Origin of the sequence: Pseudomonas sp. NPDC089407 (assembly GCF_044900445.1) — a bacterium.
Taxonomy (GTDB): Bacteria; Pseudomonadota; Gammaproteobacteria; order Pseudomonadales; family Pseudomonadaceae; genus Aquipseudomonas.
In genome coordinates this window covers 57,672-114,389 of the sequence record NZ_JBJDNB010000003.1, presented here as the reverse complement: position 1 = coordinate 114,389, position 56,718 = coordinate 57,672, and the positions used below count along the sequence as shown (strand labels likewise).

Annotated in this window: 46 protein-coding genes, 1 tRNA gene and 5 pseudogenes (1 of these 52 cut by a window edge); 28 read left to right on the top strand and 24 right to left on the bottom strand. The window is 59.4% G+C overall.

The window, feature by feature from the left end:
- The first annotated feature begins 142 nt into the window (after positions 1-142).
- Positions 143-508 carry a hypothetical protein gene (locus ACI2KG_RS03705; RefSeq protein WP_404660835.1) on the top strand — a complete coding sequence of 122 codons (366 nt, stop codon included), beginning with the start codon at positions 143-145 and terminating at the stop codon, positions 506-508.
- Between the two features lie 69 nt (positions 509-577).
- Here the strand turns inward: ACI2KG_RS03705 and ACI2KG_RS03700 are convergent, their stop codons facing one another.
- Positions 578-820: a DUF1654 domain-containing protein gene (locus tag ACI2KG_RS03700; RefSeq protein ID WP_201206812.1), complete on the bottom strand. Its 243-nt coding sequence runs from the start codon at positions 818-820 to the stop codon at positions 578-580.
- 153 nt (positions 821-973) lie between these two features.
- On the opposite strand from ACI2KG_RS03700, the gene ACI2KG_RS03695 reads away from it, so the two are divergent.
- Together ACI2KG_RS03695 and ACI2KG_RS03690 are read left to right on the top strand one after the other, a co-directional pair.
- Complete coding sequence (locus ACI2KG_RS03695) at positions 974-3,082, top strand: TonB-dependent receptor family protein (RefSeq protein WP_404660834.1); 2,109 nt, start codon at positions 974-976, stop codon at positions 3,080-3,082.
- Positions 3,083-3,287: 205 nt separating this feature from the next.
- Positions 3,288-3,779, top strand: coding sequence for a GNAT family N-acetyltransferase (locus ACI2KG_RS03690; RefSeq protein WP_404660833.1), 492 nt, complete (start codon positions 3,288-3,290; stop codon positions 3,777-3,779).
- Between the two features lie 140 nt (positions 3,780-3,919).
- Here the strand turns inward: ACI2KG_RS03690 and ACI2KG_RS03685 are convergent, their stop codons facing one another.
- Positions 3,920-5,008, bottom strand: a complete 1,089-nt coding sequence (locus tag ACI2KG_RS03685) for an asparaginase (RefSeq protein WP_404660832.1) — start codon at positions 5,006-5,008, stop codon at positions 3,920-3,922.
- Between the two features lie 402 nt (positions 5,009-5,410).
- Between ACI2KG_RS03685 and ACI2KG_RS03680 the strand changes: the two genes are divergently transcribed.
- The 7 genes from ACI2KG_RS03680 to ACI2KG_RS03650 all read left to right on the top strand — a co-directional run bounded on the left by ACI2KG_RS03680 (position 5,411) and on the right by ACI2KG_RS03650 (position 12,487).
- Positions 5,411-6,370 (top strand): sugar ABC transporter substrate-binding protein, encoded by a 960-nt coding sequence (locus tag ACI2KG_RS03680; RefSeq protein ID WP_404660831.1) that lies wholly within the window; start codon positions 5,411-5,413, stop codon positions 6,368-6,370.
- Between the two features lie 18 nt (positions 6,371-6,388).
- The gene (locus ACI2KG_RS03675; protein WP_404660830.1) at positions 6,389-7,942 is read left to right on the top strand and encodes a sugar ABC transporter ATP-binding protein; all 1,554 of its coding nucleotides are present in this window, start codon (positions 6,389-6,391) and stop codon (positions 7,940-7,942) included.
- Positions 7,939-8,934 carry an ABC transporter permease gene (locus tag ACI2KG_RS03670; RefSeq protein WP_404660829.1) on the top strand — a complete coding sequence of 332 codons (996 nt, stop codon included), beginning with the start codon at positions 7,939-7,941 and terminating at the stop codon, positions 8,932-8,934. Before ACI2KG_RS03675 ends, ACI2KG_RS03670 begins: the two co-directional genes overlap by 4 nt.
- Before the next feature lie 4 nt (positions 8,935-8,938).
- Positions 8,939-9,961, top strand: a complete 1,023-nt coding sequence (locus tag ACI2KG_RS03665; RefSeq protein WP_404660828.1) for a LacI family DNA-binding transcriptional regulator — start codon at positions 8,939-8,941, stop codon at positions 9,959-9,961.
- Positions 9,962-9,976: 15 nt separating this feature from the next.
- The gene (gene rbsK, locus ACI2KG_RS03660; RefSeq protein ID WP_404660827.1) at positions 9,977-10,885 is read left to right on the top strand and encodes a ribokinase; all 909 of its coding nucleotides are present in this window, start codon (positions 9,977-9,979) and stop codon (positions 10,883-10,885) included.
- On the top strand, positions 10,882-11,280 hold the full coding sequence (gene rbsD, locus ACI2KG_RS03655; RefSeq protein ID WP_404660826.1) for a D-ribose pyranase: 399 nt from the start codon (positions 10,882-10,884) through the stop codon (positions 11,278-11,280). The genes rbsK and rbsD overlap by 4 nt, the downstream gene beginning before the upstream one ends.
- Positions 11,281-11,485: 205 nt before the next feature.
- Positions 11,486-12,487 carry a nucleoside hydrolase gene (locus tag ACI2KG_RS03650; RefSeq protein ID WP_404660825.1) on the top strand — a complete coding sequence of 334 codons (1,002 nt, stop codon included), beginning with the start codon at positions 11,486-11,488 and terminating at the stop codon, positions 12,485-12,487.
- Here the strand turns inward: ACI2KG_RS03650 and ACI2KG_RS03645 are convergent.
- Complete coding sequence (locus tag ACI2KG_RS03645; protein ID WP_201204633.1) at positions 12,459-12,671, bottom strand: hypothetical protein; 213 nt, start codon at positions 12,669-12,671, stop codon at positions 12,459-12,461. The genes ACI2KG_RS03650 and ACI2KG_RS03645 overlap by 29 nt on opposite strands.
- Positions 12,672-12,945: 274 nt before the next feature.
- Here ACI2KG_RS03645 and ACI2KG_RS03640 point away from each other — a divergent pair, with 274 nt between their 5' ends.
- A complete protein-coding gene (locus ACI2KG_RS03640; protein WP_400622791.1) occupies positions 12,946-13,266 on the top strand; it encodes an I78 family peptidase inhibitor in 321 nt (106 codons plus the stop codon).
- A gap of 247 nt (positions 13,267-13,513) precedes the next feature.
- On the opposite strand, the gene ACI2KG_RS03635 is transcribed toward ACI2KG_RS03640, so the two are convergent.
- Both ACI2KG_RS03635 and ACI2KG_RS03630 read right to left on the bottom strand, forming a co-directional pair.
- Entirely contained in the window at positions 13,514-13,726 is a 213-nt protein-coding gene (locus tag ACI2KG_RS03635) for a cold-shock protein (protein ID WP_012273095.1), read from the bottom strand.
- A gap of 162 nt (positions 13,727-13,888) precedes the next feature.
- Entirely contained in the window at positions 13,889-14,194 is a 306-nt protein-coding gene (locus ACI2KG_RS03630; RefSeq protein ID WP_400622793.1) for a hypothetical protein, read from the bottom strand.
- 338 nt (positions 14,195-14,532) lie between these two features.
- Here ACI2KG_RS03630 and thrS point away from each other — a divergent pair, with 338 nt between their 5' ends.
- From thrS to ACI2KG_RS03585, 9 genes are all read left to right on the top strand, one after another.
- Complete coding sequence (gene thrS / locus ACI2KG_RS03625) at positions 14,533-16,455, top strand: threonine--tRNA ligase (RefSeq protein ID WP_201204627.1); 1,923 nt, start codon at positions 14,533-14,535, stop codon at positions 16,453-16,455.
- The gene (infC, locus tag ACI2KG_RS03620; protein ID WP_012052879.1) at positions 16,455-17,006 is read left to right on the top strand and encodes a translation initiation factor IF-3; all 552 of its coding nucleotides are present in this window, start codon (positions 16,455-16,457) and stop codon (positions 17,004-17,006) included. The genes thrS and infC overlap by 1 nt, the downstream gene beginning before the upstream one ends.
- A 61-nt stretch (positions 17,007-17,067) precedes the next feature.
- A complete protein-coding gene (gene rpmI / locus ACI2KG_RS03615) occupies positions 17,068-17,262 on the top strand; it encodes a 50S ribosomal protein L35 (RefSeq protein WP_003250667.1) in 195 nt (64 codons plus the stop codon).
- A 27-nt stretch (positions 17,263-17,289) separates the two neighbouring features.
- Positions 17,290-17,646 (top strand): 50S ribosomal protein L20, encoded by a 357-nt coding sequence (gene rplT / locus ACI2KG_RS03610; RefSeq protein ID WP_003250671.1) that lies wholly within the window; start codon positions 17,290-17,292, stop codon positions 17,644-17,646.
- 109 nt (positions 17,647-17,755) lie between these two features.
- On the top strand, positions 17,756-18,772 hold the full coding sequence (gene pheS, locus ACI2KG_RS03605) for a phenylalanine--tRNA ligase subunit alpha (protein ID WP_201204625.1): 1,017 nt from the start codon (positions 17,756-17,758) through the stop codon (positions 18,770-18,772).
- A gap of 31 nt (positions 18,773-18,803) precedes the next feature.
- On the top strand, positions 18,804-21,185 hold the full coding sequence (pheT, locus tag ACI2KG_RS03600) for a phenylalanine--tRNA ligase subunit beta (RefSeq protein ID WP_404660824.1): 2,382 nt from the start codon (positions 18,804-18,806) through the stop codon (positions 21,183-21,185).
- A 4-nt stretch (positions 21,186-21,189) separates the two neighbouring features.
- Positions 21,190-21,492, top strand: coding sequence for an integration host factor subunit alpha (gene ihfA, locus ACI2KG_RS03595; protein ID WP_003250679.1), 303 nt, complete (start codon positions 21,190-21,192; stop codon positions 21,490-21,492).
- Positions 21,473-21,829, top strand: coding sequence for a MerR family transcriptional regulator (locus ACI2KG_RS03590; protein WP_201204621.1), 357 nt, complete (start codon positions 21,473-21,475; stop codon positions 21,827-21,829). Before ihfA ends, ACI2KG_RS03590 begins: the two co-directional genes overlap by 20 nt.
- A 116-nt stretch (positions 21,830-21,945) precedes the next feature.
- Positions 21,946-22,022 (top strand) — tRNA-Pro (locus ACI2KG_RS03585).
- A 321-nt stretch (positions 22,023-22,343) separates the two neighbouring features.
- Here ACI2KG_RS03585 and ACI2KG_RS03580 read toward each other — a convergent pair.
- The 10 genes and pseudogenes from ACI2KG_RS03580 to ACI2KG_RS03535 all read right to left on the bottom strand — a co-directional run.
- Positions 22,344-25,583: a type I restriction endonuclease subunit R gene (locus ACI2KG_RS03580; protein WP_404660823.1), complete on the bottom strand. Its 3,240-nt coding sequence runs from the start codon at positions 25,581-25,583 to the stop codon at positions 22,344-22,346.
- A complete protein-coding gene (locus ACI2KG_RS03575) occupies positions 25,580-26,707 on the bottom strand; it encodes a restriction endonuclease subunit S (protein WP_404660822.1) in 1,128 nt (375 codons plus the stop codon). The genes ACI2KG_RS03580 and ACI2KG_RS03575 overlap by 4 nt, the downstream gene beginning before the upstream one ends.
- Positions 26,704-28,857: an N-6 DNA methylase gene (locus tag ACI2KG_RS03570; protein WP_404660821.1), complete on the bottom strand. Its 2,154-nt coding sequence runs from the start codon at positions 28,855-28,857 to the stop codon at positions 26,704-26,706. Before ACI2KG_RS03570 ends, ACI2KG_RS03575 begins: the two co-directional genes overlap by 4 nt.
- Positions 28,858-29,153: 296 nt before the next feature.
- Positions 29,154-29,430: pseudogene (locus tag ACI2KG_RS03565) on the bottom strand (hypothetical protein).
- Positions 29,414-30,399: pseudogene (locus tag ACI2KG_RS03560) on the bottom strand (integrase domain-containing protein). The pseudogenes ACI2KG_RS03565 and ACI2KG_RS03560 overlap by 17 nt, the downstream one beginning before the upstream one ends.
- A gap of 1,014 nt (positions 30,400-31,413) precedes the next feature.
- Entirely contained in the window at positions 31,414-31,851 is a 438-nt protein-coding gene (locus ACI2KG_RS03555) for a GNAT family N-acetyltransferase (protein ID WP_404660820.1), read from the bottom strand.
- Between the two features lie 55 nt (positions 31,852-31,906).
- Positions 31,907-33,441: pseudogene (tnpC, locus tag ACI2KG_RS03550) on the bottom strand (IS66 family transposase).
- 63 nt (positions 33,442-33,504) lie between these two features.
- A complete protein-coding gene (gene tnpB, locus ACI2KG_RS03545; protein WP_236186666.1) occupies positions 33,505-33,840 on the bottom strand; it encodes an IS66 family insertion sequence element accessory protein TnpB in 336 nt (111 codons plus the stop codon).
- Entirely contained in the window at positions 33,837-34,157 is a 321-nt protein-coding gene (tnpA, locus tag ACI2KG_RS03540) for an IS66-like element accessory protein TnpA (protein ID WP_404660819.1), read from the bottom strand. The genes tnpB and tnpA overlap by 4 nt, the downstream gene beginning before the upstream one ends.
- Positions 34,158-34,277: 120 nt before the next feature.
- A pseudogene (locus ACI2KG_RS03535) lies at positions 34,278-34,562 on the bottom strand (tyrosine-type recombinase/integrase); the annotation flags it as partial.
- A 118-nt stretch (positions 34,563-34,680) separates the two neighbouring features.
- Between ACI2KG_RS03535 and ACI2KG_RS03530 the strand changes: the two are divergent.
- Both ACI2KG_RS03530 and ACI2KG_RS03525 read left to right on the top strand, forming a co-directional pair.
- Positions 34,681-35,682, top strand: a complete 1,002-nt coding sequence (locus ACI2KG_RS03530; protein ID WP_404660818.1) for a restriction endonuclease — start codon at positions 34,681-34,683, stop codon at positions 35,680-35,682.
- A 280-nt stretch (positions 35,683-35,962) separates the two neighbouring features.
- Positions 35,963-36,769, top strand: a complete 807-nt coding sequence (locus ACI2KG_RS03525; RefSeq protein WP_404660817.1) for an HNH endonuclease — start codon at positions 35,963-35,965, stop codon at positions 36,767-36,769.
- Positions 36,770-36,920: 151 nt separating this feature from the next.
- Here the strand turns inward: ACI2KG_RS03525 and ACI2KG_RS03520 are convergent, their stop codons facing one another.
- Together ACI2KG_RS03520 and ACI2KG_RS03515 are read right to left on the bottom strand one after the other, a co-directional pair.
- Positions 36,921-37,184, bottom strand: coding sequence for a DUF3077 domain-containing protein (locus tag ACI2KG_RS03520; protein ID WP_404660816.1), 264 nt, complete (start codon positions 37,182-37,184; stop codon positions 36,921-36,923).
- Positions 37,185-37,345: 161 nt separating this feature from the next.
- Positions 37,346-37,588: a hypothetical protein gene (locus tag ACI2KG_RS03515; RefSeq protein ID WP_404660815.1), complete on the bottom strand. Its 243-nt coding sequence runs from the start codon at positions 37,586-37,588 to the stop codon at positions 37,346-37,348.
- Positions 37,589-38,071: 483 nt separating this feature from the next.
- Between ACI2KG_RS03515 and ACI2KG_RS03510 the strand changes: the two genes are divergently transcribed.
- A complete protein-coding gene (locus ACI2KG_RS03510) occupies positions 38,072-38,788 on the top strand; it encodes a hypothetical protein (RefSeq protein ID WP_404660814.1) in 717 nt (238 codons plus the stop codon).
- Between the two features lie 123 nt (positions 38,789-38,911).
- On the opposite strand, the gene ACI2KG_RS03505 is transcribed toward ACI2KG_RS03510, so the two are convergent.
- Entirely contained in the window at positions 38,912-40,960 is a 2,049-nt protein-coding gene (locus tag ACI2KG_RS03505; protein WP_404660813.1) for a TonB-dependent receptor domain-containing protein, read from the bottom strand.
- Positions 40,961-41,053: 93 nt separating this feature from the next.
- On the opposite strand from ACI2KG_RS03505, the pseudogene ACI2KG_RS03500 reads away from it, so the two are divergent.
- Positions 41,054-41,509: pseudogene (locus tag ACI2KG_RS03500) on the top strand (hypothetical protein); the annotation flags it as partial.
- A 244-nt stretch (positions 41,510-41,753) separates the two neighbouring features.
- On the opposite strand, the gene ACI2KG_RS03495 reads toward ACI2KG_RS03500, so the two are convergent.
- Both ACI2KG_RS03495 and ACI2KG_RS03490 read right to left on the bottom strand, forming a co-directional pair.
- Positions 41,754-43,013, bottom strand: coding sequence for an MFS transporter (locus tag ACI2KG_RS03495; RefSeq protein ID WP_404660812.1), 1,260 nt, complete (start codon positions 43,011-43,013; stop codon positions 41,754-41,756).
- A gap of 1,383 nt (positions 43,014-44,396) precedes the next feature.
- A complete protein-coding gene (locus ACI2KG_RS03490) occupies positions 44,397-44,561 on the bottom strand; it encodes a hypothetical protein (protein ID WP_404660811.1) in 165 nt (54 codons plus the stop codon).
- A gap of 380 nt (positions 44,562-44,941) precedes the next feature.
- Here ACI2KG_RS03490 and ACI2KG_RS03485 point away from each other — a divergent pair, with 380 nt between their 5' ends.
- Positions 44,942-45,283, top strand: a complete 342-nt coding sequence (locus tag ACI2KG_RS03485) for a hypothetical protein (RefSeq protein ID WP_404660810.1) — start codon at positions 44,942-44,944, stop codon at positions 45,281-45,283.
- A 27-nt stretch (positions 45,284-45,310) separates the two neighbouring features.
- Here ACI2KG_RS03485 and ACI2KG_RS03480 read toward each other — a convergent pair whose 3' ends face one another.
- Positions 45,311-46,033 carry a FadR/GntR family transcriptional regulator gene (locus ACI2KG_RS03480; RefSeq protein WP_400621655.1) on the bottom strand — a complete coding sequence of 241 codons (723 nt, stop codon included), beginning with the start codon at positions 46,031-46,033 and terminating at the stop codon, positions 45,311-45,313.
- 482 nt (positions 46,034-46,515) lie between these two features.
- A complete protein-coding gene (locus ACI2KG_RS03475; RefSeq protein ID WP_404660809.1) occupies positions 46,516-48,249 on the bottom strand; it encodes an IlvD/Edd family dehydratase in 1,734 nt (577 codons plus the stop codon).
- A gap of 186 nt (positions 48,250-48,435) precedes the next feature.
- Between ACI2KG_RS03475 and ACI2KG_RS03470 the strand changes: the two genes are divergently transcribed.
- The 3 genes from ACI2KG_RS03470 (at position 48,436) to ACI2KG_RS03460 (ending at position 52,540) form a co-directional block, all read left to right on the top strand.
- On the top strand, positions 48,436-49,743 hold the full coding sequence (locus ACI2KG_RS03470) for an MFS transporter (protein ID WP_400621649.1): 1,308 nt from the start codon (positions 48,436-48,438) through the stop codon (positions 49,741-49,743).
- A 28-nt stretch (positions 49,744-49,771) separates the two neighbouring features.
- Complete coding sequence (araD1, locus tag ACI2KG_RS03465; protein ID WP_404660808.1) at positions 49,772-50,761, top strand: AraD1 family protein; 990 nt, start codon at positions 49,772-49,774, stop codon at positions 50,759-50,761.
- A gap of 204 nt (positions 50,762-50,965) precedes the next feature.
- The gene (locus ACI2KG_RS03460; RefSeq protein WP_404660807.1) at positions 50,966-52,540 is read left to right on the top strand and encodes an aldehyde dehydrogenase (NADP(+)); all 1,575 of its coding nucleotides are present in this window, start codon (positions 50,966-50,968) and stop codon (positions 52,538-52,540) included.
- Between the two features lie 113 nt (positions 52,541-52,653).
- On the opposite strand, the gene ACI2KG_RS03455 is transcribed toward ACI2KG_RS03460, so the two are convergent.
- Both ACI2KG_RS03455 and ppnN read right to left on the bottom strand, forming a co-directional pair.
- Positions 52,654-55,737: an autotransporter domain-containing protein gene (locus ACI2KG_RS03455; RefSeq protein WP_404660806.1), complete on the bottom strand. Its 3,084-nt coding sequence runs from the start codon at positions 55,735-55,737 to the stop codon at positions 52,654-52,656.
- Positions 55,738-56,464: 727 nt separating this feature from the next.
- On the bottom strand, positions 56,465-56,718 hold the 3' end of the coding sequence (ppnN, locus tag ACI2KG_RS03450; RefSeq protein WP_404660805.1) for a nucleotide 5'-monophosphate nucleosidase PpnN. The gene runs 1,120 nt beyond the window's last position; the window shows 254 of its 1,374 coding nt (coding positions 1,121-1,374); the start codon falls outside the window, past its right edge — the gene reads right to left on this strand; its stop codon occupies positions 56,465-56,467.

The following is a 56,718-nucleotide window of genomic DNA, read 5'->3' as shown; positions in this document are numbered from 1 at the left end:
AAGGCTGACTTGCTCTCTTTCGCACATTTAGTGGGTAGGTTACGAATGACAGTTGATGCCATGTGGCAACCCGTCTATCCCGAGCAGGCAGCCGTTGAGTGATTTTGGATGTCCATGCTATATCGCTCTCGAGATCTACGCTATGCATCCAACGACACCAGACGGACGCTATTTTGTTGTCAAAGGCCGGCTCTGGCGCTGCACGAACCCCTCACTGAGTGAAGGCGAGCGGCAACGCCTTGTGCATGACCTGATGGATGCGCGACGAGATGTTAAAAGGGCCAAGCGCGTTGACGACTCGAGCATGCTCAACTCTGCGCGTGCGCGAGTGAAAGCTGCAAAAGTGGACTTGGGCGAGCGGGGGGCCGTTTGGTGGGGCGACGGCAGCCCTGATTACACTCGATGCCGGGTACACCTTTCGCCTTATGCTGATTGGTACAACGCTTTAGATGCCACAAAGGGTCAGCAATGTACGTCGAAAAGATCTTCCCACCTCAACAGCTATTAGAGAGGGTGTGGGAGGGTATAAGCGGCCATCATTAATGGACGACTGGCAGCGGCTAAAAGCGAAGCGTGGTCAGTCTTCCTTCGGCACGGTCCAGAAAACCTGCACGCCGCCGTCATCGCGGTGGGCAAGGGTAACGTTGTCGTTTTCAGCGATTTCCTCCAACAGGGTTTCCCAGTCGTCCTGGCTTTCCTGTTCCAGGCGGAAAATCAGCGCCGCACGGCTGCGCTGGGCGGTGGGGCTGTTGATGATCTTCTGGATGCGGACACCCAGCTGTTCATAGCTGCTCGGGGTGGCGGAGGCGGTGCTGGACACAGGAATTTCCTTGTTGTGCTGTATGCACGTACAGTATTTCACTGTAAGTAATTTCGCAACAGCTTGTCAGGAGAAAACAGCACTGGCTTTCCTCGAACGTTCGCACTGGCGCGGCGGGTCTGGTGTAATGGCGGCAATTTACGGAAGCTGCGCATGTATCGATTTTTTTCTCGTTTTCCCTCTTCTACCAGCCTGGTCCTGCTGCTTGCAGGTGGCCTGGGCGCCAATGACGCTGCCAGGGCCAACGCGCCCGATGCAGTTTTCATCGATCCCCTGGTGGTCACCGGCGCCTATGCGCCGACCAGCACGTTCGACCTGCCGTTTTCGGTCGATACCCTTGACTTGTCCCATGGCACCGATGGCCAGCTTGGCGTCAACCTCTCGGAGGTACTGACCAAGGTGCCGGGGTTGGTGGTGCAGAACCGCCAGAACTATGCCCAGGACCTGCAGATTTCCTCGCGGGGCTATGGCGCACGCTCGGCCTTCGGTGTGCGTGGCATCAAGCTGCTCAGCGATGGTATTCCCGCCAGTACCCCCGATGGCCAAGGGCAGGCGGCCACACTGAACCTGGACGTGGCCGAGCGCATCGAAGTGCTGCGCGGCCCGGCCGCGACGCTGTATGGCAGCAACGCTGGCGGGGTGATCCAGATGTTCAGCCGCGACGGCCAGGGCCCGGCCCGTGTGGGCGCCGAAACCACCTTTGGTAGCGACGGTTTCAACAAGAACCACCTGTCCGCCGAGGGCGGTACCGACACCGCCGGTTTCGTGCTGGATGCCTCGCGGCTGGACACCGATGGCTACCGCGACCACAGTGCCGCACGCCGCGACCAGACCTTTGCCAAGGTCAACTTCAAGCCCGACGCCGATTCGCGCATGGCGCTGATCTACAGCAGCCTGGAGCAGAACAACACGCAAGACCCGTTGGGGCAGACCTGGGACGCCTACAAGCACGACCCGCGCTCCACTGCCGCAGTGGCGCAAACCTACAACACGCGCAAGAGCATCGACCACCAGCAACTGGGCATGAACTACGAGCGTTACTTTGGCGAGGCCACCTTGCAGTTCAACCTGTACGCGGGGCAACGCAGCGTCGTGCAGTACCTGTCCATTCCCAGAACGGTGGTCTCCAACAGTCAGCGTGGCGGTGGCGTGGTCGACTTCGACCGCGAATTCCACGGCGGCACCTTGCGCTGGATCCAGCCGGTTGCCGACGCGCCCGGCAACCTTACCTTCACCGTCGGTGCCGATTACGACCAGAGCAAGGATGACCGCCGCGGCTACCAGAACTTCAGTGGCGACCAGCTGGGCGTGAAAGGCGAGCTGCGCCGGGACGAGCAGGACACCGCCACCAGCCTGGACCCGTACCTGCAGGCGCATTGGGAAATCGGCAACTGGACCAGCGAACTGGGGCTGCGTTACAGCACCATGAAAATGCGCGTCGACGACCACTACCTGGCCAATGGTGATTCCAGTGGTTCGAAGAAGTACCAGCAGGCCACGCCGTCACTGTCGGTGATGTACGCGTTCACACCGGACCTGCGCGGCTACGTGAGCGTTGGCAAAGGCTTCGAAACCCCCACCCAGGCAGAAATGGCCTACGCACCGGGCGAAGTCGAAAGCTTCAACTTCGGGCTCAAGCCTGCCACCAGCATGCAGTATGAAGTGGGCGTGAAGTATCGGTTGAACGCGCGCACGCGGCTGAATGCGGCGATGTACGAGATTCAGACCGATGATGAAATTGTCGTCGACCGTTCTACGGACGGCCGCACCAGTTACCGTAATGCCGGTCGCACCGTGCGGCGTGGCTTCGAGGCGAGCCTGCAGAGTGACTTGAGCGAGCAGTGGCAGGCGACGGTGGTGTACACGCGCACCGATGCGCGCTACGCCGAAGGTGTCAGCCAGGCCATCGAACGTGGCAACCGCTTGCCGGGCGTGCCGCTAGACAACTTGTATGGCGAGCTGGTGTGGAAGCCGGTTGCGTCGGTGAGCATGGGGCTTGAAGGGCAGTACCGCAGCAAGGTGTATGTGGACGACAGCAACGACGCCAAGGCGGCACCGGCGTATGCCGTGTTCAACTGGCGTACGCGCTTTGAACAGCATGTCGGAGCTTGGACGTTCCACCAACTGGTGCGCCTGGACAACCTGTTTGATCGGCAGTATGTGGGCTCGGTGATTGTCGGGGATAGCAACGGGCGATACTACGAGGCCGCGCCTGGGCGTTCGTGGTATGCGGGGGCGGGGTTGGAGTATCAGTTCAGGTAGGGGGCTGGCTTTGAAGCTTGCTCTGACAACTGTAGGAGCGGCTTTAGCCGCGAACACCGGCGCAGCCGGTGCCATGCGCCGCGTTGGGTTCTTCGCGGGCATGCCCGCTCCCACAGAGACCGCGCCGGATGAAAACCCGCTCGGCCAACCCGCTCAAGGTCATTTAACATAGTGGCATCGTTACCCTGATCCCGGAGCCAGCCCCATGAGCATCACCCACTTCCGCCAGCCTGTCGTCGCCGATGCCGAGCGCTGTTACGCGATCGAGATCGGCGCCTACGAGGGCGATGAAGCGGCCACGCTGGAGAAGATTCGCACGCGCATCAGCCAATACCCGCAAGGCTTCCTGTTGCTCGAAGACGCGCATGGCATCGTCGGTTTCATCAACAGCGGCTGTGCCCATGAAGTGGTGATGTCCGACGAGGCGTTCAAAGAGCTGATCGGGCATGACCCGGTAGCGCCCAACGTGGTGATCATGTCGGTGGTGGTCGACCCTGCTCACCAGGGCAAGGGTTACGCCAAGCGGCTGATGAATGCGTTCATCGCGCAGATGACGGCGCAGGGCAAGCAGACCATTCACTTGATGTGCAAGGAACAGCACGTCGAGCTGTACCGCAAGATGGGTTACCAGTACGTGCGGCCTTCACCTTCCGACCACGGCGGTATGGCTTGGCATGAGATGGTCATGAGTCTTTAAGCTGAAAGGCCGGCGGTGCCTGGCACCGGCTTTGCCGGTGTTCGCGGCTGAAGCCGCTCCCACAGGTTTGGGGTTTGATCAAGGTCCGCAGGGCAGTAATGAGGCCTCAGCAGCCGGCGGCTGCTGAGGTTGCTGCTGAATCAGTATTCCCAGAAAATCCGCTGCAGCTCTTTGCTGTCCTGGGTCTTGGTCATTGCCACCATCGCCAGGATCCGCGCCTTCTGCGGGTTCAAATCATGGGCCACGACCCAGTCGTTCTTGTCATCCGGCTGTTCGGCGTTGCGCAGCACGAAACCACCCTGGTTGACGTGCGACGAGCGAATGATCTGCACCCCGTTCTTGCGCAGTTCCTGCAGCGCCGGCACCACCCGCGACGACACCGAACCGTTGCCGGTACCGGCATGGATCAGCGCCTTGGCGCCGTTTTGTGCCAGTGCCTTGTAGGCGGTGTCGGTGACGTTGCCATAGCCATAGGCGATGTCCACCTGCGGCAGGCTGCTGATCTGCTTGATGTCGAACTCGGAGTTGACCGTGTGGCGCTTGGCCGGCAGGCGGAACCAGTACGATTTGCCTTCCACGACCATGCCCATCGGGCCCCAGGCGCTCTTGAAGGCTTCGGTCTTGATGTTGACCGACTTGCTCACGTCACGACCCGACTGAATCTCGTCGTTCATGGTCACCAGCACGCCCTTGCCCCGCGACTGCTTGTCGCCGGCCACGGCCACGGCGTTGTACAGGTTGAGCATGCCATCGGCGGACATGGCGGTGCCCGGGCGCATCGAGCCGACTACCACGATCGGCTTGTCGGTTTTCTCGACCAGGTTGAGGAAGTAGGCGGTTTCTTCCAGGGTGTCGGTGCCGTGGGTGATGACGATACCGTCAACGTCGTTGCTCTCGGCCAGCTCGGCGACGCGTTTGCCCAGTTTCAGCAGGTCGTCGTTGCTGATGCTTTCCGAGGCGATCTGCATGACCTGCTCGCCGCGCACGTTGGCAATGTCGGCCAGTTCCGGCACGCCGGCGATCAGCTTGTCGATGCCCAGCTTGGCGGCCTGGTAGGTGGCGCTGTTGGCGGCGCTGGCGCCGGCGCCGGCAATGGTGCCGCCGGTGGCGAGGATGACCACGTTGGCCAGCTTCTGCTGGGTTTCGGCTTCCTTGGCCGAGGCGGTGGTTGGCAGGATCAGCAGCAGGGCGAGTGCGCTGGGGGCGAAGGTTTTCAGTGCGGCATTCATCGTTATTGTTCTCTCTCTTCCTAGTGAGATGGTTTTGAATCGCGCAGGGTTGCAGGCATCTTTCATACCAAGCCTGTGCGCGTTGCTTGTGTAGGAGCGGCCTTGCGTCGCGATGGGCTGCGCAGCGGCCCCAAAATACGGGCTGCAGCACAGATCGCCGGGGCTGCTGCGCACCCCATCGCGACGCAAGGTCGCTGCTACAAGGGGCAGTATTCCATTCGTGAATCCGAACAAGCATAGGAAAAGGTGTTCGGTTTTTCGGAAAAATTCTGGATAATCAACGCCAGCAGAATTTGGCCTCCGACAGCCAAACGGATTTGACAAACCCCGGTCCTGTTTCCATAGTTAGGTACCGCAAACGTTTGCGATCCGATAAAAAAACAAGATTCGGAGTCATCGTCCATGAAACTGCCGTTCCCCGGTCGTCTGCTGGCCCTCGCTGTCGTTTCCTCTCTGTCCCTGGCTTTGCCGTTATCGGCTGCCCATGCCGAGGACAAGCCCAAGGTTGCCCTGGTCATGAAGTCGCTGGCCAACGAGTTCTTCCGCACCATGGAGGACGGCGCCAAGGACTACCAGAAAACCCACGCCAATGAATTCGAGCTGATCGCCAACGGCATCAAGAACGAAACCGACACCGGCGAACAGATCCGCATCGTCGAACAAATGGTCAATTCAGGCGCCAAGGCCCTGGTGATCGCCCCGGCCGATTCCAAGGCGCTGGTGTCGGCGGTGAAGAAGGCCATGGACAAAGGCGTGGTGGTGATCAACATCGACAACCGCCTGGACCCTGAACTGCTCAAGAGCAAAGGCATCAGCGTGCCCTTCGTCGGCCCCGACAACCGCAAGGGCGCACGCCTGGTCGGCGACTACCTGGCCAGCCAGAAGCTCAAGGCCGGCGACCAGGTCGGCATCATCGAAGGCGTGCCGACCACCACCAACGCCCAGCAGCGCACCGCCGGCTTCAAGGACGCCATGGAAGCCGCGCAAATAAAGATCGTCTCGGTGCAAAGCGGCAATTGGGAAATCGACAAAGGCAACGCCGTCGCCGCCTCCATGCTCAACGAATACCCCGACCTGAAAGCCCTGCTGGCCGGCAACGACAGCATGGCACTTGGCGCCGTGTCGGCCGTGCGCGCCGCCGGCAAGACCGGCCAGGTGCAGGTGGTGGGTTACGACAACATCAACGCCATCAAACCGATGCTTGCCGATGGCCGCGTGCTCGCCACCCTCGACCAGGCCGCCAGCCAGCAGGCGGTGTACGGCATCCAGGCCGCACTGAAAATGGTCAACGGCGAAAAGCCTGACGTGGATGCCGACAACGTCATCCAGACCCCGGTCGAACTCATCACCAAAAAGCCCTGACACTCAGGAGAAACGGCCATGCCTGCACCGGCCAACGAAGTGGTGCTCGCCGCCAGCGGCCTGGGCAAGACCTACGCCCAGCCGGTGCTGGGCGAGGTCAGCCTGACCCTGCGGGCCGGCGAAGTGCTGGCCCTGACGGGCGAAAATGGCGCGGGCAAGAGCACCCTGTCCAAGCTGATCAGCGGCCTGGAGAACCCTACCACCGGGCACATGACCTACCGTGGCCAGGCCTACGCGCCGGCCAGCCGCCGCGAGGCCGAGCGCCTGGGCGTGCGCATGGTCATGCAGGAACTGAACCTGCTGCCGACCCTGACCGTGGCCGAGAACCTGTTCCTGGGCAACCTGCCCAGCCGCTTCGGCTGGATCGGCCACAAGCGCCTGCGCCAGTTGGCCAGCGCCGCCATGGCCCAGGTCGGGCTGGAGGCCATCGACCCGGACACCCCGGTCGGCGAGCTGGGTATCGGCCACCAGCAGATGGTCGAGATTGCCCGCAACCTGATCGGCGACTGCCATGTGCTGATCTTCGACGAACCCACCGCCATGCTCACCGCGCGCGAGGTGGAGCTGCTGTTCAGCCAGATCGAGCGCCTGCGCGAGCGCGGGGTGGCCATCGTCTACATCTCGCACCGCCTGGAAGAGCTGCAACGCGTGGCCCAGCGCATCGTCGTGCTGCGCGACGGCAAGCGGGTGTGCGACGAGCCGATCCAGCGCTACAGCAGCGCCGAGCTGGTCAACCTGATGGTCGGCCGCGAACTGGGTGAGCATATCGACCTGGGCCGCCGGCAGATCGGTGCGCCGTTGCTCAAGGTCGACAACCTCAGCCGCAGCGACAAGGTGCGTGATGTGTCGTTCGAAGTCAGGGCAGGGGAGATCTTTGGCATTTCCGGGCTGATCGGCGCCGGCCGTACCGAGCTGTTGCGCCTGATCTACGGCGCCGACCGCGCCGACAGCGGCAGCATTGCGCTCGGCCAGCCGCCGCAACCTGTCACCGTCGACTCGCCCAAAGCCGCCGTGCGTGCCGGCATTGCGCTGATTACCGAAGACCGCAAAGGCGAAGGCCTGCTGCTGACCCAATCGATCAGCGCCAATATCGCCCTGGGCAACCTGGGCGCCGTGTCACGGGCCGGTGTGCTCGATGGCGAGGCGGAAAGGGCCTTGGCCGAACGGCAGATCCAGGCCATGCGCATTCGCAGTGCCGGCGCCCAGCAGGTGGTCGGTGAGCTGTCTGGGGGCAACCAGCAGAAGGTGGTGATCGGCCGCTGGCTGGAGCGCGACTGCCAGGTGCTGCTGTTCGACGAACCCACCCGTGGCATCGATGTAGGCGCCAAGTTCGACATCTATGGCCTGCTGGCCGAGCTGGCGCGCCAGGGTAAAGCTTTGGTGGTGGTGTCCAGTGACCTGCGCGAGCTGATGTTGATCTGCGACCGCATCGCCGTGCTCTCGGCCGGTCGGCTGATCGACACCTTCGAGCGTGACCAGTGGACCCAGGACCAGTTGCTGGCCGCCGCCTTCGCCGGTTATCAGAAACGTGACGCGCTGCTGCATGAAGCAGCCCCCAGGATGGAAGCATGAAAACCACCCCGCTCGACAGCCAAAGCGCCGCCCCCGTGCGCCGCACTGGCACCTATTTTGGCCTGGGCACCTACCTGGGCCTGGCCGGCGCGTTATTGGCGATGGTCGTGCTGTTCTCGTTCCTCAGCAGCCACTTCTGGTCGTACAGCACCTTCAGCACCCTGGCCAACCAGATCCCTGACCTGATGGTGCTGGCGGTGGGCATGACCTTCGTGCTGATCATCGGCGGCATCGACTTGTCGGTGGGCTCGGTGCTGGCGTTGGCCGCCTCTGCTGTGAGCGTGGCGATGCTCGGCTGGGGCTGGGGCGTGCTGCCCTCGGCGCTGCTGGGCATGGCCGTGGCGGCGCTGGCGGGCAGCATCACCGGGGCTGTCACCGTGGCCTGGCGCATCCCGTCGTTCATCGTCTCGCTCGGCGTGCTGGAAATGGCCCGCGGCCTGGCCTACCAGTTCACCGACTCGCGCACCGCGTATATCGGCGACGCCTATGCCTGGTTCTCCGACCCGGTGGCCTTTGGCATCTCGCCGGCCTTCATCATCGGCTTGCTGGTGATTGTGCTGGCCCACCTGGTGCTGACCCGCACGGTGTTCGGCCGCTACCTGATCGGCATTGGCACCAACGAAGAGGCCGTGCGCCTGGCCGGCATCGACCCGCGCCCGTACAAGGTGCTGGTGTTCGCCCTGATGGGCCTGCTCGCCGGCCTGGCCGCGCTGTTCCAGATTTCGCGGCTGGAAGCGGCCGACCCCAATGCCGGCTCCGGCCTGGAGCTGCAGGTGATCGCCGCCGTGGTGATTGGCGGCACCAGCCTGATGGGCGGGCGCGGCTCGGTCATCAGTACCTTCTTTGGCGTGCTGATTATTTCTGTGCTGGCCGCAGGGCTGGCGCAGATCGGTGCCAGCGAACCGACCAAACGCATCATCACCGGGGCGGTGATCGTCATCGCCGTGGTGCTCGACACTTACCGTAGCCGGCGTGCAGGCCGGCGGAACTGACAACATGGCAACCATTAAAGATGTCGCGGCATTGGCGGGTATTTCCTACACCACCGTGTCCCATGTATTGAACAAGACCCGACCGGTCAGCGAACAAGTGCGGCTGAAAGTGGAGGCTGCCATCATCGAACTGGATTACGTGCCCAGTGCGGTGGCGCGTTCGCTGAAGGCGCGCAGCACGGCCACCATCGGCCTGCTGGTGCCCAACAGCGTCAACCCGTACTTCGCCGAGCTGGCGCGGGGCATCGAAGACGCCTGCGAACGCAACGGCTATTGCGTGATCTTGTGCAACTCTGACGACAACCCGCAGAAGCAGCGCAGCTACCTGCGCGTGCTGCTGGAAAAGCGCATCGACGGCCTGGTGGTGGCTTCGGTAGGCCAGGACCGCGACCTGCTGCAAAGCCTGGCCAGCGTGCGCACGCCCATGGTCATCGTCGACCGCGAACTGGAAGGCGTGGATGCCGACCTGGTGCGCATCGACCATGAGCAGGGCGCTTACCTGGCTACCCAACACCTGCTGGAGCTTGGCCATCGTGACATCGCCTACATCGGCGGCCCGGCCGAAACCGGGGTGACCCAGCTGCGCCTGAGCGGCTTTCGCCGAGCCATGGCCGAAGTGCAGGCGCCGGTGCTGGGCAGCCGCGTGCTGCACTGCGACTTCACCAGCCCCGGCGGGCATGCAGCAGCGGCGCAGGTGCTGGAGGGCAAGCGGCCTACGGCGATTTTTGCCGGCAACGACATGATCGGTTTTGGCGTGCTGCGTGCGGCTGCCGAACGCAATATCAACGTACCCGGCGAGCTGTCGGTGATCGGCTTTGACGACATCGAACTCAGTCGCTACGTGTACCCACCGCTGACCACGGTTGGCCAGTCGATCCGCGAGCTGGGCGAGAGCGCCGCCTCGCTGCTGCTGACGCGCATCGGTACACCCCGGCAGGGCGCAGCGGAGCAACGCATTGTTGCCCCGCGCATCGTCCTGCGCGAATCCACCGGGCCACGCCCGGCCCTGTTCAACGATTACCGCTAACGCTAAGGAAACAGCATGAATGCCAAGGTCGTGGTGGTCGGTAGCCTCAATATGGACCTGGTGGCCCGCGCCCAGCGCCTGCCCCGGGCTGGTGAAACGCTCCCCGGCGAAAGTTTTTTCACCGTGCCGGGCGGCAAGGGTGCCAACCAGGCGGTGGCGGTGGCGCGGCTGGGCGGCAGTGTGGCGATGATCGGCAACGTTGGCGACGATGACTATGGCCGGCAACTGCACCGGGCGCTGTATAGAGAGGGTATCGACTGCCAGGGCGTCAGCACCTGCCCGGGCGTGTCCAGCGGGGTCGCCCTGATCACCGTGGATGCTGCCAGCCAGAACTGCATTGTCATCATCCCGGGTGGCAATGGCCTGCTATCGCCCCAGTCGGTGCAGCGTTTCGATGCGTTGTTGCAGGCGGCCGAGGTGGTCATCTGTCAACTGGAAGTGCCGGCCGAGACCGTGGCCTGGACCTTGGCCAGGGGGCGCGAGCTGGGCAAGCAGGTGATCTTGAACCCGGCGCCCGCCACCGGCCCGTTGCCGGCGGATTGGTTCGCGCACATCGATTACCTGACGCCTAACGAAAGCGAGGCCGAGGCCCTGACCGGCATCCCGGTCACCGACCAGGGCAGCGCCCTACGTGCTGGCGCGCGCTTGCTGCAACTGGGCGCGGGTAAAGTGATCATCACCCTGGGCGCGCAAGGGGCCTTGCTGGTGACTGCTCAGGGCCATCAGCATTATCCGGCGCCCGTGGTGCAGCCGCTGGACACTATCGCGGCTGGCGACACCTTCATTGGCGGCTTTGCTGCCGGCCTGGTGCGCGGGCTGGAGGAGGGCGAAGCCATTGCCTTCGGCCAGCGTGCGGCGGCGCTGTCGGTTACCCGCGCAGGTGCGCAGCCATCGATCCCCTACCTGGCGGAGCTTGCGCCATGAAGAAAACCCCGCTGCTGAACATTGCCCTGTCGCGGACCATTGCCGGCATGGGGCATGGCGACATCCTGGTGATCGGCGATGCCGGGTTGCCGGTGCCGCCGGGTGTCGAGCTGATCGACCTGGCGATTACGCCAGGTTTGCCGGACTTCGCCAGCGTGTTGCGGGTGGTGTTGAGCGAATTGCAGGTAGAGCGGCATGTGCTGGCTGAAGAAATGCAGAACGTGGTGCCGCCGGCGCTGGTCGAGATTGAACGTTTGAAAGGCAAGTTGGGCAAGCGCGAGTGGCTGAGCCATGAGGATTTCAAAGTGCTGTCGCGCAGTGCCCGGGCGGTGGTGCGTACCGGAGAATGCCAGCCGTACAGCAACATTGCCCTGATTTCCGGGGTTACGTTCTGACAGCTGATACGCCATTGTCCAGGCCAGCCCGTTCCCCTGTAGGAGCGGCCTTGTGTCGCGATGGGGCGCGAAGCGGCCCCGGCAATTGATGCTGCGAAGCTGAAAATCTGGGGCCGCTTCGCGCCCCATCGCGACACAAGGCCGCTCCTACAGGGATCGCGGTGTGCTTGTGACATTTGATTTGGCAACAAGGAGTGCCCACCCCATGCTCAAACCCTTGCTACAAGGACTCGCCTTCATGGCCACCGCCACCACCCTGCAGGCTGCTCCGATCGACCTGATCATCGACATCGACCCCGGCGCCGACGACGTGGTCGCGCTGTTCCTGGCCATGGCCTCGCCCGAAGACCTCAACATCCGCGCCATCACCACCGTAGCCGGCAACGTGCGCCTGGATAAAACCTCGCGCAACGCCCGCCTGGCCCGTGAATGGGCCGGCCGCGAAGACATCCCTGTCTACGCCGGCGCCGGCCGCCCGCTGGTGCGCACGCCCATCTACGCCGCCGACGTCCACGGTGAAGAAGGCCTGGCCGGCGTTCAAGTTCACGAACCGAAAGCCCCGCTGGCCCAAGGCAACGCCGTGCAATACCTGGTCGATACCCTCGGCACCGCCAAACCCCGCAGCATCACCGTGGCCATGCTCGGCCCGCAGACCAACCTGGCGCTGGCACTGGTCCAGCGCCCGGACATCGCCAAGGGCATCAAGGAGGTGGTGGTCATGGGCGGTGCGCATTTCAACGGCGGCAACATCACCCCGGCGGCGGAATTCAACCTCTACGCCGACCCGCATGCCGCCGAAGTGGTACTGGCCAGCGGCGTGCAGCTGACCTACCTGCCGCTGGACGTCACCCACAAACTGCTGACCAGCGACGCCCGCTTGAAGCAACTGGCGGCGGTAAACAACCAGGCCAGCAAGCGCGTGGTGGACATTCTCAACGTTTACGTCACCCACGACATGGACCTGTACGGCATGCCCGGTGGCCCGGTGCACGACGCCAGCGTCATCGCCTACCTGCTAAAACCCGAGCTGTTCAGCGGCCGGCGCATCCATATGAGCATCGACAGCCGCGAAGGCCCGACCTTCGGCCAGACCATCGCCGACTGGTACGGCGTGCTCAAGCAGCCGGCCAACGTGCTGTGGGTGGAGCAGGGCGATGCCCAAGGCCTGTTCGACCTGCTCAGCGCCCGGTTGGCGCGATTGCAATAGCCGCGTGCGGCGCGTAGCGCTCCAGCACTTGCTCGATGAAGCTGCGCGCCGCCTCGGCGCCGCGATCGCGTACCAGCAGGTCGATGCCGATCAACAGCAACTCCTCTGGTGTGCCAGGGCTGTACGCGCTCTGGCCCTCGGCCCACTTGACCTTGATATCGGCATCGATGCTGTGGCTGCTCATGAAAAGCTCTCGCTAGGGGCCCGGAACGAAGGGATGAACACTGACCCTGGTGTTCGATGGAGGCGGGATGCGCTCCACTTCTTGCAGCAAATCATGGCTTTGCGCCAGTGAGCCTGCCCGCTAAGCATATGGCAAACGCAGCGGGTTGTGCAAAATCCGGTCACGATTGCTTTTCGCCTCGCTGCTACAGTTCAGGCAGACTTGACCGGTTTTGCAACAAATGATGAGCGGAACTGTCCGATCAGGCAGTTCCCAGACCGATTTAGGAGGCTTCATGTTCCGTACCCGTGCTTACCTGGCAACCCTGGCGGTGGCTGCTGTCCTGGCTGGTTGCAGCACTGGTGGCAACGCTGGCGGTGGCGCAGCACCGGCCACCCCGGCAGGCAACGATGGCCGCTGCGAAGCCAGCGGCGCCGACTTTGCCATTGGCAAGCCGGCCAGCGCCGACCTGCTGGAGCAGGCACGCAAGGCCAGCGGCTCGCAGATGGCGCGCATTCTCAAGCCGCACGACGTGGTTACCCTGGAGTACCGCTCCGAACGCCTGAACCTGAATGTGAATGAGCAAGGTGTGGTGACACGCGTCAACTGCGGTTGATGCCCGGTGCTGCGCAGGCCTCAAGGCTGACACGATCCCTGCCTGTAGGAGCGGCCTTGCGTCGCGATGGGGCGCGCAGCGGCCCCGGCCATTTATGCTACGAAGCTGAATCTGGGGCCGCTTTGCGGCCCTTTCGCGACACAAGGCCGCTCCTACAAGAGTAAGCCGCGCCTGCAGAAGCTGCATAGCTGGCAAACCCGCATAAAAAAACCCGCCACAAGGGCGGGTTTTTTTACAGCTATCCGAATTACTCCGGACGAACCTGTGCAGCCTGCATGCCCTTCTGGCCGCGCTCGGCGACGAAGGAAACAGTCTGGCCTTCTTTCAGGCTCTTGAAGCCGTCAGATTCGATGGCTTTGAAGTGTACGAACAGGTCGTCGCCGCCGCCTTGTGGGGTGATGAAGCCGAAGCCTTTCTCATCATTGAACCATTTGACGGTGCCGGTTTGGCGATTGGACATGGGGTGAATCTCCAGACATTTAATTTTTCAGAGGTGCAATTGCAGCGGAAGCTGCCCAGCACGGAGTACATCATAGTCTAATTCTGCGCATCTAGCCCCTATTACCTTCGCCGGATCTTGATTCAGCTCAAAGAATCGTCAACCCGGGCCGGCTTTAAGGTTTCAGCTCTTCGGCGCGCAGGCCTGTTTCACAACGGTTTGCGCCTTCTGCATCAGCTTGGCGTCCACGCCATCCTGGCTGTCCAGGTCGGCGATCTCGGCGTCGGTGAAATTCTTCTTGATGGCTTGGGCGCCACAGTCGCAGTGTTTTTTCGCAGTCGCAGCGTCAACGCCCTGGCCGCTGGCCACCTGCGTGCACTGGGCCATGTAGCCAGCCTCCTTCCCGGGTGGGAAGTTACCGGCGTTGGCCGCCAGGGGCAGCAGCAGGGCGCCAGCGGCCGCCAGGGCCAGAAGAGACGGAACTCGCATAACCAGTTACTCCTTGGGTTAAGGTCTCATCAAGAGTAGGTTGCTTCCCAAAGTCTGATAGGACTTTTTCCGCGTTAGTTCACCCGAAAGATGTAATTGCCAAATATTTCTGCCTGGGGTGCAACCCGCGTGCTAGCATGCTCGGCTTGTGGTCGCGCCGTTGCCGGCCGCCGCTATCTTTATTTCTTTCCAGTCACTCTGGTTCGTCCCTGGCAAGCCGAAAGGCTTCTGCCACTGTGAGGCAGGCTTCCTTTAAAGGAAGGCAGGTCGGATCTTGTACTGGCTCATCCCAACCCACGTGACCTTTGGTAGGGGTCACCACTAGGAGAGGAGGCGCCATGCCCGTTATTACTCTTCCCGATGGCAGTCAACGTTCGTTTGATCACGCCGTATCCGTAGCCGACGTAGCCGCATCCATCGGTGCCGGCCTGGCCAAGGCCACCGTGGCCGGCAAGGTCGACGGCAAACTGGTCGACGCCTGCGACCTGATCAGCCACGACGCCACCCTGCAGATCATCACCCCTAAAGATGCAGAGGGACTGGAGATCATCCGTCACTCGTGTGCCCACCTGGTTGGCCACGCCGTGAAGCAGCTGTACCCGACCGCCAAGATGGTTATTGGCCCGGTCATCGACGAAGGCTTCTATTACGACATCGCCTACGAGCGCCCCTTCACCCCTGAAGACATGGCCGCCATCGAAAAGCGCATGATGGAGCTGATCGAAAAAGACTACGACGTGGTCAAGAAGGTCACCCCGCGCGCCGAAGTCATCGACGTGTTCACCGCCCGTGGCGAAGACTACAAGCTGCGCCTGGTCGAAGACATGCCGGATGAACAGGCCATGGGCCTGTACTACCACGAAGAATACGTCGACATGTGCCGTGGCCCGCACGTGCCGAATACCCGCTTCCTCAAGGCATTCAAGCTGACCAAGCTGTCCGGCGCCTACTGGCGTGGCGATGCCAAGAACGAGCAACTGCAGCGTGTGTACGGCACCGCCTGGGCTGACAAGAAGCAGCTGGCGGCCTACATTCAGCGCATCGAAGAAGCCGAAAAACGCGACCACCGCAAAATCGGCAAGCAGCTCGACCTGTTCCACCTGCAGGAAGAAGCCCCGGGCATGGTGTTCTGGCACGCCAACGGCTGGACCGTCTACCAGGTACTCGAGCAGTACATGCGTGGCGTGCAGCGCGAAAACGGCTACCAGGAAATCAAGACCCCGCAGGTTGTCGACCGCATTCTGTGGGAGCGTTCCGGCCACTGGTCCAACTACGCCGAGAACATGTTCACCACCTCGTCGGAAAGCCGTGACTACGCGGTAAAACCGATGAACTGCCCGTGCCACGTGCAGGTGTTCAACCAGGGCCTGAAAAGCTACCGCGACCTGCCGCTGCGCCTGGCCGAGTTCGGTGCCTGCCACCGTAACGAGCCGTCCGGCGCCCTGCACGGCATCATGCGCGTGCGTGGCTTTGTACAGGACGACGCGCACATCTTCTGCACCGAAGAACAGGTGAAGAAAGAAGCCGCCGACTTCATCAAGCTGACCCTGGACGTGTACAAGGACTTCGGTTTCAGCGACATCGCCATGAAACTGTCCACCCGTCCGGCCAAGCGTGTCGGCTCCGAAGAGCTGTGGGACCGTGCAGAAGGTGCACTGGCCGACGCCCTGAACGAGTCCGGCCTTGAGTGGGAATACCAGCCGGGCGAGGGCGCCTTCTACGGCCCGAAAATCGAGTTCACCCTGCGCGACTGCCTCGGCCGTAACTGGCAGTGCGGTACCCTGCAGTACGACCCGAACCTGCCAGAGCGGCTGGATGCCAGCTATATCGCCGAAGATAACAGCCGCGTGCGCCCGGTTATGCTGCACCGTGCCATCCTCGGTTCGTTCGAGCGCTTCATCGGCATGCTGATCGAGCACTACGCGGGCGTGTTCCCGGCGTGGCTGGCCCCGACACAGGCGGTGATCATGAACATCACCGACAAACAGGCCGATTTCGCCCTTGAGGTTGAGAAATCTCTGAACGGTAGCGGTTTCCGTGCCAAGTCGGACTTGAGAAATGAGAAGATCGGCTTTAAAATCCGCGAGCATACTTTGCTCAAGGTCCCGTACCTTTTGGTTATAGGGGACCGCGAAGTCGAAACGCAAACCGTCGCTGTGCGCACTCGCGAAGGTGCAGACCTGGGCTCCATGCCCGTCGCCCAGTTCGCTGAGCTGCTGACACAAGCGGTTTCCCGGCGTGGTCGCCAAGAATCGGAGTAATGACTATTAAGCGTGAAATGAGAAACGATAAGCGTGCTGTACCGAAGGCCCCGATCAACGAGAATATCTCGGCCCGCGAGGTTCGGTTAATTGGCGCAGACGGCGAGCAGGTTGGCATCGTCTCGATTGATGAAGCGCTGCGTATCGCTGATGAAGCGAAGCTGGACCTGGTAGAAATCTCTGCAGACGCGGTACCGCCTGTCTGCAAGGTCATGGACTACGGCAAGCACCTCTTCGAAAAGAAGAAGCAGGCTAACGAAGCCAAGAAAAACCAGAAGCAGATCCAGATTAAAGAAATCAAGTTTCGTCCAGGGACGGAGGATGGGGATTACCAGGTAAAACTACGCAACCTGGTACGTTTCCTTACCGATGGGGACAAGGCCAAGATCTCTCTGAGATTCCGCGGCCGTGAGATGGCCCACCAGGAGCTGGGCATGGAGCTGTTGAAGCGGGTCGAAGCCGACCTCGCCGAATACGGCACCGTTGAGCAGCATCCGAAGATGGAAGGACGCCAGCTTATGATGGTCATCGCCCCCAAAAAGAAGAAGTAATCTCCCGGGCACGGCAGGCCTGATGATTATTGTGTAATTTTTTTCGAATGCGGAGTTCAACATGCCAAAAATGAAAACCAAGAGCGGTGCTGCGAAGCGCTTCCTGAAGACAGCTTCGGGCTTCAAGCACAAGCACGCTTTCAAGAGCCACATCCTGACCAAAATGTCGACCAAGCGTAAGCGTCAACTGCGCGGTGCCAGCTTGCTGCACCCGTCCGACGTGGCAAAAGTCGAGCGCATGCTGCGCGTTCGTTAATTCTGGTTAAGATAGAGGAAGTTACTCATGGCTCGTGTTAAGCGCGGCGTTATCGCTCGTAAGCGTCACAAAAAAATTCTGAAACTGGCTAAAGGTTACTACGGTGCACGTTCGCGCGTATTCCGTGTAGCCAAGCAAGCGGTCATCAAGGCAGGCCAATACGCCTACCGCGACCGTCGCCAGAAGAAGCGTCAGTTCCGCGCACTGTGGATCGCTCGTATCAACGCCGGTGCCCGCACCAACGGTCTGTCCTACAGCCGTCTGATTGCTGGCCTGAAAAAGGCTTCGATCGAAATCGACCGTAAGGTTCTGGCCGATCTGGCAGTGAACGAAAAAGCGGCGTTTGCTGCGATTGTCGAGAAAGCTAAAGCCGTTCTGGCTTAAGTACCCGCGACAATCACCCGGCGGCGCTAGCGGCGCCGGGCATTGAACGTCATCGATAGGGGAAGAGCCTTCAAAGCTCTTCCCCTATTTTCGTATCTGGAGTCTGTACATGGAAAACCTGGATGCGCTGGTCTCTCAAGCCCTGGAGGCCGTGGAGCGCGCTGAAGACATCACTACCCTGGAACAGATCCGGGTCAATTATCTCGGCAAGAAAGGCGAGCTGACCCAGGTGATGAAGACCCTGGGCAACCTGCCAGCCGAAGAGCGGCCGAAAGTCGGCGCGCTGATCAACGACGCCAAAGAGCGCGTTACCGTTGTGCTCAATGCCCGCAAGGCCGCCTTTGAAGAAGCCGAGCTCAGCGCTCGCCTGGCTGCCGAATGCATTGACGTCACCCTGCCAGGCCGTGGCCAGGCCACTGGTGGCCTGCACCCGATCACCCGTACCCTCGAGCGCATCGAGCAGTTCTTCACCCACATTGGCTACGGCATTGCCGAAGGCCCAGAGGTCGAAGACGACTACCACAACTTCGAAGCGCTCAACATCCCCGGCCACCACCCGGCCCGGGCGATGCACGACACCTTCTACTTCAATGCCAACATGCTGCTGCGCACCCACACCTCGCCGGTGCAGGTGCGGACCATGGAGTCCACCCAGCCGCCAATCCGCATTGTCTGCCCGGGCCGCGTATACCGCTGCGACTCGGATATCACCCACTCGCCGATGTTCCACCAGGTCGAAGGCCTGCTGATCGATCGCGATATCAACTTCGCCGACCTCAAGGGCACCATCGAAGAATTCCTGCGCGTGTTCTTCGAAAAAGAACTGGCGGTGCGTTTCCGCCCATCGTTCTTCCCCTTCACCGAGCCGTCCGCCGAAGTCGACATCCAGTGCGTGATGTGTTCCGGCAACGGCTGCCGCGTGTGCAAGCAAACCGGCTGGCTGGAAGTGATGGGCTGCGGCATGGTGCACCCAAGCGTGCTGCGCATGTCCGGCATCGACCCTGAAGAGTTCCAGGGCTTCGCCTTCGGCATGGGCGCCGAGCGCCTGGCCATGCTGCGCTATGGCGTCAACGATTTGCGTCTGTTCTTCGACAACGACCTGCGGTTCCTGGCGCAATTCCGCTAGGCCCAATCGACGCAACTTTCAGGAGAACAGCATGAAATTCAGTGAACAGTGGCTGCGCGGTTGGGTAAACCCGCAAGTCTCCCGTGACGAACTGGTCGCCCGCCTGTCCATGGCCGGCCTCGAAGTCGACAGCGTTACCCCCGCTGCCGGCCAGTTCAGCGGCATCGTCGTGGGCGAAATCCTCGCCACCGAACAACACCCGGACGCCGACAAGCTGCGCGTGTGCCAGGTAACCAACGGCCAGGAAACCTTCCAGGTCGTGTGCGGCGCGCCTAACGCCCGCCCAGGCATCAAGGTACCATTCGCCATGATCGGCGCCGAGCTGTCGGGCGACTTCAAGATCAAAAAGGCCAAGCTGCGCGGCGTCGAGTCGTTCGGCATGCTGTGCTCGGCCGCCGAGCTGGAAATCAGCGAAGAGAACGACGGCCTGCTGGAACTGGCCGCCGACGCCCCGGTAGGCGAAAACATTCGCACCTACCTGAGCCTGGACGACGCCAGCATCGAAATCGGCCTCACGCCGAACCGCGGTGACTGCCTGTCCATCGCCGGCTTGGCCCGCGACGTCAGCGCCCTGTACGACACCCCGGTCACCCGCCCGGTGGTGCCTGCGGTACAACCCGCCCACGACGAAGTGCGCCCGGTTGAAGTCAGCGCGCCGGCTGCCTGCCCACGCTACCTGGGTCGCGTTATCCGTAACGTCGACCTGAGCAAGCCGACCCCCCTGTGGATGGTCGAGCGCCTGCGCCGCAGTGACGTACGCAGCATCGACGCCGCCGTCGACATCACCAACTACCTGATGCTCGAACTCGGCCAGCCGATGCACGCCTTCGACCTGGCAGAAATCAACGGCGGCATTCGTGTACGCATGGCCGAAGAGGGCGAAAAACTCGTCCTGCTCGACGGCCAGGAAGTTGCCCTGCGCGCCGACACCCTGGTCATCGCCGACCACACCCGCGCCCTGGCCATCGCCGGCGTCATGGGTGGCGAGCACAGCGGTGTAAACACCGAAAAAACCCGCGACCTGTTCCTGGAAAGCGCCTTCTTCGAGCCGATTTCCGTTGCCGGTAAAGCCCGTTCCTACGGCCTGCACACCGATGCCTCGCACCGCTACGAGCGCGGCGTCGATTCGCAACTGGCCCGCGAAGCCATGGAACGCGCCACCCAGCTGCTGCTGGACATCGTCGGCGGCGAAGCCGGCCCGATCGTCGAAGCCGTCAGCGAACAGCACCTGCCGCACGTGGCCCCGGTCACCCTGCGTGCCGAACGCATCACCCAGATGCTCGGCATGGAAATGGACCCCGCCCAGGTAGAACAACTGCTCAACGCCCTGGAACTGACCACCAGCAAAGATGGGGAAGGGCAGTGGACCGTCACCGTGCCAAGCCACCGCTTCGACATCAGCCTGGAAGTGGACCTGATCGAAGAGCTGGCTCGCCTGTACGGCTACAACAACCTGCCGGTCCGCTACCCGCAAGCCCGCCTGGCCCCGCAGGGCAAGCCGGAAACCCGCGGTGACCTGCCAACCCTGCGCCGCCTGCTGGTTGCCCGCGGCTACCAGGAAGCCATCACCTACAGCTTCATCGACCCGAAACTGTTCGAACTGTTCAGCCCGGGCGTAGAGCCGCTGCTGCTGGCCAACCCCATCTCCAGCGACATGGCCGCCATGCGTGCCTCGCTGTGGCCAGGCCTGGTCAAAGCCCTGCAGCACAACCTGAACCGCCAGCAAGACCGCGTGCGCCTGTTCGAAAGCGGCCTGCGCTTCGTCGGCCAGTTGGGCGACCTGCAGCAGCAGCCAATGATCGCGGGCGTGATCACCGGCAGCCGCCTGCCAGAAGGCTGGGCCAACGGCCGCGACGGCGTCGACTTCTTCGACGTTAAAGCCGACGTAGAAGCCCTGCTGGGCTACTCCGGCGCCCTGAGCGACTTCACCTTCAGCGCCGGCAAGCACCCAGCCCTGCACCCAGGCCAAACCGCCGCCATCGAGCGCGACGGCAAACTGGTCGGCTACCTTGGCGCCATCCACCCAGAGCTGGCCAAAGCCCTGGGCCTGGACCGCCCGGTGTTCCTGTTCGAGCTGGTGCTGGGCGACGTGGTCGAAGGCCGCCTGCCGAAATTCAGCGAACTGTCCAAGTTCCCGGAAACCCGCCGTGACCTGGCGTTGATCGCAGGCCGTGATGTCGCAGCCAGCGCGGTGCTTGAATTAATTCGTGACAATGCAGGCGAATGGCTCACAGACCTCAGGCTGTTTGATGTCTACCAAGGTAAAGGTATTGATCCTGATAGAAAAAGCCTTGCCGTTGGCTTGACCTGGCAGCATCCATCGCGCACTCTTAACGACGATGAGGTGAACACTACCCTGCAAAACATCCTCACCTCGCTCGAACAAAGGTTGAACACCACGTTAAGGAAATAACGGCATGGGTGCTCTGACGAAAGCTGAGATGGCCGAAAGGCTGTACGAGGAGCTGGGGCTTAACAAGCGTGAGGCCAAGGAGCTGGTCGAGCTGTTTTTCGAAGAAATTCGGCACGCACTTGAAGAGAACGAGCAGGTCAAGCTGTCCGGTTTCGGCAACTTTGACCTTCGCGACAAACGCCAGCGGCCGGGCCGCAACCCCAAAACCGGGGAAGAGATCCCGATCACTGCACGGCGCGTCGTCACCTTTCGTCCAGGGCAGAAGTTGAAGGCCCGGGTTGAGGCCTATGCTGGAACCAAGCCATAACGACGAACTGCCCCCCATACCGGGCAAACGCTACTTCACCATTGGTGAAGTGAGCGAGCTTTGTGCGGTAAAGCCGCACGTGCTGCGGTATTGGGAGCAGGAGTTCGACCAGCTTAACCCTGTGAAGCGGCGGGGGAATCGGCGGTATTATCAGCGCCAAGACGTGCTGATGATCCGCCAGATTCGTGGCCTGCTGTATGACCAGGGTTTCACCATTGGCGGGGCGCGGCTGCGGCTTTCCAGTGATGAGGTTAAGGATGAATCCAGCCAGTACAAGCAGCTGATTCGGCAGATGATTGTTGAGTTGGAGGATGTGCTGGTGGTGTTGAAGAAGTGAGCCTGGGTTTTTCTGATGAATGGAAAATTTTTTGAAAAAAAGCTTTCATTTATCAGGGGGTTAGGGTACATTCTTCAGCGTTCTCGGCAAGATTGAGAACATGCTTCAAGCCCAGTCGGGGCGTAGCGCAGCCCGGTAGCGCACTTGCATGGGGTGCAAGGGGTCGAGTGTTCGAATCACTCCGTCCCGACCATTATTGAAACGAAAAAGCCCAGTCGGTTACGACTGGGCTTTTTCGTGTGGGGAAGAATGTAGCTCTGAAGGGCGGTTCCGCGAGCCGGGGTGAGCTGAAAAAGCTCTGTAGCCGTATGTTTTCATTGTCTAGTGATTAATCAGGTGAATTGCTTGGGATACCAGGTGGAATGCTGCATGTCCTGGTTTTCGATGGCCGGTGCTTCCTAGCTCAGTCCGGCTCAGGCTTGGGAAGTGCGAATGAGCGTGCAAGGTTGCCCTCGACTGGTGGCTAGATGCCGGCCTCACGTTGCCGGCATTGCCACCCGACCGTTACGCTTCGTTAATTTGGTCCATACAGGGGCGACGGCACGGTCGGATAAGCCCTATACACATGCCGAAAAACATTCTCCGCCAGGATTTTGATTTCACCCTCACTGTAGTCATCAACCGGAAGCCCGGTGCTGTCGTCCCACAGGAAGTCATAGATCTTCTGCTTCACGGCGTCGCGCGTGCTTTCCTTCTCGCGCCAGTTCTCGACCCTGAGTCGCTCGGCCTTCAGGGTTTCCAGCAACTCGGCAGAGACCTTCTTGATCTTTGCTGTATCGCCCTTAGAGAGCTGTGGTTTTGAAAGAAGGTCGAACAAGGCGAGAGTTTCTTCATCAAGTCCCTCCTCCATGGCGCGACGTTCTTCTGCACTCAGATCATCAACCAGCTTCAGAAGCGCCTCGAAGGTCTTTTGAATAGTGAGCCGATCTTTCTCAAGATTGTATTCATCGACAAGTTTGTCGTAGTGAGCTTGGAAGTCTGTACGTAGGGGGTTCTTCATCAGCAGGATGTTCAGACGTTTTTCGATGACATCCTTCAGTCCTTGTACAGCGGTGTGCTTGGCCGGAGATTTTGCAAACTCCAGACGCAGCCGTTCAAAATCGATCTTGCTAATATCATAAACCCCAGCCCCCTCACCTGTAGCAGCACGGGTGTGGATTGCGTCATCAACGATCCCGTGAAGCTGACGAATAATGTCGCTGATATCGGCGGCTTCCCGGTCGGCCTGCAAACTCTTGTAGATGATATTGATCGCATCCCTGGCATCGCGCTGCCCATTCACGCCGGGAACATTGATACAGGCCTTGAACTTCTTGAAGACCTCGCGGGCCATAATCTCGAAGCGCTTGCGAGTCTGGTCGTTCTCGTTGACTGCCTCTTTGGCCTCGATGATGGCAGCGTTTCGCGCAAAGCCTGTCTTCTCATTGATGTCTTCAAGGTGGAAGCCCTGGACTTGAAGGAAGTCGCGTACAAAGCCAATGGCTTCGATGAGCTCTGCGAGGAGATCTTCCTTTGGTAAGGTAGGGTCAAGTTCGCCCTCATCATCCCCATGCCCCTCATCCCCGCGACCGGCAAAGGTAGACAGGGCCTGGCGCAGGTTTTTGAGGATGCCGCAGTAATCGACGATCAAGCCATTATTCTTGCATTCCGCAACACGGTTCGCGCGAGCGATGGCCTGCATGAGCGTATGGGCCTGCAAGGGCTTGTCGAGATAAAGGGTGGAGAGAGTTGGTACGTCAAAACCAGTCAGCCACATGGCGCAGACGATAGCCACACGAAACGGGTGCTCTGGCTTTTTGAATGCACTCTCAAGGTCGATACGCTTTCCATCGCCAAGCAGAAAACCCTCTTTCATCAGGCGACGATGCGGCGTGATGTCCAGATCCCATTTACGGAATTTGTTCACCTCGCCTTGTTCTTCGCTTACCACGACGGCGATTTGCGTTTCCCGCATCCAGTCGATCTGGCGACAACGCCAGATATCATCTTGCTCGTCCAGAGCGCTCGGCAGGTCTTTTTCCAGGCGTGTAATGTGCTCTTGCCAGTAGGCATCGATCAGCTTGTGCATGCGCACACAGGTAATCTTGTCGATACAAACAAGCATCGACTTGCCGGTTTCCCAGCCATTGGCGTAATGGCGGACAAAATCCTGTGCAACCTGTTCGAGGCGACTGGTGCTGGTAATGATGTGGTAGTCGCGTTTCAGCTCGCGCTCAAGACGCTGCTGAACGTCGATATCGTCAATCTCCAGCTCTTCAAGCTTGGCAGCGATCTTCTCATTCAGGCCCTTCGGATCGGCAACACTATGTTCGTCGCCGTCCTCGTCAATAAAGCGCAACTGTTCCCCGCGCGCGTCGTAGTAGAGCGGCACGGTGGCGTTGTCTTCCACGGCTCGCTGAAAGTCGTAGGTCGAAACGTATTCTCCGAAGACCTTCTTGGTGATCTCGTCATCCTTGAACAGTGGCGTACCGGTGAAGCCGATGAAGCTAGCACCGGGCATGGCGTTACGCATGTTTAGCGAGAGCGTGCCGTACTGGGTACGGTGCGCCTCGTCAGTGATGACAATAATGTCATCCCGTTCCGAGTAAGGGTTTTCGGGATCGACCTTTTTGTTGAATTTCTGGATCAGCGAAAATACGAAAGCTTTGTGCTGACCCAGCAACTCCTGCAAATGCTCGCCACTGGTGGCACGGCAAGGATCGCGGTCGTTATCCACAACCCCGCACCCGCCGAAGGTCTTGTAGATCTGAGTATCCAGGTCTTCGCGGTCGGTCAGGACGACAAAGGTGTAGTTGCCGCCAAGCTTGCGGTGGACCTTCCGGGCAAAGAACACGATTGAATAGGACTTGCCGGAGCCTTGGGTGTGCCAGAACACCCCAAGCTTGCCAGCGCGTGCTTTACGATCCTTCACAGCATCAATGGCGCGATTAACTCCCAGGAACTGGTGATTCCGGGCAACGATCTTGACGAGTTTTCCAGTGCTCTCATCGAAGAGGATGTAGTTCTCGAAAATGTCCATCAAGTTCGCTTTGGAGCATGTGCCTTTCAGCAGCGTCTCCATATCGACAACGCCGAGGCTGTCTTCATGCAGGCGCTTCCAGTCGTTGAAGTGCTCAAATTTGCTAGAGATCGAGCCGATCTTGGCGTCCACGCCATTGCCCAAGACGATGAACGCATTGTGGTGGAAGAGATGCGGGATGGTGTCCTTGTAATCAGCAAAGTTTTTCTCGTAAGCCGACTTGATGTCCTTATGGACATTCTTGAGCTCCATGAACACGAGCGGGATACCGTTCACGAAACAGACAATATCGGCGCGCCGACGATACAAGTCGCCCTTGACCCATAGCTCCCGCACGACAAGGAAGTGGTTTGCTGACGGGTTATCGAAATCAAAAAGGCGTAGACGCTTTTTGACGCGCTCGCCTCTTTCGTCGCGGAAGCTTATCTCAACGCCGTTCTTATGAAGATTGTCTTTCTCGCGATTGGTCGCCAGTAGCACAGAGCTGCTGCTGTACTCATTCACAATCCGTAATGCGTCTTCATAGGCCTCCATTGGGAGACCTGGATTGAGATCGATGAGCTTCTGCCCGAGGTGGCGGTTCAGTACGACTTCTGTTTCGCTTGTTCGACCGAGGGTGCCTTCCTTGCCTAAAACCTCATACATAGCGTAGATCGACTCATCCCACTGCAAGTCATGCAGTAGGTAGTTAGCGGTCGTCTCTTGCGCCAGATGATCCTCGGTCATTGCATTCATACGGTGATGTCTCCATTCATCAGTCTAGGTAACAGAAGGTCGCGGGCCGACTCAAGCTTAGCATTATATTCTTGAAGCTTTTCAATTTGGGCGCGTATTGGTCGAACTTCTTCCAAGAAGGAATTTAAAACAATATCTGCCGGTCTGAATAGCTTTCTACTGTATGCCATGTCTCGATTCAATCCGGGCACAGCCACATCTGTATTTATGAAGCCCGCATATTGAAGCGCATAATACAGATATAAATTACTTTGCTCACTGGGAATGAAATAAACGGTATCTATTGGCCAGAAATCCTTTTGAGACCAATGCACCGCGCCCACATTTCCTTTTCTGCCCACGATGATAGCTGGCCCTGACACCAAGCTCTTGTGATGACTGCCAACAACGCCACTTGAGCCGTAAACGGGGAAGGCACCTTCAATTCGATCATCTGCCTTTAACGCCTTTCCGTAACTAAGAGTTAAAAAATCGCCTATCTTATCTTTCGCCCACCCTTGTGGAACTCCATCATTATTTACTACATGCTCATGCCCTGGAAACCGAAGATAAACAAACCATTCTTTATATAAAAACCTGGCAGACTCCTCCAGCAACTCAATTCGACGACGATTATTTTCTACAAGCTCGTCATACGCAGATATAAAGTCTGCAATTCTTTTTTGGTCCGCCACATCTTGCGGAACTCTAAATTTTATCGAGAGCAGCTTTCCTTGACTAAGATTATCTTGGGCGGCGCCTTGTGTAAACTGCTTGTACTTAAGCTTTAACTCTGCATCGAAAAGGTATTTTATATAGCGTGCGTCTGCCTTTTCAGGATCAGCTATAAATCCAATAACACTATCTGGGAAGCAGGCCTCTATGGCCAAGATAGAGGTGTCCGCAATATTAGCAGCAATCGTAATGCATAGAGTGCCAATCGGCCATTGCTTACTTTGTGCTAGACCGTCTTCGCTATAGGTCTGTGAATAATTACTAAGGTACAGTCCCGCATGCTTTACATCCCCGGTTTGAACAAACGGATATGGACCACCGTACAAGTGAGCCGCGTCCCTTGGTCGATGCCGAGACTTTCCTCGAGAGACGTATCCCAATTCATCAAGCGAACGTTCAGCCCAGATCATATCCCTAATCCCTGAAAATTGAGGGCGATTTTTTCCGAAAGCCCGACAGCTTCCTCATTCAGCCCTGTCAATTCAATATGAATGTCTCTCAGAGCGTCCTCAAAATCAAAATCCTCATCGACTTCTGCAGGAGCGGCCTCGATATAACGGCCAGGAGTTAGACTCCATTCAGCGCCCTCGATATCTTTTCTAGATACTAGCTGCACCAATCCATCTATATTTCTAAGTTGTCCATCCGGAAAGCGAGACAAAAGCCAGTGCGCTTGTTTGTAAAAGTAACGGACTTGCCTTAGTTGGTCTGCTGCACTTTTTCTTGTGCTCTCTACAATTTTTTTAAGGCTAGTGCGGCGCGGGCCATTAATTAGCGCATAATCCCATAGCGCGCTATTTTTAGCAGAGTGTTCCATCTCGCAAAAATCAACAAGCCGCATACTCAACTTGCAAGCACGATCAATCAGCTTAGTGAGGTCGCGGCATTGTCCAGCGAGACTTGCAAGACAAACTTCGTTCTCAGTAAATTTAACTAGTTCAGCCGCTGTATCATAAGAGTAATCCCCCCACCACTTATGAAGGTCATTTTTTAGAATCTGGAAGCTTGCCCAGTCTGCATTGATTTGCTCAATTATTGTTAAAAGCTCACCATGCAACTCAGCATGCGGCTTGTCGGCCCCCAGCTCTTTATCTAAATAATCAAGAAAAGGAAGGGTTGCAGCATTCAACTGTTTTAACGAGGAAAGAAAATTAGGCACCGGCTCTGCCTGTAACGCTTCCGGACGTTCACAGGCATGTGCCTCAAAAAGAGAGCTATCTATATAACTCTGCACTAATTCAATGAATCGATCACTTTCGCCACGATAAAGCCAAATTATTGAGGTGAGATTTTTCAGCTGCTCTGGACTGAAATCGTATATCTTACGCGTAACTTTGCGATATATATTGCGAGCATCGATCATCAATACTTTATCTTGATGCTCTTTTGGCTTGTTCTTGTTCAGAAACCAAAGTTGGCATGGCACAGCTCGCGTATAAAAGAAATTTCCACGAATATCGATCATCGCATCAACGTGGCCGGTTTTAACCAGTTGCTCACGCACCTTGGCGTCTTCACGCCCGGAACTGGATGCTTGTGACGACATAACAAAACCGGCGCGCCCACGATCGTTCAAATAGCTGTAAAAATATTGAACCCAAAGATAGTTAGCATTAGGGACTTTTTTGCCTTTGTTGATGCCAGGAATGCCAAACGGTAGGCGCGAATCATTTTTTATTTTCTCCGCATCAACCTCGTCAACATTGAAGGGTGGGTTCGCCATTACGTAATCGACATTTCCCCAAAGCCTTTCATGGGGATCGTTGTAATAGGTAATAGCCTGCTCTCCACCGAGAACATTCCCCTCAAGACCATGAACCGCGAGGTTCATTTTACAGAGGCGCGTTGTTACGCGATTTTTCTCGTGGCCGTAGAAGGTGAGTTTGTTCGGATTTTCCTCATGCACTTCGAGAAAGTGAGCACTCTGCACAAACATGCCGCCAGAACCGCAAGCAGGGTCGAAGACGACTCCATGATCTGGCTCCAACACATTAGTAATTAGTTGCACCAAGGAAACCGGCGTAAAAAATTCGCCGCCATCATGTGCGCCTTGCCCTGCGAACTCAGTAAGAAAGTATTCGTAAATACGACCAAAAATATCGCCGGAAGCCTTTTTCAGCTCCTCTGGGTTTAGAGTTCGCAGCAGCAGGCCAAGGACATCATTCGGAATACTACGGTATTCGTTCTTGGGCAGCTGGCCTGCCAAATTGGTGTAATCCTTTTCAATAGACTCCATCGCGCTAGTAATAGCTTCCGCCCGATCATCGGCATCGGTCAGAGCGACGAGGGCGTCGAATTCAGCCTCGTGGTTAAGGAAAATAGCGCCCTTCTGCGAGAAGTCCTCTTTGGTCAAGGCGCGTGTCTTGCCGCCCCGGCTGGGCAGGGTGGCGACGATTTCATCCCTCACCCCCAGGAAGCGGCTGTAAGCGTGACGTAGAAAAATCAGTCCCATCACGGGGAGAAAGTATTCGTTGCTGGCCAGTTCAGAATTGCTGCGAAGGGTGTCTGCTGCCTTCCAAAGCCGCCTTTCAATTGCCTCGATGTTCTCTAACTGAGCCAAAACTCTATCCTTTTGAATAACAGGGGCATGAGGACAGCTCACAGCGCTCCCAGCCTTCAAAATCGCCTGGGTAGCCAATCCTCAAGTAGGCAACGATTTTAATGTTCTTACCCATGTTTTGGTAGCCCGCAATATTGACAGCAACCAGATTTTACGGTCCTTTCAACCGCATGGGCACAAGGGCTATCCCCCCTACATGGGACCGAACTCTAGGTTGGCTACCGGCCATTATTGTGCGTTGCCTGAGGCAGTTAACGGGAATTTGCGGCTGGCCGCGACGGACTTCCAGCCCCTACTCAAAGATCGAAAGCCCATGACGTCTGTAGGCGCCGAGTAATCAGTCGGGCAGTAAGTAGGTAGTAGTACCGAGTAGCCTCGCTTCGATGGCCTACGCGATGTTCGAGAAACCAAACCAAATGTTTTATTTTCCATGCCCAAGGCGTTTCTCGCTGCCACCGCTCCGAAAATAGCAGCCTGGATAACCCTCGCCTGCCGCAAATGCCGCTGCTGGGTCGCATGCGACCCAGTCAGCACCCCACTTAAGAGCACCTCCATATCAAACGTCTTGGTCATGCCTGCCCCCGATGGAGGCCGCGGCCACGTCGATCCGGTCATGCCCTAGCTCATAGCTGAGCTGTATACGAGCCGCACAGTCGAGGCGTGGGTTGATGGCGTAGCAGCGACCGCCATAAACAGGCGCAGGATGTGGGTAATCTGCTCGTAGCGTTCACAGGCATACGCTGCGCGCAACTCATGAAATCCTTTAAGAGCGTTTTTATGCAGCACGCTCCGCGAAGCTCCTGCTACTCGCTGCAATACGCTCGCATAGCTTTCGCTCGGCGCGATCATGTTGCTACTACCCGTCGGCGATACCTTTGCTGCAAACCGCAGCGCATCCTGAATACGGCCATCCACCTCCCAGCGAGGCGCCGACGCACCGCCTCGGCCGCCCTTGGTGCCGTCTTGGATGTTGATCTTGCCAAGCTTGTCAGCCTCACGAATCAACCTAGGCAAATCAGCCAATATCGTCTCGCGCAACCGCATCCCGGTGGCTCGCGCCAACTGAATCATAGCCCCTGCGCGAAGCTGTTCTCGGTCACACAGGACATCGACAATCTTCTGCACCTGCGCGCGATCCTGCCTTGCGGCACTGACTGGCGAACCCTTGCGCGTTGCATACTTAACGCCGTGCTCGGGCTCGGCAACCTTACGTGGCGATCACCCCGAAGCGCTTGCATGCCGATGTTCACACTAGACAGCCGATTCACCGCCGTACTGACTGCAATCTCACCCTTCTCGACTTGTTTGCATAAGTGAGCTGCGTAGTCGTAGAGGATCGGGTTCTGAATCTCCCGTCGATCTTTGATACCAGGGCCAGCTCGACGCGCACCATCTCGCAAAGATTCTGCACCGATCACTGTTTGCTTTGACGGTGCCAAAGTGGCCACCGCCGTACATGCGTTGCAGCGCGCACTTAAATGCATATTCCAGTTTCCTGCCGTTGCCGAAATTCCAGCTGTCGCGCCTGCCCCCTCGTTTCATACCTGTTACCTTTGTCGCTGTTTCTCGAATCGTTACCCCCACGTCATCTCGCCAGGAATGTTGAGTGTTAACAGGGATCAAAGCCCCTGCGTCCTGTAAGGGTTATCCACTAACGCTGGGCTGACGGCTCCTTACGGCCAAGAGCTTGGGCATCTCATGATCTGGCCCCCTGAGCACCGTAACCGCTGGGCGGGTGGAGGCTGCATTGGCTGACGAGACCAGTGCCGCGAGATCCTGAACCAGGTGCAAGCAGCAATGCGTTGACTGGGGCATGCCTGACTGTCAGTCAGGTGCAGTCCATTCCTTGGTCTGCGGCACCATCATCTACATCGCTGTTGCTGGTGGCGTCGGCGTTTGTCACGCCGATTGTCACGAGGGGGAATGCCGCAAAGCCATGTGCGATAAGGGCTGCAGCAGTGGTAGAAGTGCCCGTTTTTTTCCAGGAGAAGGAGACGGGCGCAGGTTGGCGCAAGATTCGGCCAAGCGGATAGGTTGCTGCAGGGCAGCGAAGTAGGAGGTGCTGTCTGGCGCACGACGGCCATGATCTGAAGGAGGCATCCATCACCGGGGAGGCGACCGGGCGAGTTGCCGGACGCGAATCGCCATTTGGGAGGAGAACCACCGCGCGAGCGGCGTGACCTTCACGGCTCGGGCCACCTGGGTTGCTGTCATCGACAGCGCTTGCACGGCCAGTTGTACGCCTGTGGATAAACCCGGTCAAGGTTCAAAATTCAGCGCCGCTTTGGACTTTAAGAGCGGTTATCCACCGGTGGAATTCCGTGGTAAATCCTGGACAACGTGGTCGCTTTTAGCTCTTCTAAGTGAGGTTCTTCCAAACAGGGCGGCTTTGCAGCCCTGTTTGGAAGGACTCGTGCCGAGAAGCGAATAAGCGAGGCTGCTTGCCCTGAATCTTGAACGCTCAGTTGCTGCCGTTGTTGTGTAAGCGTTCCGGGAACACACCTTGCGCAATTGGCCGGGCGCCCATTTAACCGTCTCGATACCTTTATTCTCGCTTTACTTCAGTTGCTTCTCAAAACGAATGTCACCTTCCGGTAGGTTCTTCACGGGCTGCCAGCCAAGGTTTCTGTAGAATCCGCTCGCACGGCTTGCTTCAGCGGTTTCTAACCATATCTTCTGATGGCGTTGAAATAGAAAAGTCTCTGCTTTGTGCATCAGATTGCGCCCCAACCCGTACCCTTCGAATTCCGGCAAGACGAAGACCGCGAACACGCAACCATCTTCAATATCGACCATCGAAAAACCGACTGGAGCACCACTGACCTCCGCGACCCAAGCGCACGGAGTCTCTGAAATTGCCTGACTTATAGCTTCAGGCGTTATGCCTATCTCCGTTAACTGATCTTGAGATAAGTGATTTTCCCGAACACTGGTTCGAATCTTAAAAATCGCATCGATATCGGCAAGTTTGGCAAGCCGGATTACTGCGTCCATAGCATCTTCCTTTTTTCTATCCGTGTGATGAAAGCATCCTTACATATCCGGGCTATCAAGGGTGACTCCAATTGTGTGGCAACAACTCCCCAATCTCACTTGCCCGCTGTTTCGGCAGTCGTGTCAGCACATCCTTCAGATATGCAAACGGATCATGCCCATTCATACGCGCCGATTGGATCAGACTCATGATCGCCGCCGCCCGTTTACCACTGCGCAGCGACCCGGCAAACAGCCAGTTCGAGCGCCCGAGTGCCCATGGCCGTATCTGGTTCTCGACCTGATTGTTATCGATCGGCACAGTTCCATCGTCTAGGTAGCGCGTTAGCGCTACCCAGCGTTTCAGGCTGTAGTCGAGGACTTTGGCCGTGGCTGATCCGTTGGGCACCAGGTCGCGCTGGGCCAACATCCAGTCATGCAATTTTTTACTGATCGGTACCGCCATTCCCTGACGTATTCGCCAGCGATCTTCATCACTCATGTCCCGCGCCTGGCGTTCGACCTCGTACAGGCCGCTGATCGAGTGCAGCGCTTGTTCGGCCAACTGACTTTTGTTCGCGACATGCAGATCGAAAAACTTGCGACGGGCGTGGGCCATGCAGCCTATTTCAGTGATGCCTTGCTCAAAACCAGCTTTGTAGCCAGCGAAGTCATCGCAGACCAACTTGCCGTTCCAGTCGCCCAGGAAGTTGCGCGCATGTTCGCCTGCACGGCTTGCACTGAAGTCATACACCACTGCTTTGAGCGCTGAAAACGGCGTGCTGCTGTAGGCCCAGACGTAGGCCCGATGGGTTTTCTTCTCGCCCGGCGCAAGCATTTGCACCGGTGTTTCATCAGCTTGAATCACGCCTTGGTTCAGCACCACTTCACGCAGCGCATCGACCAACGGCTGGAGCCGCACGCCGGTTTGTCCGACCCACTGGGCCAAGGTCGAGCGAGCGATTGCCAGCCCCGCGCGGCCAAAGATTTTCTCCTGCCGGTAGAGCGGCAAGTGATCGGCAAACTTGGCCACCATCACGTGGGCCAGCAGGCCTGCGGTCGGGATACCTTTGTCGATGACCTGGGCCGGAACCGGCGCCTGAATCAGGGTTTCGCACTGACGGCAGGCCCATTTGCCACGTACATGTTGCTCGACGGTAAACACGCCCGGCGTGTAATCCAGCTTCTCGCTGACGTCTTCGCCGATGCGTTGAAGTTGGCAGCCACAGGCGCACAGCGTGTTTTCTGGTTCGTGACGAATCACGTGCGTGGAAACTGCGGCGGCAAGGGCGCACGTTTCGGGGATTGCCGTGGTTCGGCCTGTGACGACGCGGGAAGAAGCTGTTTTAGCTCGGCCTCGATAGCTTCAAGGTCTGTGTCGAGCAGGTCATCCAGCAAGCTGCCTTGCGCCGGGCTGATTTGCTCGCTGCGCTTGGCGAACTTGTGGCGCTTGAGCAGGGCGATTTCGAACTTGAACTGTTCGATGAGGATTTCATCGTTCTGGATCTTCCTGCTCATCGCCTCCACCTGAGACTGCAACTGCAACGCCTGTGCCGCTAAGGCACGAAGCTGTTCCGGGGTCATCTGATCGAGGTTGGGCGAGAAAGTCATGCCGCCGATTGTGCCAGAGCAGGCGCAGGACGACGACAAGCAGACCGGTCAAATGGCCGGCGATTACAGCATGCTGATCACACCACCTGCGCCAACTCGTTGCCACGGCAGGCCCAGCACCAACGCCTGGAGTTGCTCGCTGTCGAGTTCGACCTCACAGCCGTGGCGAATTCCGGGCCAGTGAAACTTGCCTTGATTCAGGCGCCGCGCGGCAAGCCAGACGCCCACGCCATCGTGCACCAGCACTTTCATCCGGTTAGCACGGCGATTGGCGAACAGATAAGCGCAGTGCGGCTTCGCCGCACCGAACACCGCGACCACCCGGGCTAGTGCGGTTTCAGTGCCGGCGCGCATGTCCATCGGCTCGGTGGCCAGCCAGATTGCATCGATGCGGATCATTTAGCGACAGCCCGGATAAATTGCGCGCAGCCCTCAGGATCTGAGGTTGGCCATTTCACGGTGATCACTTGGTCGGCCATGGGCAGCTCGATGATTACTGACGCTTCGGCTGGCCGTTTAGGTGTGGCCTTAAGCGGGACGAAGGCTGGTAGTGAAGTCGCTGCGGGCTGATTTCGATAGAGCGGCATCCATTTGCGGATGACATTGGCATTGATGCCATGGCTGATGGCGACACTGGAAATGGATGCGCCAGGTTGCAGGCATTCCTGAACGACCTGGGCTTTGAACGGTTTCGGATAAGAGCTTCGTTGGCGCATGGAAATCCTGGCGATAAGGGTGATCGCGTCCGCTTAAAAATACGCGGACACCATCGCCCTTAAAGCTGGAGTTCGGAAGGTGAGTTCGCCGGACGCTTACGTTGTTGTGCCTGTATAGCGCTAGCGTATCGGCACCACCTTCTTGTCTTTGACTTGGCCGTACGCTGAGGCGAGCAGGCTGCCGGTGGCGGCTTTCTGGATGTACTCACCCCACCAGGCCATCATCGGTCGTCGGCGTTCAATGTAGTCGGCTCGGTTGTAGGCGCTGCGTACCTCATCCTTGTCGACATGCGCCAGTGCCACTTCGATGAGCTCCGGATCCCACCCATGTTCATTTAAGATGGTGCTGGCCATCGAGCGCATGCCGTGGCTGGCCAACCGATCCTGGAAGCCCATACGTTTCAACCGCTAAAGAGCCGGCTAGCTCCAAACACGGTATGCGGGATGCCGTGCTTTTCGTTCACACAGGCGATCACCATTGCTACAGTCTCGCCTCGAATTCATGGGAATAGTGAGCTTTAACATGCCAGCGATGTGGATGATCCGAGGTGACGGCGGCCGTCTGTATGACGATTTCAGAGATCGCAATATCGCAGCAATTGGTTGGGCTCAATTGGCGCTTGAAGCCAAACCAGGTGTTTCTCGGAAGGCATTAATCCAGGCCTATAAAGACCTCCAGCCAGGGATAAAGGATGCGAGTGCCGTCTCAGGAGCTTCACAGGTATTCCGTTTCGTTAACGAAATCAGCATCGGTGACACAGTCGTTACTTACTCTCCTGCGAACCGGACCTATCTGGTGGGTCGTTTCACTGGAGCCTGCCAGCTTCGCCTTGATCTAGCAGATGAAGGGATGTCTCTGACCAGGTCTGTTGAGTGGTACCCGCAGGAGGTTGATCGCGACAAGCTCACTGGGACGAGTAGAAACAGTCTGGGATCTACGTTGACGGTATTTAATGTTGCGGAGGATGCTCAGAAGGAATTGCTGGCCCTCGCTACTGGTAGAAACGTCTCCGCTGCGCCGAATGATCTGATTGAGGATCCAGAAGCCCTAGAAGACCCGTTGAAGGGTGTTCAAGAGATCGCATTTGAGCGGATTAAAGACCAAATCAACAGTCTGGATTGGGTTGAAATGCAGGAGCTGGTAGCTGGAATTTTGCGCGCAATGGGTTACAAGACGCTAGTATCCCCAGCTGGTGCTGATCGGGGTAAAGACATAATTGCTTCCCCAGATGGTTTTGGTTTCGAGCCACCCCGCATCGTTGTGGAGGTGAAGCATCGAAATGCCCGGATGGGTAGTAATGAGATCCGTAGCTTTCTTGGAGGTAGGCACAAGGATGACCGCGGGCTCTATGTCAGTACTGGAGGATTCACGAAAGAGGCGCTCTATGAAGGAGAGAGGGCCAATGTCCACCTCACGATGTGGACGCTGGATGAGCTGGCCCGCACGTTGATGGCGCATTACCCAGCTACTGATCCTGAGACTAAGCGGCTGGTACCGTTGAGCTACTTTTACGTGCCTGCATAAATACGCTCCTTACTTACCAATCGGTCGGGTAGGGTTCGGTGGGTATCTCAAACCCTGCCTCACAAAGCCAAATGTGCGTCGCGAATCCTGTTTTCCACGCGTGAAACCGCGTTGGGGGTGTGTGAGACGCGATGACGGCATGTGCTGTGCCCACCATCGATCGCATATACATAGGTCATAGCCAGTCACAAAATGTTGATGGATTAGGTTCATTTTCACTTCGTCGTAGGAAATTTCCATTTTTTTGGTAGGCTCTTGTCACCTACGGAGAGGAAATTTCATGCCCGTCATCATCGTTGAGAATGACATATCCCAGTGGGAAGACGAGACAGGCGCTGTGTATCACTTCCCCAAACGCTACAAAGCGTTGCTTACTCAGGGAACGGATGTGATTTACTACAAAGGCCGTATAAAGGACAAAGCCTTTACATCCGCGCGCCTCAGCAACGCGCCGCATTATTTTGGCAAGGCACGCATCGGCAAGGTCTACGCGGACTCAAAGAGTGATAAGGGTGATCTCTACGCGTTCATCGAAAGCTTTACGCCGTTTGAAACCGCTGTCCTTTCCAAAAACAACGGGGTGTACCTGGAGACTACTCCCGCTACTCGCGCGAAAAATTACTGGCGTGCAGGCGTTCGGCCCATCTCCCAGGCCGATTACGATGCCATCTTAAGTTCTGCGAAATTCTCGCCATCGCAGGGTGAAGCGGTCGTGTCGAGCACGGACGACGAAGGGTATATCTTTGAATCGTTCAGCGAGGGCAGCAAGACAACCTACTTCGGCACCCGCTATGAGCGCCGGAAAGACCTGAGGATAAAGGCCATTGCCTTCCACGGGCTTGACTGCAAGGCATGTGGGTTTGATTTCGAACAGGCTTACGGTGAGCATGCGAAGGGCTTCATTCACGTTCACCACGTAGTACCGATTTCGGAATATGGTGGGGAGCAAACCGTGAATCCTGAGACAGACCTGGTGACGCTGTGCGCCAACTGTCATGCGGTGGTGCACCGCAAGCGAGACATGACTCTTAGCGTTGACGAGTTGAAAGGTATGCTACGAGGGCGATGGGTCAACGACTCGGTGTAGGGACGAAGCGGACAACGACTGAGCCGAAGTGCTACGACAGACTTTGTAAATCTTCTACCGTTAGCTTCTCCGGCTAGGCCATACAGCCGGATCGCCTCCGAGACCGAGATTTGATTTTGGTCTCGAAGACATCCGTAGAGGAATTGGTGAGTCAGCGCATCATGCCCAGTTCGGCATCATCCATAAGCGCTTTCGCCATGGCACAAAGGTAGTGCGATGCCCAGATCAGCTGCGGTTTTTCGTCCATCAACCCGTCAAGGGTCATATCCCGCGCGTAGCCCATCAGCTCCGAGGCTTGCTCACGCGCGCTCTGGCACGGGATGCCAGCTTCGATGCGGAAGAGGGGATGGGTTTGGTTTGCCCCTTGGTAAAAGGTAGTTTTGCCAACGGTGAATTTGGTTTCTTCTGTAGACATTGTTCAATCTCCCCGAAATCTGAGATACCTGGGCCGGCGTCAAAACCAGCATTCCCCCGCAGCCGCTCACAGGCGTAGGGCCTGTGACATAGGTCAGTTCACTGTCGGGGGCCTGGCTTGCCGGTGATGGGCCATGCCCAGGCGACACAATCAGTAAGGCCTCAATGCGAAATCCTGGGGTCGGTGGGCACCTGTAGCTGAACCAGCGCGGACTCAAGCAAAGCTCGCAGGGTCTCCAGTTCATGCATCGAGGTCATCATAAGAATCGACACAGGCGACTTGGGCTGCAGCAGTATTGCCTGATGCACAACGGTCGCAGCGCAGAGCGCGTATTCCGTGGCCTGGACCAAGGTGTCTTCAAGGCAGAGAGTTTTGCGGGGTGGATCTGGAACGATTTTGAGCATGGTGCAACTCCAACGTAGAAGGAGAAACCACCACACCCATGCCGTCAAGCAATGGGGTGGCAGCTGTACGCGGGTTGACGGACCGAGACGTTGGCACTCGGCGCACCACAGGGTGCCCGCACGTACAGCCACCATAAAAGTGTGCACATGAGGACAGCGTCATCGGTCCGTCAAAACCGGTCGCTGAATTGGCAGCGACCAGCCGAGACTAGAACCCACGTTGACCATGTGCAACGAAAATCAGGCGCAGGGAGTATCTTTGGGAAATGCCCTACAAGGAAGTTCTTTTTTCTGATTCTTTCCCCGCGTTTGCCGTCAAATTCTGCGGCCTTCGCTGCTCGGCTAACGCTTCAACCTCTCAAAAAGCAAACCACCCACCCATCCCTGTATCCAGCCATGTCCCGATGATGTCAAACAGTCACCATGGACTTCCGCCCCCCAGCCCCCGAAACTGCCCCTCTCGCACCCAGACCAAGGCAGGTCATGACCAACCTCAAGCGCGCCACCTCCCTCCTGCTGTTGCTGGCCACAGCCTCACTAACCGCCTGCATCCCCTGGAAACGCGAGCGCCCCGCCTACGCGGACCTCTGCGAATCCGAGTTCCAGTTCAAAGTGCCAGGCCCGCAGGGCGAAACCACCCTCTACCTGGAAACCTACCTCTACGACCACGCCGCCCACTGGCGCGAGGAGCGCTACGAGCAAGGCTTGCACGTGCAGTACCCAGGCGAGCAATACCCGCGGCCGGAGTTCTACGTGCAGATGATCGTCTACAACAAGGACCGCCAGCGCCCGTCGACCGACTCCAAACGTGGCCAGCCGCCAATCCCGGTGCTGTACGACAGCCGCCAGGCCTACATCACTTTTGAAGACGGCTCGCGCCTGAATGCGCGGCCCGAGGTGTACGTGGGCCTCAACACCATCTACGACTATCCGTCTGTGACTGAGCGGGCTGCCAGGCCTTCACCGTACGACATTAACAGCGATGAAGTGCACCAGCTGACTCCCAAGCTCACCAACAACAAGCGCTACGGCTCGGCTTATGTGATCTTCCAGACGGACAAGCTGAATGCCGATGCCAAGTGGACGATCAACCTGGGTAGCCTGCAGGTGCAGGGGCGAAAGGTGGAAATTCCGCCCCTGCAACTGTGTTATCACCCGGTGAAGAAATGGATCGGCATCGAGCCGCTGATGAAGCCCTGATAGCAGCGGTTGAAGGTGGCGAGTGCCTTTCTGGTTTTGCCGGGAAGCCCGGCCCACCCATCCCGCATGCCTGCAAACACATTCAGGCTTGGGCACTCCAGGCGCAGCTGCGGTTCGCTCAACTTAGAAGTAGGTGGTTACCCCAACAAAATACGCCCGACCGGGCACGTAAAAGCTGGTCGAGTCATCACGTGGGTCTTCATCCAGCAAGTTCTGCACCCCGGCGTTCACGGTTAACCAGTTGGTAGCCGCCCAGTTTCCGGTCAGGTCATAGGTGGTGTAAGACTTGACGAAGTCTGTGCCTAGTCCGCGTTGCTTGCCCACATGCTGGGCCGAAAGCTCGGTACCGATCCGCTCGCTGATCTGCCAATCGATTGCACTGAACAACGAGAGCTTTGGCGAACTGATCAGGTCTTCACCGGTCGACAGGTTGCGGCTTTCGAGCATGTAAGTGGCGTTGGTGCGCCAGCTGGCATTTTCCCACAACGGCACCTTGGTGCTGCCTTCCCAGCCGCGGGTGCGGGCTTTGTCCGCATTCTCCAGCATGGTCCACCAGCGGCCCTGGAAATACCCCAGCGGTGCATATTCAATCTTGTCCTTGAAGTCGGTATGGAAGTACGTGAGGCTGGCCTCCCAGCCGTCGTGGTCGAATGAAACGCCGATCTCCTTGTTGGTACTGATTTCCGGGCGCAGGTTTGGGTTGCCTGCCATCCAGCAACTGCCGGTCACGTAGCCAAGTGGGCGCAGAGAGGTACAGCCGCGGCCGCCAGAGTTGGTCGCTGCGCCCGCACTGCCTTCTTTCAAGCTGGGGGCCCGGAACCCGCGCGACACCCCGCCGCGCACTGTCCAGTCAGGGTGAGGGTGATAGACCACATAAGCGCGTGGGCTATTGTGGTTGCCGTATTCATCGCTGTGGTCGAAGCGGTTGCCCAGCGTCAGCGACAGGTTATCGAGCAGGAACAATTCATCCTCGACGAACAGCGCGGAATAGTCCCCTTCAAGGTCCGACCCGCCCACTGTTGCACCCTGGTAATCCACGGGCACCGTGCCCAGCGTGTCAGTGTTGGTCAGCTGTTCGCGTTTCCACTGGCCGCCCACGGTCAGGCGCTGGTTGATCAACAGTTCGAACGGGATATTAAGGCTGCCCTCGACAATTTTTTCTTCCGAGTTGGCCTTGCCCTCGCCGATGTCATTGTCGAATTTATTCAAGTAAGCGTCGATGCGCGAGGTCCCAAAGCCCCAGTCGCCATGGTGCGAGACGACGAAACTGTCGCGCGTCAGGCGGCCGGCGCCGAACGCTTCACCTACGGTATCCCCCCAGTCACCGAACGTTTTCTTTGACGACCACGAACGCTCCACGCCGTGGATGGCCTCGAAGGACAACTCATGGTTGTCATTGATTTGCCAATTGAGCAAAGCGTTGACGCTGTGGTCTTTGGCGCCGCCGGCGCCGTCGTTGTAAACAAAGTCCCCCGTTGCGTCGAGGCGCGGCGTGGCCTCGTCGGCAGCGCGTCGAGTGACATTGGCGCCCAGGCGCAGGCCGATGGCGTTTGTGACAGGGCCAGACAAGTTAATGCTGGTTTGGTTGGTCTGCCCACGGTCGGTGTCTTCCGGCATGGTGGTGTTTACGTTGAGCGAGCCACTCCACTCACGGGATACCTTGCGGGTAATGATATTGATGACGCCACCCATGGCGTCTGAGCCATACAGCGAAGACATCGGCCCGCGCACGATCTCGATCCGCTCAATCATGTTTGGCGAGATCCAGTTGATGTCCTGGCGACCCAGATCACGGCGGTAATTGGTGTCGGCAGAGCTACCGATGCGTTTCCCGTCCACCAAGATCAAGGTGTATTTGTCGTCAAGGCCTCGTAGCTTTATCTTCGACTGCTCGCCTACCGGGCCGTAACCGCCTGTCACGCCAGGGATGCGGCGTAGGAGGGTGTTGAGGTCGTAGACAGGCTGGCGTTCGATCTCTTCCCGCGTGATGACACTGACACTGGCTGGCGCATCTCGTACATCGGTACCGCCCCCTGTGGCGGTGACGAAGGAGGCCTGCAGTTCGGTGGCGGGAAGCGGCTCGAGCTCGAGGGGTTCCTCGGCTTGGGCAGCGGCCGCGGCAAGCAATCCAGCGGTGAGCAGGGCGCGGGAGAAAGGAGGGCATGGCAGCATTGCGTAACAGTCCTTGTCGATCGGTAGGGATGAAATCGAGGCGGGACGTTAAACGTTTAGTACCCAGACGAGGAATTCCCGCGGCGGGAATCGGAATTATTCGTGCAAATGATCGCCTACAACAAGAACCGTCAGCGCCCATCGACCGACTTCAAACGTGGCCAGCCGCCAATCCCGGTGCTGTACGACAGCCGCCTGGCCTACATCACCTTTGAAGATGGCTCGCGCCTGAATGCACGGCCCGAGGTGTACGTGGGCCTCAACGATAGCTACGACTATCCCACTGTGAATGAGTGGGCTGCCAGGCCTTCGCCGTCCCACATCAACAGCGATCAAGTTCACCGGATGATTCCCAGGCTCGCCAACAACAAGCTATACGGTTCGGCTTATGTGATCTTCCAGACGGACAAGCTGAATGCCGATTCCAAGTGGACGATCAACGTGGGTAGCCTGCAGGTGCAGGGGCGCGAGGTAGAGGTTCCGCCGCTGCACCTGTGCTATCACCCGGTGAAGAAATGGGTTGGCATTGAGCCGCTGATGAAGCCTTGATACCAAGGGTTGAAGGTGGCAAGTGCTGTTCTGGTTTTGCTGCGAAAGCCCGGCCAGTCATGGCGCATAACAACGAATACATTCAAGCTTGGGCAGAGAAGGCGCACCATGACGTAGGCTTCGAGCTAGACTGACACGGCGCCGACCTGAAGCCTCACGGCACTTTCGCCATCCAGAATTTTCAGCGTTCGCTTGACCTTTTCGTTGCGCTCAAAGAACGTTGGAAACGGCTCGTGAAGTATCCCTAACGGCCTGGTGCAATGACATCCTCCCCAACGGGCACACCAGGGTTAGCGATAGCGTCTGCACCAACAGCGCTATTCGCGACGGTTTTTCGCAGAGAGCCAAACCCTGAAAGCACCACCATTACCATTATCAGCCCCGCACCTATAGCCCCGCCGAAACCGGCGCGAGCGCCGTAGATATCTACGAATACGCCGGAAACTGCGGCACCGATGGCCACGCCAACGCTGAGGCCCGTCGTCATCCACGTAAAGCCTTCGGTGGCTCTGGACGCCGGAATCAGGATCGCTCCAAGGTTCATGGTTACCACCATCGTCGGCGCAAAAGATACTCCCGCGAAAAACAGCAACACAGCCAAGGCATAAACGCTGGACGAAAAGAGGGGGAGTATCGCCGTTAGGCCCGTCACCAGAATGCCCAGAAGAAATTGTTTTTCAATGGGCAATGACAACTTGATCGCGCCAAAAAGCAGCCCCGCGATCATCGAACCCAGCGCATAAGCGGCCAAGATGAAGCTGGCGGATCCAGGCCAACCCTGTTCATTGGCATAGGCAACCACCGCAACATCAATTGCGCCGCCGATGCCGCCCATTGCCAATAGCGAAAACACCATGGTACGTATCCCTGGGCGGAATAGAACAGAGTTGGCGCTGGATGCACTATCGTTAACCACTTGGGGTTCAGAATTTCGCTGGGCGAGAACGGCCGTTACGCCGAAAACGAGCAACAAGGTCGCCATAAGCGGCCCGGTTTCAGCATAAAAGTGAGTGCTCAAACCTATCGCCAGTGGTGGGCCGATGATGTAAGCCAGTTCGGTAAGCACGGTGTCCACTGAAAACGCTGTGTGCAAACGGTGCTTCTCTTGAAACATATGCATCCAGCGTGCTCTTGTCATGGCGGGCATGCTAGGCATCAGGCCCGCCAGTGCGGCCAATAAAAACAGTAGGGTTATTGAGGCTTCTAGGTAAATGGCAACTATCAATCCCAGCATCATGCCTGTGCTGCAAGCAGTTACCACTGGAAGAATTTTGTATTGACCGTACAGATCAACAAGTTTAGAAATTTTCGGAGCGAACAACGCATTTGCTAATGTGAAGGTTCCCGCGACAGACCCTGCAAGCCAATACTGGCCGGTTTTGTGTGCTAGCAGTGTGATAATGCCAATGGCAAACATCGCTTGGGGCAATCTGGCAATGGCGCTAGCGACTATCAAGCCCTTAGTGCCTGGAACGTTTATGAAGTCTCGGTAAGCGGCAAGCATGAGATATCTCCTACGCAAAAAGCGCATCGCTACGCCTCCTGCGTTTGTATCATTATTGTGAAAGTATCTAGGTAGTGACGGTTGCCAGACATTTACGATTGTGAAAATTGGTTGCCCTTGGCATTAAGTTTTTCGAGCTTGGGTTTTAAGTATTGGAAGGCAAGCGCCGTAGTCGTGGGGTTTTGCTTAGCTTGTTTTTCGAATAGTTTATGAATGCATAAGTGAGTATCAAGTTCTGATGAAGTGAGCATCCGTGTCTCCGCGCATTTAGTTGAATACAGCCGCAAGCTTGCGTGTACGTCCTGTAATTGCAAGTCGAGGCATTTGGGGTAGCAGAGCTTGATGCGATTAGGGTCGACTCTGGATGCGTAGAAGTCAACTGTTCAGAGATATTTTTAGTGAGGGTGCGAGGGGGGCTGGAGGATCTAGAGTAGTTTCTAGTTGCTGATCTAGAATTTCAGTTGAACTGCCGTATCTCCCGTCGTAGACGGCTTGATGGGTTATTGGGTCGGTTTTGTACCCCTGCTTTCAGCTTGTTGTTCAGTCAGGTTTTCAAGAAAAAATAAACGTAAAGTTACATTTTTTCTGTCGGATCTGAAAGATGTTTGCAAACATATTGTTAGATTCTGCATTTAAAATGTAGGGTGTTTCCTACAAGATTTAATGATGGAGTGGTTTCTGACACTAAATCTTGGTCTTTTGCGTTGGTTGCCTTTCGGGCTAGGCCCGAGTAAAGCTTCTTCGAAATATATAAAAGAGGTGCACCGGAAGATTCTAAGCTTAACAACAAGCGCTACGGCTCGAACTATGTGTTCTTAAAGACGAACAAGCTGAGCGCCGATTGCATTTAACATGCACCTGGTTTGCCGCTGATGTTGCCGTGAACCTGTACTTTAGTTGGGGCTGTCGGCGTGCTCATAGCTCGCACTGCTTTCCTTTGATTTTCCCCACTGGCGTAGAGTTTTTCTTCACTGGGCAGTGAAAATCTTCAGATTTGCCAACAACGCAGATTTTTTCTTGAGTTTGGCTTTGCTGAATGGGGTCTTGATAGCAGGGGACCGCTTTGCGGTCCTTTCGCGACGCAAGGCCGCTCCTACACGGGTGCGTGCATGCCTCATGGCGGGTGTTTGAAATGCAGCCTGCAAGGGAGGGGGATACTGGCTTTTTTATTCGGGCCATTCACCGCATGCCGAAAGAGAAATCGCAGGCAAAAGAAAGCCCGCCGAAGCGGGCAAGGTCTATCACGTAGGGATGACGCGATTGTCGCTGAAGCTTTGTGAAAAACAGGTGAAAGAAAAGTCTTCAGGTTGTGATGACGCTGATCGCAAATGCGGAAATCCGCGCTTCAAGCCATGCCGGGCTCCGGCAATTCTCGTCACGTCACTATCGCTTTGACCGCTGAAACCGGCTGACTACGATCTGCACGGTGGCTGCCACCAGGCAAAGCAGGCCGATCTTCCAGCTGCCCTGCAGCCCAAAATTATCGGCTATCGTTCCGACGGTCAGGACGGCGAAGAAGATGGCGAATGGCAGGATCAATTTGTTCATCAGGGCTTCCAGCGGGCTGCATTGGCCTGGATAGCGCGCAGCGTACCCGGCAGAAATGAGCGCGGATCATAGCAACCCCCATTTCTGCGTAGGGCATGTATGCATGCCTTGAGATGTTGGGTGCTTGTGAGATCGAGCGCCGCCCGCGCGGCGCTTCGCGGCGCAAGGCCGCTCCCACATCTGTTTCGGGCCAGTCCATCCTGTTAAGTCACCTCTGTTCGCCTTGTTTGTTCCCTTCGAGAGCAAATACCGCAACCGAAAAATAAATGGAGCAATCCCTCGCAGCCCGCGGTCGATCCAGTTGTATCGGGTTAATCCGAAAGTAAGGGGTTAACCCACGTGACTCTGGACACTACCAATTCCGGTTGCTTGGAGGCTCTATGCGAATAAGGGGTAACGTGTACTGGACGTGGGTCGACCCAACGCTTCACCACCGCAGCCATGAAGAAACGTTGGACGGTGGCGTGTGTATCGATGTGCAGGTGCGGCTTTCGCGCCGCGGTGTCGCGCAGATGTTCGTGGGCGTGTATGCGCGTTCTGGCATGGCGTTGCACGAAGAAGCGTTCTATGCCTGGCCTAAGGCGTCGCAGGCCCGGGCGCTGGCTTGGGGGGTTATGCGGGCGCGCGGCATAGCCGAAGCGGGAATGCCCGCAATGAATACCACTGCTGCCTGGAGCGAAACGGAAAACATCAAGCCGGGTTCCACCCGTTGTACCGGGTAACTCGGGCCAGCCATCAGCGGCGTTGCTTCAGCTGGTCGGGTCTTGGCCCAACACCTTGCTCAACGCCACGCGCGCATCTTCAAGTTGTACCAGCGATGCATGCCGCGCCCCGAGCGCGTCGCCGTTCTGGATAGCGGTGAGAATCGCCTTGTGCCGGGGCAGGGCGAGCTGGTCGAAGTTTGGCCGCTGGTTGGAGTAGCGCACCGATTCGCGCAGGGCCATCGACAGCATGTTGCACAGGTAGGCCAGCAGGTCGTTGTGGGTGGCGTCGGCGATGCGGGCGTGGAAGTCCAGGTCGGGTTGCAGGCGCTCTTCATGGGTGCGCGCGGCTTCCATGCGCTGGTAGGCCTCGCCGATTGACTCGACGTCTTCGCGGGTGGCGTTGGTGGCGGCGAGTGCGGCGGCGGCGGGTTCGATGACCCAGCGTACGCTGGACAGGGTGTTGAAGAAGTCTTTTTGCGGGGTGGCCTGCATCAGCCAGTGCAGCACGTCGGGGTCGAGCATGTGCCAGTCATGGCGGGGCCGCACCAGGGTGCCAACCCGCGGGCGGGCTTCGACCAGGCCCTTGGCGGTAAGGGCGCGCATCGCTTCGCGGAACACCGGCCGGCTGATCGCGTAGCTTTCGCACAGGCTGGCCTCGGAGGGCAGCTTTTGCCCGGGTGCGAGTTGGCCAGAGACGATTTGCAGGCCGAGGTCTTGAACCAGGGTGGCGTGCATGCTTTTGCGCGTGGTGGGCTGGCGGTAGTTCATGGGGGGCGCGGGTGGTCCTTCGGGCGGGGTGGGCATCATAGCATTAGTGGGTGAGGGGGGCTGTGGGCTGCCAGGGGTTCGCCTTGGTATTTGCAGGGGCTGTGAGACCGAGCGCCGCCCGCGCGGCGCTTCGCGGGGCAAGCCCGCTCCCACATCTGTTTCGGGCCAGTTATTCCTTTGAGATCGCCTCGGTCTGCTTTGTTTGTTCCATTCGATATTGAAGGTGTCGCTGCTTTTCATCGATTTCTAGCCATGCGCCCAAGGTGCGCGCGCCAATGCCACAGGATTAACTGGCCCGAAATTGTAGGAGCGGCCTTGTGTCGCGATGGGCTGCGTAGCAGCCCCAGGGTTTCAGCGCTTATGCAAAACTTGCTGGGGCTGCTTTGCAGCCCATCGCGACGCAAGGCCGCTCCTACAGGTTCTGTGCCTGACTTGAAGCAGATGTAGGGCACAGTAGCCTTGGCGAACACTTCATCACTTTATTAGTGCGAATGCTTGGGCACCGCCGCCCCCCTGCAGCCAACCAGGAAGTCGAAGTCACACCCTTCATCCGCCTGCATCACATGGTCCAGGTACAGCTTGGCATAACCGCCGCTGATCAATTGCGGCGGGGCTTGCAGGTCGGCCAGGCGGCCGGCCAGTTCTTCGGCAGAAATGTCCAGGTGCAGGCGGCCTTCCTTGCAGTCCAGCTCGATCCAGTCGCCTTCACGTACCGCCGCCAGTGGCCCGCCCGCAGCGGCCTCGGGCGCGACGTGCAGCACCACGGTGCCGTAGGCCGTGCCGCTCATGCGGGCGTCGGAGATGCGCACCATGTCGGTCACGCCCTGGGCCAGCAACTTGGCGGGCAGGCCCATGTTGCCGACCTCGGCCATGCCCGGGTAACCCTTGGGCCCGCAGTACTTCATTACCAGCACCGAATTGGCGTCCACGTCCAGCTCGGGGTCGTTGATGCGCGCTTTGTAGTCCTCGAAGTTTTCGAACACTACCGCACGGCCGCGGTGCTGCATTAGCGCCGGGGTTGCCGCAGAGGGCTTGAGCACCGCGCCTTTGGGCGCCAGGTTGCCGCGCAAGATGCAGATGCCGCCATCGGCCACCAGCGATTTGTCGAGCGGGCGGATGACTTCTTCGTCATACAGCGGTGCGGCCTGGCAGTTGTCCCACAGGCTTTTGCCGTTGGCAGTCAGCGCGCTGGGGTTGGGCAACAGGCCGTGCTCGCCCAGGCGGCGGATGACCGCAGGCAGGCCGCCGGCGTAGTAGAACTCTTCCATCAGGAAGCGCCCCGATGGCTGCAAGTCGACCAAGGTCGGTGTGCCGCGGCCGACGCGGGTCCAGTCTTCCAGTTGCAGGTCTACGCCAATGCGCCCGGCAATCGCCTTGAGGTGGATCACGGCGTTGGTCGAGCCACCGATGGCGGCGTTGACGCGGATGGCGTTTTCGAAGGCTTCGCGGGTAAGGATTTTCGACAGGCGCAGGTCTTCGCGCACCATGTCGACAATGCGCATGCCCGACAGGTGGGCGAGCACGTAGCGGCGGGCATCCACTGCCGGGATGGCGGCGTTGTGCGGCAGCGAGGTGCCCAGCGCTTCGGCCATGCAGGCCATGGTCGACGCGGTACCCATGGTGTTGCAGGTGCCCGCCGAGCGCGACATGCCGGCCTCGGCGGAAAGGAACTCGTTGAGGTCGATCTGGCCGGCTTTATAGGCCTCGTGCATCTGCCAGACGATGGTGCCGGCGCCAATGTCCTTGCCTTTGTGCTTGCCGTTGAGCATCGGCCCGCCGGTAACCACGATCGCGGGCACGTCGCAGCTGGCAGCGCCCATCAGCAGCGCCGGGGTGGTCTTGTCGCAGCCGGTCAGCAGCACCACGGCGTCCACCGGGTTGCCACGGATGGCTTCTTCCACATCCATGCTCGCCAGGTTGCGGGTGAGCATGGCGGTAGGGCGCAGGTTGGACTCGCCGCTGGAAAACACCGGGAACTCCACCGGGAAGCCGCCAGCCTCCAGCACGCCCTTTTTCACGTGCTCGGCAATTTTGCGGAAGTGGGCGTTGCACGGGGTCAGCTCGGACCAGGTGTTGCAGATGCCGATGATCGGCTTGCCCTGGAATTCGTGGTCCGGGATGCCCTGGTTTTTCATCCAGCTGCGGTACATGAAGCCGTTCTTGTCGGCGGTACCAAACCATTGGGCGGAGCGCAGGGGGCGTTTGTTATCAGACATGAGCGGGACACCTAATTAGTATTACTATCTATCGTTATTTGGCTGACTCTACCGGCTAAAAAGGCATCTGTGAAGGGTTGTTGTTTTAAATAGTAATACTATATGATCGATTCGCCAGGTTAGCGGTCTGCCAAAAAGCCCCGGCCAGGTGCTGTGCCCATTACAAGAACAATTGGAGACATCGCCATGATTCAGGAGCAGCGGCTCGTCCGCCTGATCACACTGAAACTCATCCCTTTTCTGGTTCTGCTGTACCTGGTGGCCTACGTCGACCGTTCGGCGGTGGGCTTTGCCAAGCTGCACATGGGCGCCGACATTGGCCTGGGTGACGCTGCCTATGGCCTGGGCGCCGGGCTGTTCTTCATCGGTTATTTTCTGTTCGAGGTGCCGAGCAACCTGTTGCTCGACCGCTTCGGCGCACGTCGCTGGTTCGCCCGTATTCTGCTGACCTGGGGCGCGATCACCGTTGGCATGGCGTTTGTCACCGGGCCTAACGGCTTCTACGTGATGCGCTTTTTGCTGGGGGCCGCCGAGGCGGGCTTCTTCCCGGGGGTGCTGTACTACATCACCCAGTGGTACCCGGTGCGCCACCGCGGCAAGATCCTGGGCTTTTTCATCCTTTCGCAACCGCTGGCCATGCTGATCACCGGGCCGTTGTCCGGCGCGCTGTTGGGGCTGGAGGGTATCTACGGCCTGCATGGCTGGCAGTGGCTGTTCATCTGCATCGGCACGCCGGCGGTGCTGCTGGCCTGGCCCACCCTGCGCCTGCTGCCGGACGGGCCTGCCAAGGTGCGCTGGCTCAGCGACGAGCAACGCAGCTGGCTGCAGGAGCAGCTGGCCAACGACCTGCGCGAATTCGGCCAGACCCGCCATGGCAACCCGCTGCATGCGCTGAAGGATGGCCGGGTGCTGTTGCTGGCGCTGTTCTACTTGCCGATGACCCTGAGCATCTATGGCCTGGGCCTGTGGCTGCCGACGCTGATCCACCAGTTTGGCGGCAGTGACCTGGTCACCGGGTTTGTCTCGGCGGTGCCTTACCTGTTCGGCATCATTGGCCTGCTGATTGTGCCGCGCAGCTCCGACCGCCTGAACGACCGTTACGGCCACCTGGGCCTGCTGTACGCGCTGGGTGCCATCGGCCTGTTCTTCAGCGCCTGGCTGACGGTGCCGGTGCTGCAGTTGGCCGCGCTGTGCCTGGTGGCGTTCGCGCTGTTCTCATGCACGGCCATCTTCTGGACGCTGCCGGGGCGGTTCTTTTCCGGTGCCAGCGCTGCGGCGGGCATCGCCTTGATCAACTCGATCGGCAACCTGGGCGGCTACCTGGGCCCGTTTGGTATCGGCGCGCTCAAGGAGCACACCGGGCAGTTGTCGTCGGGCCTGTATTTCCTGGCGCTGGTGATGCTGTGCGGGGTACTGCTCACGGGCGTGGTCTACAACCGCCTGGAGCGCCGCCAGCGCCTGGCTTCTTCACGGGCGGCCGAAGCCTCCCGCTAACCTTTGCAACCGACAAGCGAGCACAAGCATGCGATTGATCCAATTCGAAACCGCCGGCGGCGAGCGCCGCGTGGGCGTGGTGGAGGGCGAGTACGCCCTTGAAGTCATCGGCGCCAGCAGCACCCGCCAGTTGGCCCTGCAGGCCATCGCCGCCGGGCGTGACCTGGCCAGCGAAGTGCAGGCTGCCGGGCTGGGCGAGCGCCACGACTACCTGGCGCTGCTGGCCGAAGGCCGTGTGTTGCCACCGCTGGACCACCCGGACCCGGCGCATTGCCTGGTGACCGGCACCGGGCTGACCCACTTGGGCAGCGCCGCCACCCGCGACAAGATGCACCAGCAGCAGGCCGAAGGCGCCGTGACCGACAGCATGCGCATGTTCCAGTGGGGCCTGGAGGGCGGGCGACCACCAGCGGGCGAGGAGGGCGCGCAGCCGGAGTGGTTCTACAAGGGCGACGGCGGCATTGTTGTGCGCCCCGGCGCCGACCTGACGCTGCCGGCCTTTGCCGAAGATGCGGGCGAGGAACCCGAGCTGGTCGGGCTGTACCTGATCGGTGACGACGGTACGCCGTACCGCCTGGGTTACGCGTTGGGCAACGAGTTCTCCGACCATGTGATGGAGCGGCGCAACTACCTGTACCTGGCGCATTCCAAGCTGCGCGCCTGCAGCTTCGGCCCCGAGCTGCGCCTGGGGGCATTGCCGGCCCATCTGGAAGGTACCAGCCGCATTCTGCGTGATGGCCAGGTGCTGTGGAGCAAGCCGTTCCTGTCGGGTGAGCAGAACATGTGCCACAGCTTCGAGAACCTTGAATTCCACCACTTCAAGTACGACCAGTTCCTGCGGGCTGGCGATATCCATGTGCATTATTTCGGCACCGCCACGCTGTCGTTTGCTGACGGCATCCAGGCGCGCCCGGGGGATACCTTCGAGGTCAGCCTCGACGCCTTTGGCCAGCCGCTGCGCAACGGCATTGCCGCCGCGCCCGGGCAGGTTCGCCCAGGGTTGGTGAAAAGCCTTTGAGCATGTTGCTGGTCAGCCAATGAAGCTGGGACCGCTTTGCGGTCCATCGCCGGCAAGCCAGCTCCCACAGGTACAGCGCAGGTCTCGAAGGCTGTGGTATCCCTGTGGGAGCTGGCTTGCCGGCGATGGGCCGCAAAGCGGCCCCCTGAAAGCTGACCGACTGCCATGCACCTTCGCCCTCTTTCTTAATTACAGGAGTCAACCATGTCTGGAAGCAACTTCATCGGCGGCCAGCGCAGCGCGGCCGGCAGCGTGCGCCTGCACAGCCTCGATGCGCGTACCGGCGAAGCATTGCCGGTGGCCTTCACCCAGGCCACCCCTGAGGAGGTGGCCGCTGCCGCCCAGGCTGCCGAGTCGGCCTTTGCCGAGTACAGCGCCATGGCGCCCGAGCGCCGTGCGCAGTTTCTGGAGGCCATTGCCGACCAGCTGGACGCGCTGGACGATACCTTCGTCGCCACCGTGTGCCGCGAGACCGCGCTGCCGGCTGGGCGCATCCAGGGTGAGCGTGGCCGCACCAGCAACCAGATGCGCCTGTTCGCCAAGGTGCTGCGCCGGGGCGACTACCTGGGGGCGCGCATCGACCGCGCGCAGCCACAGCGCCAGCCGCTGCCACGCCCGGACCTGCGCCAGTACCGGACCGGCGTAGGCCCGGTGGCCGTGTTTGGCGCCAGCAACTTCCCGTTGGCCTTCTCCACCGCCGGCGGCGACACCGCCGCAGCGCTGGCGGCCGGCTGCCCGGTGGTGGTCAAGGCGCACAGCGGCCATATGGCCACGGCCGAGCAGGTGGCCGAAGCCATCGAGCGTGCGGCGGTCGCCACCGGCATGCCCGCGGGCGTGTTCAACATGATCTACGGCGCCGGTGTCGGCGAAGCGCTGGTGCGCCACCCGGCCATTCAGGCGGTCGGCTTTACCGGTTCGCTTAAAGGCGGCCGCGCCCTGTGCGACTTGGCGGCAGCACGCCCGCAGCCGATCCCGGTGTTTGCCGAAATGAGCAGCATCAACCCGGTGCTGGTGTTGCCAGCGGCGTTGCAGGCCCGCGGCGAGCAGGTGGCCAAGGAACTGGCCGCCTCGGTGGTACTGGGCTGCGGGCAGTTCTGCACCAACCCCGGGTTGGTCATCGGGGTTGCCGGCGAGGCGTTCAGCACCTTCGTCGCGGTATTGGCTGCGCAACTGGCGGACCAGCCCGCGCAGACCATGCTCAATGCCGGCACCTTGCGCAGCTATGCCAGCGGCGTGCAGCGCCTGCACCAGCACCCGGGCGTGCGCCATCTGGCCGGTGCCGAGCAGGCCGGTGACCAGGCCCACGCCCAGCTGTTCCAGGCCGACGTGAGCCTGCTGCTCAACGGCGACGAGCTGTTGCAAGAGGAGGTTTTCGGGCCTGCTACCGTGGTGGTCGAAGTGGCCGACGAAGCCGAACTGCACCGCGCCTTGCGCGCGCTGCACGGGCAACTGACCGCCACCTTGATCGCCGAGCCGGAAGACTTCCAGCGCTTCGCCGCGCTGGTGCCGGTGTTGCAGCGCAAGGCCGGGCGGCTGTTGGTCAATGGCTACCCGACCGGCGTCGAAGTGTGTGACGCGATGGTGCATGGCGGCCCATACCCGGCCACGTCCGATGCCCGTGGCACCTCGGTCGGCACCCTGGCCATCGACCGCTTCCTGCGCCCGGTGTGCTACCAGGACTACCCGGACGCGTTGCTCCCCGATGCCCTGAAAAACGCCAACCCGCTGGCTCTGCAACGTCTGGTCGATGGCCAGCACAGCCGTGAAGCGCTGGCCTGAAGGCTTGCGCTGCACCTTGCAGGCGCGGCTTTAACCGCGAACACCGGCAAAGCCGGTGCCCTCGATTACATAGCCTGGCGCCGTCACCCGGCACCAGGCCCCACCGCAACGGCTCAGAAGCGAACCGTGATACCCGCATTCACCGAATGGAACCGGGCATCCGAACCAAACTGCCCCTGATACGACAGCCCTACATCGGTCTGGCGGTTCAGTTGCACTTTCGCCCCCACCTCCGTCATCGCCACGTTGCGCGTCTGCGCGATGCCCTGCACCGCGAAGTCCGGGCCACCGGCGAACGACTGGGTGCTGTTCGGGTCCAGGTCACCATAGGCACGACGCCAGCCCAGCGAACCGAAGAACCGGGTGTCGTGATCGGCCACGCGGGTGCGTGTCGAGGCGCGCATGCCCACGGTGGAGAACCAGGTGTCCTGCTTCTCGCTGGACACGTCCAGCGCTGCGGCACCGCCTTTTTCATGGAAGCTGTCGGCGTCGTACTTCACGTACGAAACACCCACGAACGGCTCCAGCGCCACTGCACCCAGGCCGATGCGGTACGCCGCTTCGGTACTGGCCTGCAAGGTGTTGGCGTCGCGCTTGCCTTTCAGGTGGTCGTTGAACCCGGCAAAGGCCACGTTGCGTTTGCTGTCCAGCTTGTGCCAGGTGTAGCCGACGTCTGCGCTCAAACGCAGGGCGTCAAGTTGCGCGCCGGTGTACAGGCCCAGGTGATAGTTGTCGCTGTGGCCCTTGGCATCGCGGTCGTCGGCGTCGAACTTGGTGCGGCTGTAGCCACCGTATACGCCGGCGCGCCAGTCCGGGTTGATGCTGCCATCGGCGCCAATCAGCACACCGCCGGTGCGCTGGTGCAAACCGCTGGAACCGTTGTTGCCGTCCAGCTTCGACCAGTTGCCGAAGGTTTGCGCCCAGGCGCCGCCCTGTGCTTCAGGGGTGGTTGGCATAAGATTCGAGGCCCCCAACGGCATGCGCACGCTGCTGCTGTCGAACAGGTCGCGCAGGCGGGTGCCCAGCACGCCGGAGACCACCTGGCTATTGGCGATCAGCGCGGTGCCGGTGCTGGCGTGGTAGTCGCCGGAAAGCTGGTCGATGGCATCGCGAGCGCTGTCGGCATCCAGCACTAGCAGGTTGTTGTACAGGCGCAGCGGTTCGCCGCTCTGTTGCAGGTCGCTGAGTGCGCCAGCAGTGTTCCACTGGTTTTCGGTAAGCGCCACGGTCTGGAAGATGCCCGGGGTGCCTGGCCCGCCGGTTTCTGGCGGCTGCACCGGTGGTTGTACCGGGGGCTGCACTGGTGGCTCAACCGGTGGCTGTACCGGTGGTTCTACCGGAGGCGTAACCGGTGGTTCTACAGGCGGCTGCACCGGAGGCGTAACGGGCGGTTCGACAGGTGGCTCTACCGGAGGCGTAACCGGTGGCTCCACAGGCGGCTCGACCGGCGGCTCAACAGGTGGCTCAACGGGCGGCGTGGTCTTCTGCGCGATGGTCAGGTTCAGTTCATTGGCCGTGCGCTGCAGGCTGACGTTGAGGAACGCCGAGTTGGTAAATGCTTCGGCATAGGCCGTGCCAGCGGCAGCGCCGTCCACCACGCCGCCCTGGGCGGCCAGCAGGGTGTAGGTTTGCCCGGTCTGGTAGCTTTGTGCGTCGTTCAGTGTGGTGACATCGACCCGTGTGCCACGCAAGGTCGCGGTGCCGCTGACATTGACGCGGTCTGAGCCGCCATCACCGGCGATATCGGCGGCGTAACGCGAGCCGGCTGCCATGTCCAGGTCGCCGTTGATCTTCAGGGTGCCCAGCGCGCCTTCACCTGGCGACAGGGTACCGCCCGAGGCCACCTGGGTGCTGCCGACCTGGCCGATACCGGCCAGCACACCGCCGTCCAGTACCTGCGCGCGGTTGCTGTAGTTGCCGGCAGCATCGGTGTGGCCGACGGTGCCGTTGACCACCAGGGTGCCGTTACCGACGCTCAGCAGCGAGGTGCCGCGCGGGTTGCTCTGGTCGACATCGCCGGCCAGCACCAGGCGCCCGCCTCGCACTACCGTGCTGCCAGACATCCCGGTCAGGTCGCCGCTCAGGGTGGTGTCGCCGCTGAAGGCATACACACGGCCAGCACCGCTGATGGTGTTGCTCAGTTGCAGGTCGCTGTCGGTGTGGTTGAAGGCCAGCGCACCGCCGCTGGCACCGAAGCGGATTGCCGTCAGTGGGTCAAGGCGGCCGGCGGCTTGTGCTTCGCTGGCGGTGATGGCGTCGATGTCGGTGCGGCTCTCGTCCCTGACCACGCCACCGCCGATGCTGAGTGTACCGCGCCCAGCCGAGTTGACGTTGTCCAGCACGCTGATGTCGATGCCTTCGGTGCTGCTAAGCTCGGCGCCGTTGGCCAACACCAGGTTGGTGGTCCTGGCGGTGGTGCCCAAGGTCAGCGCGCGCGTGGCCAGGCGCGTGCCTTCGCCGGACACGCTCACCACACTATTGCGGCTGAGGTTGACCGAGCCCAGTTCCATTGTGTCGCTGGTCAACACTGCGCCATCGCTCAGGCTGAGGTCGTAGCGGTTGACGAAGCGGCCGGTATTGTCCCAGCGCGTGTTGGCTCCGGACAGCTCGCTGGTCGAGTTGATGTTCACGCGTTCGCTGGCAAGCTGGCCGCCATCCTTCAAGGTGATGCGCGTGTCGTACCGGAAGGTGCCGCTGGCAGTCACGTTGACGGCATCCACTTTCGAGCCTTCACCGCTTACCAGCAGGTTTGCCCGGGACAGGCTATTGCCGGCATTGCCGTTGTCGCCCATCTGCAGGTCGCGCACGAGCACTTCGCCGCCGTCGAGCACGTTGAGCGTACCCTGACCAGCACCACCGACGACGATGGTGTTACCCAGGACGGCAGTGGTGCGCGGCACCAGCCAGCGGGTTCCAGGGCCCTGGACTGTGACCGTTGCCATGGCGGTAGCCGCTTCGCTGTTGGTGGACGAGCCACCGATCCGCCCACCTCTGCTGGTCAGTTCGGCGCCGTTGTTGAGGGTGAGTGTGGCGGGGACGCCGTTGCCGGGGCGCAGGGACACTGTGCCATCGTAGGCACGGTCACTGCTGATGGTGTCTTCACCGCTGTCGAGGATGTAGTCCGCTGCGTGGGCACCCGGCAGCATGGCGAGTGTGATCGCGAACGTAAGTGGGGAAAGTCGGAAAAGGGGATTCATAGAAACTCCAGATACTCCATTAGATGCCACGCAGGTGGCGGCCAGCGCTGGGGGCGATGGCGTTCCATATGTGCAACGGATTAACGCTGGGAGTATCGGGGAGGGCTTTCTGCGATGAGAATAGTACGCATGTGCTAGCTGCTTGCAGAATGAGACGTGGCGCACAGCGTGCTGCGGGCATGCACTGTGGTGCATGGCACCGGCTGCGCCGGTGTTCGCGGCTAAAGCCGCTCCTACAGTTGTTACATCTTCGTCGAGGAACGTGATGATCCCTGTGGGAGATCACCCAGCCCTTCCGGGCTGCGCTGTCTCGCAGAGAACAATGGCCATTGTGGGAGCGGGCTTGTCCCGCGAAGCAGGCAACGCGGTGTCTGGCACCGGCTTTGCCGGTGTTCGCGGGACAAGCCCGCTCCCACAAGTTTCACCAAATCAATAAGTTAGAGTTTGTTCTATGAGAGCGGGTTCACCCGCGAAGAAACCAGCGCGGTGCATGGCACCGGCTGTGCTGGTGTTCGCGGCTAAAGCCGCTCCTCAGCGGCAACCGTGCTGAACCGTGCTTGAGGTATTGAACGGCTAACCGCCCGGCACGGTCGCGGGTGAACCCGCTCCCATGGCGCTGCACATCACTTATTGTCAAACCCCCGTAGGTCAGTCATCGCGGCACTCAGGCTATCGATGGCCAACCCACAGGGGCATGGCGGCAAGCTTAGATTTCAGCAAGGCGCGGTCAGGTTGCTACCTGGTAACAAGGCACGTACGCGGCGCCGCCAGGCAGCTTCATCCGGTGCTGGTCGACGAACGCCTGCAGCAGCCGGCCCAGCGGGTCGAGGACGGCGCTGTCGCCGTGGATCTGGTACGGGCCGTGTTCTTCGATCAGGCGGATGCCCTTGTCCTTGACATTGCCGGCGACGATGCCAGAAAACGCCCGGCGCAGGTTGGCCGCCAGTTCATGCGGTGGCAGCTCGCGGCGCAGGTCCAGCT

What these genes read in the sequence shown, in the direction of transcription:
- ACI2KG_RS03680 (WP_404660831.1), top strand. Translation starts at nt 5,411, where the DNA reads ATGAAACTGCCGTTCCCCGGTCGTCTGCTGGCCCTCGCTGTCGTTTCC.
- ACI2KG_RS03460 (WP_404660807.1), top strand. Translation starts at nt 50,966, where the DNA reads ATGTCTGGAAGCAACTTCATCGGCGGCCAGCGCAGCGCGGCCGGCAGC.
- ACI2KG_RS03575 (WP_404660822.1), bottom strand. Translation starts at nt 26,707, where the DNA reads ATGATCTGGGCTGAACGTTCGCTTGATGAATTGGGATACGTCTCTCGA.
- ACI2KG_RS03645 (WP_201204633.1), bottom strand. Translation starts at nt 12,671, where the DNA reads ATGAGCAGCCACAGCATCGATGCCGATATCAAGGTCAAGTGGGCCGAG.
- ACI2KG_RS03470 (WP_400621649.1), top strand. Translation starts at nt 48,436, where the DNA reads ATGATTCAGGAGCAGCGGCTCGTCCGCCTGATCACACTGAAACTCATC.
- ACI2KG_RS03490 (WP_404660811.1), bottom strand. Translation starts at nt 44,561, where the DNA reads ATGAACAAATTGATCCTGCCATTCGCCATCTTCTTCGCCGTCCTGACC.
- ACI2KG_RS03495 (WP_404660812.1), bottom strand. Translation starts at nt 43,013, where the DNA reads ATGCTTGCCGCTTACCGAGACTTCATAAACGTTCCAGGCACTAAGGGC.
- rplT (WP_003250671.1), top strand. Translation starts at nt 17,290, where the DNA reads ATGGCTCGTGTTAAGCGCGGCGTTATCGCTCGTAAGCGTCACAAAAAA.
- pheS (WP_201204625.1), top strand. Translation starts at nt 17,756, where the DNA reads ATGGAAAACCTGGATGCGCTGGTCTCTCAAGCCCTGGAGGCCGTGGAG.
- ACI2KG_RS03485 (WP_404660810.1), top strand. Translation starts at nt 44,942, where the DNA reads ATGCGAATAAGGGGTAACGTGTACTGGACGTGGGTCGACCCAACGCTT.
- ACI2KG_RS03510 (WP_404660814.1), top strand. Translation starts at nt 38,072, where the DNA reads ATGACCAACCTCAAGCGCGCCACCTCCCTCCTGCTGTTGCTGGCCACA.
- rpmI (WP_003250667.1), top strand. Translation starts at nt 17,068, where the DNA reads ATGCCAAAAATGAAAACCAAGAGCGGTGCTGCGAAGCGCTTCCTGAAG.
- ACI2KG_RS03670 (WP_404660829.1), top strand. Translation starts at nt 7,939, where the DNA reads ATGAAAACCACCCCGCTCGACAGCCAAAGCGCCGCCCCCGTGCGCCGC.
- ACI2KG_RS03690 (WP_404660833.1), top strand. Translation starts at nt 3,288, where the DNA reads ATGAGCATCACCCACTTCCGCCAGCCTGTCGTCGCCGATGCCGAGCGC.
- ACI2KG_RS03530 (WP_404660818.1), top strand. Translation starts at nt 34,681, where the DNA reads ATGCCAGCGATGTGGATGATCCGAGGTGACGGCGGCCGTCTGTATGAC.
- ACI2KG_RS03455 (WP_404660806.1), bottom strand. Translation starts at nt 55,737, where the DNA reads ATGAATCCCCTTTTCCGACTTTCCCCACTTACGTTCGCGATCACACTC.
- rbsD (WP_404660826.1), top strand. Translation starts at nt 10,882, where the DNA reads ATGAAGAAAACCCCGCTGCTGAACATTGCCCTGTCGCGGACCATTGCC.
- infC (WP_012052879.1), top strand. Translation starts at nt 16,455, where the DNA reads ATGACTATTAAGCGTGAAATGAGAAACGATAAGCGTGCTGTACCGAAG.
- ACI2KG_RS03555 (WP_404660820.1), bottom strand. Translation starts at nt 31,851, where the DNA reads ATGGACGCAGTAATCCGGCTTGCCAAACTTGCCGATATCGATGCGATT.
- ACI2KG_RS03590 (WP_201204621.1), top strand. Translation starts at nt 21,473, where the DNA reads ATGCTGGAACCAAGCCATAACGACGAACTGCCCCCCATACCGGGCAAA.
- rbsK (WP_404660827.1), top strand. Translation starts at nt 9,977, where the DNA reads ATGAATGCCAAGGTCGTGGTGGTCGGTAGCCTCAATATGGACCTGGTG.
- thrS (WP_201204627.1), top strand. Translation starts at nt 14,533, where the DNA reads ATGCCCGTTATTACTCTTCCCGATGGCAGTCAACGTTCGTTTGATCAC.
- ACI2KG_RS03665 (WP_404660828.1), top strand. Translation starts at nt 8,939, where the DNA reads ATGGCAACCATTAAAGATGTCGCGGCATTGGCGGGTATTTCCTACACC.
- tnpA (WP_404660819.1), bottom strand. Translation starts at nt 34,157, where the DNA reads ATGCGCCAACGAAGCTCTTATCCGAAACCGTTCAAAGCCCAGGTCGTT.
- ACI2KG_RS03635 (WP_012273095.1), bottom strand. Translation starts at nt 13,726, where the DNA reads ATGTCCAATCGCCAAACCGGCACCGTCAAATGGTTCAATGATGAGAAA.
- ACI2KG_RS03705 (WP_404660835.1), top strand. Translation starts at nt 143, where the DNA reads ATGCATCCAACGACACCAGACGGACGCTATTTTGTTGTCAAAGGCCGG.
- ACI2KG_RS03475 (WP_404660809.1), bottom strand. Translation starts at nt 48,249, where the DNA reads ATGTCTGATAACAAACGCCCCCTGCGCTCCGCCCAATGGTTTGGTACC.
- araD1 (WP_404660808.1), top strand. Translation starts at nt 49,772, where the DNA reads ATGCGATTGATCCAATTCGAAACCGCCGGCGGCGAGCGCCGCGTGGGC.
- ACI2KG_RS03505 (WP_404660813.1), bottom strand. Translation starts at nt 40,960, where the DNA reads ATGCTGCCATGCCCTCCTTTCTCCCGCGCCCTGCTCACCGCTGGATTG.
- ACI2KG_RS03640 (WP_400622791.1), top strand. Translation starts at nt 12,946, where the DNA reads ATGTTCCGTACCCGTGCTTACCTGGCAACCCTGGCGGTGGCTGCTGTC.
- ACI2KG_RS03685 (WP_404660832.1), bottom strand. Translation starts at nt 5,008, where the DNA reads ATGAATGCCGCACTGAAAACCTTCGCCCCCAGCGCACTCGCCCTGCTG.
- ACI2KG_RS03520 (WP_404660816.1), bottom strand. Translation starts at nt 37,184, where the DNA reads ATGTCTACAGAAGAAACCAAATTCACCGTTGGCAAAACTACCTTTTAC.
- ihfA (WP_003250679.1), top strand. Translation starts at nt 21,190, where the DNA reads ATGGGTGCTCTGACGAAAGCTGAGATGGCCGAAAGGCTGTACGAGGAG.
- ACI2KG_RS03650 (WP_404660825.1), top strand. Translation starts at nt 11,486, where the DNA reads ATGCTCAAACCCTTGCTACAAGGACTCGCCTTCATGGCCACCGCCACC.
- ACI2KG_RS03630 (WP_400622793.1), bottom strand. Translation starts at nt 14,194, where the DNA reads ATGCGAGTTCCGTCTCTTCTGGCCCTGGCGGCCGCTGGCGCCCTGCTG.
- ACI2KG_RS03515 (WP_404660815.1), bottom strand. Translation starts at nt 37,588, where the DNA reads ATGCTCAAAATCGTTCCAGATCCACCCCGCAAAACTCTCTGCCTTGAA.
- tnpB (WP_236186666.1), bottom strand. Translation starts at nt 33,840, where the DNA reads ATGATCCGCATCGATGCAATCTGGCTGGCCACCGAGCCGATGGACATG.
- ACI2KG_RS03580 (WP_404660823.1), bottom strand. Translation starts at nt 25,583, where the DNA reads ATGAATGCAATGACCGAGGATCATCTGGCGCAAGAGACGACCGCTAAC.
- ACI2KG_RS03525 (WP_404660817.1), top strand. Translation starts at nt 35,963, where the DNA reads ATGCCCGTCATCATCGTTGAGAATGACATATCCCAGTGGGAAGACGAG.
- ACI2KG_RS03675 (WP_404660830.1), top strand. Translation starts at nt 6,389, where the DNA reads ATGCCTGCACCGGCCAACGAAGTGGTGCTCGCCGCCAGCGGCCTGGGC.
- pheT (WP_404660824.1), top strand. Translation starts at nt 18,804, where the DNA reads ATGAAATTCAGTGAACAGTGGCTGCGCGGTTGGGTAAACCCGCAAGTC.
- ACI2KG_RS03695 (WP_404660834.1), top strand. Translation starts at nt 974, where the DNA reads ATGTATCGATTTTTTTCTCGTTTTCCCTCTTCTACCAGCCTGGTCCTG.
- ACI2KG_RS03480 (WP_400621655.1), bottom strand. Translation starts at nt 46,033, where the DNA reads ATGAACTACCGCCAGCCCACCACGCGCAAAAGCATGCACGCCACCCTG.